The sequence below is a fragment of the Microcoleus sp. OTE_8_concoct_300 genome (genome assembly GCF_031383065.1).
In the GTDB taxonomy this organism is placed as follows: Bacteria; Cyanobacteriota; Cyanobacteriia; order Cyanobacteriales; family Microcoleaceae; genus Microcoleus.
Genome location: NZ_JANMZH010000182.1, coordinates 1 through 46,807 on the forward strand (window position 1 = coordinate 1; position 46,807 = coordinate 46,807).

Below are 46,807 nucleotides of genomic sequence, written 5' to 3' on the forward strand. Positions count from 1 at the left end.
GCCGATTTGACTTGTTCGATACACCCTGGAGAAACTTTGAGCGATCGCCCCATGATGCCTTTAGAGAAAATTACTAATTTAGATTATAGGTTCGATCTCAACTACAAGTCAACTCGCTCAACCTTTTTGCTCAACCCTGAACTCACGTTAAATTTAGAGGACGATCGACCATCGTCCTCTGATGATTATTCCAAGATCGCTCGTCGTTGCCAGATGATTCAAGAGAGTTGGCGTTAAGCTCGTTTTAGTTCTAACGCCACTTTTGGATTCATCATCACCAGCGCTTTAGTCAGTATTTTAGGCATTGTACTGTTGTTTTCTGGGAAAGTCCTAGAAGGCAAACTTGCCACCGCTGGCGGATTAACATCAAACATTGTCAGCGTTGGGTTACTCAAGTTTACAAAAGAAACGAACGACAGACTCGATCGCCTAGCCAAAGAATTCAAAGACGACAATTAAACAAAAATAGTTAAAGTAGGGTGCGCCTTCCGCACCTGACAAATTACCAATTCAACTAATGCGCGCTTTACAAATCAAAGTAGGGTGCGCCTTCCGCACCTCACAAATTCAACTAACGCGCACCTGACAAATTCAAATTAAATTCTGCAAAAATTTATCAAAGGTTGCCCGATCGGGCATAGCACCTTGAGCACCCACTTTAGTTGTGCACAGAGCGCCCGCTGCTGCGCCCCACCGCACCGCCTCTGACAAGGACAGGCCGGCATCTAATGCAGAGGCCAAACCGCCGTTAAAAGCATCGCCAGCAGCCACAGTGTCGATCGCCTCCACAGCAAAAGCCGGTACAAAAAACGTTTCATCCGCAGTAACAGCAACAGCCCCCCGATCGCCCAATTTGACAATAACATTCTTCACCCCACGCTCCTGCAAGTGTTTGGCAGCTACAATCGCGGTTTCCGTGTCATTCACCCGAAAACCGACTAACTGACCCGCTTCCACTTCATTCGGCGTCATAATGTCAATTAGCGGATAAAGTTCGATCCTCTTCGAGGGCTCCGCTAACGTCAAATCCGCCCTAGCCGGTGCTGGATCGAGAATAACTCGCACCCCCGCTTGACAAGCAGCTTTCGCAGCCTTTAGGACAACTTCCAGGGGAATTTCTAACTGTAACAGCAAAGATGTAGCTCCTGTTAAAAGTTTTTTGAGACGTTCTATATCTGCTTCACCGACATTGTTATTCGCCCCCGGAATCACAATAATATTATTTTGACCTGTCTCGTCTACCGCGATAATTGCCACACCTGAATGAGTGTTTTGGTCTATTAATACATTGTCTGTACTTAAACCATAAGATTGTAAATTAGTCAATAATTCTTCAGCAAATTTATCGTTGCCGACGCGGCCGATGATGTGGGTAGAAGTGCCGAGACGGGCGGCGGCGACGGCTTGATTTGCTCCTTTGCCGCCACCGGCCGTGAAAAAATTGCTACCGATAATAGTTTCCCCTGGTTGCGGCAACCGGGGAGTTTTTGCTGCTAGGTCGATGTTGATACTGCCGAATACGATGATGGTCATAATTTAAATTGGGAATTGGGCATGGGGCATGGGGCATGGGGCATGGGGCGTGGAACCTTATAGAATTGGGAATTGGTAATAGGTAGCAACTCGCAAATAACTCATAACGAATAGACATCTCCCATAATTATCGTGGAACAGGCATCCTGCCTGTTCAAAATCTGCTTTTTATGAGAAGTTTAATAACAACAAATAACAAATAACAACAGTCAACAGCCAACAAACAACAGTCAACAGCCAACAGCCAACAGCCAACAGTTAACAACCAACGGCCATCAAACGTGCTAGAACAGTTATGGTCTTCACCGGTCAATTCAATGGCTGCAATTACTCTCGATCGCAATCCCTGTGTCCTGCTAGTTGAAACAGACGAAGTTCTCGCCGGACACTTGAGTCTCGACTTAAAATCCTCCGGCTACGAACCGGTAGTGGCTTCTAATACCGCCACCGGCCAACAGTTAGTCCGTCAATTGCAGCCAGCTTTGATTGTAATTGACCGGATACTTGGTCCTGAGTCGGGGCTGTCACTGTGTTCTAACCTCAGAAGTATGGGCAATCGGGTGCCGGTGCTGCTATTGATCGGTCGTGATACAGTTGACGATCGCGTAGCTTGTCTAGAAGCTGGCGCGGATGATTATTTTCTCAAACCTTACCGCACTGAGGAGTTTTTGCAGTTGGTGCGCTTGTATTTGCAGCCCGATAACACCAGCAACGAACAATTGAGGTTTGGCGATTTAGTTTTGGATTTGGCCTCTAGGCGGGCCCTGCGCAATGGACGGGCGATCGACCTGACGATGAAAGAATTTGAGCTGCTAAAGTATTTGATGGAACATCCCCGCGAGGTTTTGACTCGGGAACAAATTCTGGAAAATGTTTGGGGTTACGACTTTCTGGGCGAGTCGAATGTGATTGAGGTTTACATCCGCTATCTGCGGATTAAGATTGAAGATGAGGGCGAAAAGCGCTTGATTCAGACGGTGCGCGGTGTTGGCTATGTGATGCGCGAAGCTTGAGGCAGTCAGTTGACAGTTGTTAGTTGTCAGTTGTCAGTTGTCAGTTGTCAGTTGTCAGTTGTCATCACTCAACGCAGTCAACAGTCAACAGTCAACAGTCAACAGTCAACAATTGCCAATCTAAAATCTAAAATCTAAAATCTAAAATCATTATGAGTTATTTAGCTAATTTGCTCGGTATTGGGGTAATTCTATTTTTGCTGGGATGTTCGCCGACTTTACCTGTCGCAGATGCTGGTGCTACTGGTATTTTGACCTCGCAGTCTCCGAGGGCGACAACATCGGGTCAAGTGCTGCCGGTTTCTGCTAGAGCTCGGATAGCCGATCGCCCAATCGAACTCGAAGTCGCCAAAACAGCGGAACAACAGGCTATGGGTTTAATGTACAGAACTTCTTTGCCGGATGACAGGGGAATGCTGTTTGAGTTTAAACCGGCGCGGGGGGTCAATTTTTGGATGAAAAATTGCAAGATTTCTCTGGATATGATTTTTCTGCGGGATGGGGTGGTTGAGGCGATCGAACTTTCTGCACCTCCTTGTACTGCTGATCCTTGTCCTACCTACGGGCCCGATACTGCTGTTGATCGAGTTATTGAACTCCGGGGCGGGCGAGGTGCTGAACTCGGTGTCAAAGTGGGCGATCGTATTGAAATCGAGTTTTTCCAGTAAAACTTCCGACAGTTTCAGTTCCCTCGCGCACGAGGGCTAGAAACCCGGTTTCTTCCGATATTTCGGATTACTAAACCCAAAATTTCCTAGAAACCGGGTTTCTTCGGTCAACCTGCCTCAGCGAACTAAGTTTTGAGGTTGTAGTCTGAAACCCTTATTCTACGGTTGGCACTCAAAAAATGTCCGAAGCGTTGTTCCAGTAAAACCGGAACACAGACACAATCCCCCGGTTTCCATCGCCCAGAGCTCCGCCTGCCTTCGGAATCCCCGAAAAAATTTAGAAACTTTACAAAAATTGATTATATTTGTTAAATTATTAATGTAAGATTCAGTACAGACACCAAAAGATTTGCTACGATGTCGATCTTACTGAGTCTAGACTTGAGCTTGTTTGCGGAAGCTGTGGATTGTTGGTCGCGGGTATGAGAAGAGTCAGCGACTCGTTTCCAATCCTGAGAGACGATACTCAGCCTCAAGAGGTAGCAGCACGAAAAGAAATTCTCTGCAACTTCTGAAGTTCGAGCTAAATCTACTAAACCTATTTGAAGTAAAATTCTACGAGCCAAGTTAATTGGCCAAGTTAACTTCTGGTAGCAGGTAGGGGTTTGATCGAAATATCTAACCAATTTTGAAGTAGATTTGCGGATTCTGCATTTTGGCAGATGAAGTTAAACTCTGAACCTGGTTTATTAGTTTTAGGTAGCAGAATTTATTTCGATTCGCGCTGCAAAGATGCCGAGGTATTCAGTCTAGATTCTATCGCGCTCGCAAGTCGATCAGGCTGGCAGCAGCAAAAGTGCAAAACCTTTCGTTTTTTGGGAAAGGTTGGCTTTACAGTCGCACTGAGAATTACGTTTGGCACTTTCAACCGCCAATACTGTTAAAACAGTTATCGACGGTTACAAGACAGCTTTAAAACTGGCATATTACTAATCAAAAACATCAGGTTCCCATTAGAAAATGGTGTCCTATACAAAGAGGTGAAATCAGATGGCACCGGCTAGATACACTCGATTAATTCGATTTTTACAAGAAGATTTGGCAATTTCTCCCGCGTCAATTGCTGTCGCCGAACGTCGTGGCGGTGACAAACAGCGCCAGCGCGATAAAGACCCGGATTCCTTGCCGATGGTTCTGTGGCAATACGGTTTAGTCACTCTCGAACAGTTGGATAAAATCTTTGATTGGTTATCCGAAGCATATTAAAAGGATTTTAGATTTTAGAGAAAATCCAAAATCTAAAATCCTTTAACAACTGAGATTAGGATTCAGCCAAGAATTTGGCAGCAGCGGCAACGCCGGCACCAGGAGTATAGCCTTCATGACCCAATTCTCGCAACACCGCTTCTAAAGAGGAAATTGCTGCTAGGATATCGCGATCGGACACAAAGCCCAAATGGCCGATTCGGAAGATTTTACCTTTCAAATGGTCTTGTCCGTCGGCGAGAGCAATGTCAAATCTTTTTCTCATCAAAGTCCGCACTTTTTGAGCATCTACGGATTCTGGTGGCATAACCGAGGTAATCGCAGGGCTGGCGGCATCGTCAGCAGCAAACAAAGGCAAACCTAAAGCTTTTACAGCAGCGCGAGTAGTTGTCATCAAGCGTTTGTGCCGCGCGAAAACGTTTTCTAATCCTTCGGCTTTCATCATCTGCAATGTTACTTGCAGCCCAAAAAACATATTGACCGGCGGAGTAAAAGGAGTCGTATTTTTGGCAGCTTCTTTGCGGTATTTGCCCAAATCTAAATAATAGCGGGGCAGTTTCGCAGTTTTGTAAGCTTCCCAAGCTTTGGGACCCACGGCCACAAAACCCAAACCAGGGGGAATCATGTAAGCTTTCTGAGAACCCGAAGCAATGACATCGATTCCCCAAGCGTCCATCGGCACGCTGACAGCACCTAAACTGGTGACAGCATCCACCATAATTAAAGCTTCGCCGTGTGCTTTAACGTGGCGGTTGATGGTTTCGAGGTCGTTGAGGACGCCGGTGGAGGTTTCCGAGTGCGTGATGATGACAGCTTTGATTTGCTTCTCTGTATCTGCTTCGAGTTTTTCGCGGAAGTTTTCGGGGTCTAAAGGTTGGCCCCACTCGGCTTTAATAATTTCGGCGTTTAAACCGTAAGCTTCGGCGACTTCCGCCCAGCGTTCGCCAAATTTGCCGTTAGTGCCGACTAAAACTCGATCGCCCGCACTCAGGAAATTAATTATTCCAGCTTCCATCGCGCCGGTGCCGGAAACGGTTAAACTCAGGACGTCGCTGCTGGTTTGGTGCAACCATTTGAGGTTTTCGGTACATTCTGCAAAAATCCCGTCAAATTCCTTGCTGCGGTGGCCCATCGGGTGTTTTGCCATCGCTAACAAGGCCGCTTCAGGCACCGGCGTCGGGCCGGGAATCATCAGCATTAATTTGTTGTCCATGATATTGTCCTAAGTTTTTCTGTGGGAGTTATATAGAATAAATCAAATACGATACTTGAAATACTCACCGACCGTCGCGGACGGTGATTCTTGACGCTTCACAGGGTTCTGCTACCGAAGTAGTCTGACAATCCCTCTGCGTCCGTTTAGAGTCGTGGCGATTTCCCATCCCGACTTGTTCTATATTCCTAGAAGCGTTTTTATCTCTGTCTTGCTCAGTACCACAACTCAGGCAAAGCACTGAACGAATAGACAAATCGATTTTCCCCCATTTAAAGCCACAGTCCGCACAAACTTGACTGGTAGGTTCCCACCTGCTAATTACTTGAAACTCTCTGCCAAACTTTTCGGATTTGGCTTCACAGAGAGTTCTAAATTCTCTCCATCCTTGCTGGCTAATCGCCCTTGAAAGTTTCCGATTCTTTAGCATTCCTGACACGTTCAAATCTTCCAGAATAATCACTTGGTTTTCGTTGACTATTTTGGTTGACAGTTTGTGTAGGAAATCTTTACGGGTATCGGCAATGCGATTATGTAGTTTAGCAATCTTAATTCGAGTTACATTTCTTCTTTGAGAATCTTTGGGCTGACGGGCTAATTGGCGCTGGAGTTGGCGAACTTTTCGGTCTAACTTTTTATAACTGGGACTTTTAGCTTTTTCACCATTACTCATTACTGCCAAAGTTTTAATCCCTAAGTCAATTCCGATACTGGGACTCTTAGCCTCAATTTGAATTGGCCCAAGCTCTACAACAAAACTCAAAAAATAGCGGTTCGCACAGTCTTTGATTACTGTGACAGAGCTAGGTTTAGACGGCAATTCCCTAGACCATATAGGGTTGACGATTCCAATTTTGGCTAAATAGACACCATTGCCTTTAAAAGAAAAACCACCGCGAGTAAGTCTTGCCGACTGGCTGCTAGTCCTTTTTTTGAACTTAGGATAACCAACCTTGCGTCCCTTTCTCTTGCCCTTACAGGAGTCGAAAAAGTTCTTAAATGCTGTCTCTAAATCGGCTACAGACTGCTGTAGTGGAATGTTTGACACTTCCCCCAACCAAGCTCTTTCGATTGTCTGCTTTGCCTGAGTAATTACTATTTTCTGAAGCTCTGCGGATTTGGGCTTTTTCTCTGATTGCTTGCACAGCGCTAGAGCATCGTTCCAAACTACTCGCACACAACCAAACAACTGAGCTAAGCTCTGTTGCTGTTGGTCGGTTGGGTAGAATCGGTACTGGTATCTTGCTTTCATGTTATTATCTTAGCATAACTGACGGCATATTGACGGCATGAAAAAGTTAACTATTAGATGTTCTGATGAAGAATATGAGAAACTTGCGGAATATTGCAAGCTTACGAATAGAACGCAAAACGATGTATTCAGGGAGCTTATTAGGAAAATAAAGATAAAGCCGTCCTAGAAGGACGGGGCTTGTATCCCAGTTTCTTGGTCACGTCACGTGGGTACTCTAATTTTTTTAACTTTTAACTCCCTTCTGGTTAATTTCATTTAGAGACCAGCGATGTTCTACGGCTAAGTTCGATCGCTCGCAGCTTTGTTCTAATTGCTTTTGAATGGCAAGGGCTTTGCGCAATGTAATAATAAGTTGGTGAACTTGTTGCTGCTGCTGCGACTGGGGACTGACAGCAAACATCGTTTTGCGTTCTAACAATTGAAGTAGCAATTCATAATGAATGTACGAAGGAAGGGGGATTGGCTCCATGAAAGCTAACATACCTCAGCGAACCGACACCCCATTGCAATTGCATGAGGCATCACAGGTGAACATTAGATGCCCGATTTTTTATTTGTTTTCTAACCGTACAATAACCCCTGCTTTGCCGATCGAATATTCGGGGCTGGGTGCGTCGGACACGCTAAATTTGGCTATCGACAGGCTTACAGAATAGATTTAATTGCTTTCTGGCAAAATATTTCTATGCAATGTAGCTTTGAGTGCTATTTTTTTTTACAGTAGCGCTTGAGTCGATGCAGGCTAGAAATTCTCATTATTTACCTACTCAATCACTTTTTATCAGAATTAAGGGGGATTTGTCAAGCGGTCTCGCCTTTCACAGGCCCGGATGCGCTTCGACAAGGGAGGCTAAAGCGGCGCCTGGATCCGGCTGTTTGACCAGAGATTCGCCGATGAGAACGGCTTGGGCTCCTGCGCTGGCAACTTGAGTTAGGTCGTCGGGAGTGTGGATTCCTGACTCGCTGACGATGAGGATGCCTTTTGCTTGGATTTCGGTTTGTCGAGCGGCTAATAGTTGACCGGTAGTTTCTAGGCTGACGGAAAAGTCTTCTAGGTTGCGGTTGTTGATGCCGATCAGGTTAACGCCTTCTAGGGTTAATACTCGATCGAGTTCTTCGAGAGTGTGAACTTCTATTAAAGCTGTCATGCCCAACGTCTTGACAATTTTTACAAAGTATTGTAAGTCTTTGTCAGATAGAATAGCTGCGATTAACAATACAGCATCTGCCCCGTGAATCCGGGCGAGATAGATTTGGTAGGGATAAATAATAAACTCTTTGCAAAGTAAGGGTAAATCGACGGCGGCACGGATTTTAGCGAGGTTGTCGAAGCTGCCTTGAAAGAACTTTTCATCGGTAAGTACGGAGATGCAACTCGCGCCGTTTTGTTGGTAAGCTAGGGCGATCGCCACTGGGTCGAAATCTTCGCGAATTACGCCTTTGCTGGGGGAAGCTTTTTTAACTTCGGCGATGATAGCGGGTGTGGTTTTACCGTTTTTGAGGGCGCCCAGGAAGTCGCGGATGGGCGGTGCAAACGGGAGTTTTTTGTGAAGATCGGCTAACGGGGTGCGATCGCGCTTTTGGGCAACTTCAGCTTCTTTTTCCCAGACGATTTCTTCGAGGATGTGCTGGGGTTCGGCGTCGGGTACGGCGATTTGGTAGCTGAGGTAAAGGACGGAGACTGATGTGCTGGGGGGACGGCGGCGGATTTGAAGCATGATAGGGGGATAAAGGGCGATCGTAACAAGTTTCAACGTATTATATAATGGTTACAGTAAATCCTCCTAGCCTGAGAGCTAATGCGTGCCAGCTAAAGATATTTATCACGATACAGTTAAGCGTGCCTTACAAAAGGATGGTTGGATAATTACTCACGATCCATTTCCCCTGCAAATTGGCCGCAAGCGTTTATCTGCCGACCTGGGTGCAGAGCGTCTAATTAATGCCGAAAAAGGCACCCAAAAAATTGTTGTTGAGGTCAAGAGTTTTGTGGGACGATCGGATGTAAAAGATTTGGAACAGGCTTTGGGACAGTACGTTCTTTACCACCAAGTGCTTAATGAAATGCAGAGCGATAGAAAACTCTATCTTGCTATTTCTAAGCCTGCTTTTAAGAGCGTATTTACCATAGAACTAGGGCAAGTGTTATTAAAAAATCAAATTGTTAAACTGATTTTTTTTGATGTAAAAAGTGAGGAAATACTTCAATGGATACCCGATTGAGATACCAAGAAATTATCAAAAGCATACTTCAGGAACACGCTAAATACCGCAATACTATACCTGACGGCTATCATTCTCAACTGTTATTTGATGATGAACGGGGAGGATATTTAGTTTTGGATATTGGCTGGAATGATGACAATTACCTTCACGCTACACCAATCCACATCAATTTAATCGAGGGTAAAATATGGATTCAATATGATGATACCGAAGAAGGCGTGGCTACCGATTTACTAGCAGCAGGTGTTCCTAATGAAGATATTGTACTCGGTTTTCGGCATCCTCAAGTGCGGCAGTACACTGAATTTGGAACTGGTTTGAGTGAGAAAGATGCAGAAATTGTTGCTGAATCTGCTGCTGTGCGATCGGCCTAAGTAGACTACGGAGACTGATGTGCTGGGGGGACGGCGACGGATTTGAAGCATGATAGGGGGATAAAGGGCGATCGCAACAAGTTTTTATTATAGAAGGTCGATCGCCCTTTTCAATTTATGATAAAATGCGATTAACTAAGTATGCGGAGATAAACCGATGCAATTAGAAGACTATTTTGAATTTCTCGACCCCGATGACATCCGCATCAAAGGACATCGCATCGGCATCGACGACGTAATTAAATATTACTTAAATGGATATTCGCCCGACCAAATTTTGGAGGAATTACCGAGTCTAAATTTAGAGAAAATTTACGCGACGCTAACCTATTATTTGCACAATCGCAAGCAGATGGATGCTTATATGTTGCGGCTGGCGAAGTGGCGGGAAGAACGCTATCAGGAATGGTTGGCTAAGGAACCTTCTGATGTAGTGAAACGTTTGAGAGCAATCAAAGCACAGCGAGAACAGGAGTTACTTCTACTCAAGTGAAAATTCGTTTTTTACTCGATGAAAATTTGCCGCCTAAGCTGAAAAGTGCTGTATTGCATCTCCAGCCGGAGATAGATATTTTGCGGGTGGGCGACGCAAATGCACCGCCATTAGGAACCCTCGATCCAGAAATCATCAGCTATTTGGAATCATCGCAAAGGCTATTGGTAACGGATAACCGCAAAAGTATTCCCGGACATTTGGAGGAATATTGGGCGACGGGAGGACAAATTTGGGGACTGTTTTGGGTGCGTCCAAGTGCAAGTTTAGGCAGATGGGCAGAAGAAATTGTGATAGTTTGGGAGACTTCGGAAGCTGAAGAATGGATTGATAAATTGGATTGGATTCCATTATAAAAAATTGTTTAAAAAATGCGTGAAGCTTAGCTATCCTTTAGGGAATCGCACATTTTGCCGCTAAAATCCCTTCGCTAACCCGCAAGTCCGCCGGGGGTTGAAAACCCCGTCTCATAGCGAAAGTCCTCTAAAAGAGGACTGAAAAGTCAATTCATTATTTCGGGCTAATCTTCGTAATGATAGCGAGCTTGGAGAAAATCAATTCTCTTCTCGCTCACTAAGTAAACTATTCTATGTTCTAGAGTAAGCCTTCGCGACCACGTACCCGCATCCAAATATTTTAGGGGTTCTGGTTTGCCGATACCTGTGAACGGATCGCGCACGATCGCCTCTACTAATTTTAAAAGTCGGAGGGCAACTTTGCGGTCAAGGTCCACCCAATAGGTAAGGTCTTCTAGGAATTTAGGGTTAAAAACTGCATCGCGAAGAGGGGTTTTCTCCGGTTCTGCGGTTTCTTGTGGCGGTTGTTTACGCTTCTTCGACAAGTCCCGACTCCTGGCGCAATTCGCTGACAGTCTGAGGTTTGACTGTTCTGGCTTTTGCCTGTTTCAGGGCACTTAACAAGCGATCGGCGTTTTTGGGCGATCGCAGCAGGTGTAATGTCTCTAATAAGCTTGCCAACTCGTCAGCGGCAATTAAGGCTACGTTTTCGCCGTCTTTGCGGGTGATGATGATGGCATCGCGATCGCTGATGACTTGTTCGCACAGTTCATCAAGATTGGCCAGAGCTTCAGTATAGGTTACTTGGGTTTGTGTGAGTGACATGGTTTTTGGCTTCCCAATACTAAGGATATTATAAGGGCGATCGGGCTTCTTTTTCTATGTTTGGGCGGGAATAGTTAGTTTTGACATACTCTTTTAGTACCGGTGCAAGGGTAAAAAATGTACGATCGCCCTCCGGGATTTTTTCAACTAATGAACGCCGTCCCAAGGATTGCATCACTTTCAAAAATTGCGATCGAGATAATTGCAGATTCTCTGGCACTTTTGAGATGGAAACTGGCGCGGTTGCACTCGCTAGCCATGACATTACCTGTTTTTCTGACTCGGATAAGCGATTAAATGGCTGATGCAGTAAAGATTCTAAATCACCTAAAAATAGTGTATCATCCGACAAAAATTCCGATAGGCTGCCGTCAAACAAATCTTGAATCATTGTAGCAACTATTTTTAACCACAAGGGATTGCCTCTGTATTGTTCAATTAGTTCTGACAATTTTGCATCTTCAGCTAAACCTTTTTCTCTCAGAATTTCCCCCGCTTCAACACCTAAACCATTGAGTTGTAATGAGCGAACTGGCTGGTTGCTACCTTCTAATGCGGCGATTTCTCTAGGCTTTTCCGAAGTGAGCAACACTAAACAACTATTGTGAGATAATTCTGCTACCTGTCTGAATAGTGTGCCGTAATCTTCATATTTAGGTTGGTAATTACCAGCGAGTTGTCCGCTGCTATTTACCATTTGTACGTCATCGAGTATCAGCAGACAGCGGTATTTTTGCAAGTAGTTCAGTAGGGGCAATCCCCCGGTGGTTGCCCCATTCTCTGGGACAACCACGCCGTCGGCATTTGGGGCGGGCACGGGGGCGCCGCCCCTACTGAAGAATTGAATTATATTTGTTTTAAGTATTGACAGGGGTGGAGATGTGGCGAGACTTCGCCAGATGATGAAATCAAATTCATGTTTGATTTGTTCTACTAGGTGTACGGCGAGTGCGGTTTTGCCAATGCCGACTATGCCTAGTATGGCGATGAGGCGGGTGTTTTCGTGGAGAATCCACTGTTTGAGGGTGGTGAGTTCGGATGTGCGATCGTAGAAAATGCCAGACTTAGGCATTTCAGCTAAGAATTGACGCAATTTTGGTTCAGTGTTGCCTTTGTTTAGAGGTTCTTCATCAATTGGTGAGTTGGGTAATTTTGGGGACTGTGAACTATTTTCACAGACGTTGACGTTACCAATGTGTACACAATCTTTATTATTGAAGTTCCAGAGATTTGATAATTTTACTTGCTCCAATCTGACTCTAAAATTTGATTTATTGACTTCTTCACCTAATACTTCTGATAGTAGCTTCCATAATGCAGAGGCAATATCTTTAATGTGACCTTCACTACAGTGAGATTCATCTGCTATTGTTGAGTATTTCTGACCTTGTAAAGTTCCCCGCAGTATCACCTCTTGCAGATTGTCTAAGTGTTTTCCCGTATTGATAAAAACTAGGTCGTCGGCAAGTTTTAAGACTTCTTGAACGTCCATAGGTCGGTGGTGTAGGAGTTTTACCTACTATATCCTACTTTATCCGACTTTTTCTGGTCTGACCTACTTTATCCGGCTTTATCCGACTTAATAAGCTAAAAGAAATATTAAAAGTCCCTACTTGTTCCGACTTTTACCGACTGTACAAAACGGAAGAATTACGAAAAAATAATATTTATATCAGGCATTCATTAAGTTTATTTCAACATAAATAACATGAAAGTAAGGCTATTAATTTTGGGGCTTTGCCTACCAGTAACGATTGGTATGGTGTTGTTTTGTAACGTCCAGCAATCGAAAGCTGGCTGGAATTCAGTTGGTCGCATGGGTGTGCGTCAGTACATGACATCTAATAATAATGAAGAACGTCAAAATAGCTGGTTATTCTTGATGGGAATAGGAATAGTAGGAAATATGATAGGCGCTGTTCTTAAAAAACCATAAGCAACACCTATAGGGTTGTCAATAGGTAGTAATAGTTAAGACGGTAAATCCTGTCTACTTAAACCTTCGCTATTAGTTCTCATTATTTTTCATTTACAGTCAAGGTTCGGAGAAGTTTCTGCTTAGAAAATAGAAGTAAAAAGCTAACATGGTAAAAAAAACAATCACCCCTAAAATCAAAGTAATTTCGGGAGTAATTACTATTGTTTTTCTCGTTATTAACATCAGAGGATATGTTAAAACGCAGCTAAACCTTCCTCCTATAAACTTCAATTCTCAGGAGGAGTTGCGTCCCCCATCAGGGTACAACCCGTTCGATAATCCTTTGGAAAAAGATATGATTTACCAGCGACAGCTTGAGTCAAATCGGCAGCAATGGGCAAACAATATAAATTCTCAAATGTATGCTTACGAGCAAAACGACAATTTAATAGAAAAGTTAGATGTGCTATTTATGTTTCTAGCTATCGCTAGTAGTGGTGGCTGGATCTTCTATTGTTCTAAAGTTAAAGGTAAAAACCCTACAAATGATAGCAATCAAGAATAACCATCACTTTTAATACTTAATTGAACGTTTATATGTCCTTAAAAGCTGGCTTATTCTCGATATTAGCCTACCTTATTCGACTGGTATACAGATTATTTCAACAAACCTAATCTTTCTTCAGATGATTGCTATCCCTCTAGTTTAGTTAAGTTTCTAACATTTATGAATACTTACCCAGTGATTTTGTATCCACTTTCTATTGAGAAAGCTTTGGCAAGCTTACCTCCCGTACCAGAACCACCTAAAGTTTTTACTCCGCCAATACTTCAACTACTACCTAAGCCAGAAGAACCAGAAGTTTTTATTGAATCACCTCCTGTCAGGATAAAATTAATTCCATTATTTCTTTCTGAACTAGGAGTATCTATAATCAGTGCCTTAGTTGGTAGTGCTAGTAATAGCATTGGAGCCGGATGGACTTTTTTTATAATGTTAACATTAGGAGTGTTTGGGTTTGGTTATACCCAGGTTGAAAGCTATCCTATCAGACTTAGCCAATATCGGGAAGAACTAGCAGCTTACCAGGAAAAACGAAATAGTTATCCTAAAATTATTAAAGACTGGGAACAATTCATACATCAAGAGACAATTAAACATAAGGAGTTGCTTGCTGAATGGGAACGTCAAAAGCAAAACTTAGAAAGAATCTACCAACAGGAAGTTGAAAACTTACGAACTCCCCAAAAAGTCAGTGATTGGAGGATGGAATCTTGCAAAAAAGAATTTTCATCACTTAACCCCCAAAAGTTTGACATAGAACCAGCAGAAGACAGAAGAGGATTCACAGAATACCCTGACAATTGTCGATTTCCTAACCTGCTCAGGAACTATTTTGGTGATGATAAAATATTCATCTTAAAAATGGTAGTGTATTACACACCAGATTTTGCCTATGTTGAGCCTGAAAACAACTGGTTTTCAATAGATATTGAAATAGATGAACCATACACCCCACGCCAATATCCTAGGAATTCTCCGTTGATACCAACTCATTGTATAGGTCAAGACGATAACCGTAACTACTTTTTTCAACAGCATGACTGGTATGTAATTCGTTTTAGCGAAAGACAGGTATTTCTTTATCCTGAAAGTTGCTGCAAAGTGATAGCTAAACTAATTTATGAAATTACAGGTAACGAATCAGTTTTTAGGCGGTTTGATAAGATTCCTGACTTACAGCCAGAACCATCGTGGACAGAAGATAATTCCATCAATAAAGCCAACAGGCAAGAGAGATTAAATTATAGGTAAGTCATGCCAAAGGAACAATGCAGCTAAACCCCTGTAGTCTTTTAAATCCACGACCTGAGAATGCTAGGCACAGGGCTATGTTGTTCTGGTATTTCTGATAATTGACTTAGCTGCTGAAAGAGCGATCGCCCTTCTATTTTTGAGGTGAGATCGCTCTTTTTTTGAGTATTACTAATTCTGTTTCTCCAACACCATAGGAGATATTTATCGCTTTGGCAACCATTCATAAGACCAGCTATAGTCAGTAGGTTCTGATTAAAGTGCGATCGCTTTGTCGATCGCACTCCCACTTAAACCTTAACTGCTTCCTGCGCCTTACTTTCCATCCCCTGCAACGCTCTCAAGGCCGCCTCAACTACGCTTGTCCACTCAGAAGATTTAATATACTCCTCATCAGAAACTCCTGTCCCTAACGCCTCAAATACTAAGTCAATAGCCTGACAAACTGCTGACATCAAACGGGCTTCTTTTTCATCTTCAATAATTACTCCGATTGCCGCATTCGGGTTTTCGGCCAACACAGTATCGTCGTAAATAAAATGAACCGCCTCATCAAAACTGTCGGACTCAATTCCGGGCGGATAATCGCTCTCTAGCCAAGCTTTATGTTGATATTCTCTATCTGCCAAACTTCGGAGAATTTCTAATAACTCCTCTCTCATTTTCGGATACTTTACCATACAACTTTCTCCTTTACTAAGGTGCGTACCAGGTTTGCCATTGCAACCATTCATCTAAAGGGATGTGAGCTTCTGTGGGATTATTTTTTATCCTACCTGCAATGGGTTGACCATTTTTACCGATAACTTGACCGTCTTTTCTAAGAATAACGTGGTCTACCTGCTGAGAAGGAAAACTGCTATCTGCATCCCCCTTGTCAATCCTTACACCATTTCCCTGATTTGTTGGATCTCGCCACCGCCAACCTGGTTTCTTTTTGTTTGGCTGTGCATCGCCCCAGGATTCGGGTATTTTCTGGCTAGCTGCTTCTGGAAATGTCCAATCTTGACTTGAAATCACCTCGCACCTGGTTTATGCTTAATCCTGTTCCTAGACAGCAATTTTAGCACAGAGGATATATCGACCTTAAATAATTTATCACTAATATGAGTATTAACGATAAACTCAAGACCATCCTAACTCAGTTACGATCGCACTTCGAGCAACTCTACGGCGATCGCCTCACCCAAATGGTGCTCTACGGTTCCCAAGCCAGAGGCGATGCACGCCCAGACTCTGACATTGATATTTTAGTCGTCCTCAAAGGGCAAGTAAACCCAGGCGAAGAAATTAAAAGAACCAGCCACATTAGAGCCGATTTGTCGCTCCAAAATGATGAAGTCATTAGCTGTCTGTTTATGGACGAACAGCGATTTATACATTACAACGGGCCTTTATTGAGGAACATTCGTAAAGAGGGAATAGCTTTATGAAACCAGAACAATTAGACTTGCTCCTGAAAGCTCGTCAAAGTCTATCGGCGGCAAAGCTATTACTAAATAATGGTTTCCCAGACTATGCAGCATCTCGCGCTTATTATGCCATGTTTTACATTGCTGAGGCATTTTTAGATGGCGAAGGAATGTCATTTTCCAGTCATGCAGCAGTAATTGGAGCTTTCGGCCGAGAATTTGCCCGTACAGGAAGACTTCCTGCTGAGTTTCACAGATTTTTAATCGATGCTCAAGACTTGCGAAATAGTGGGGATTACGGGGGACTTGATACTGTCACTGTCGAGCAAGCTGCGGAGCAAATTAACTGCGGCGAGCAATTTCTAGAATTAGCCCAAAATGCGATCGGCACTCTACCGCCGCCCTAAAATAGAATACCCAGATACCCGACTTCTTGAAAAAGTGGGGTATCTAAAAATAGCACTTACGCGGGGGCGAGAAACCGGGTTTTTACGAAAATATTTCGTTCCCACCCACAGATTAGGTAAAAAACCCGGTTTCTTTGCGTGGAGTGCGTCCAGGAGTGTAAAACAAGAGCACCGCCCCTACAGATTAATGACTACCCGCTCCAGCCGCCCGTTTAAACGCCTCATCCAACACTTCCGAAAGCGTCGGGTGAGTGTGCACTCGGAATGCTAAATTGTTAACCGAATCGCGCTGGGCGATCGCATTTGCCGCCTCCTGAATCAAATCCGAAGCGTGCAAACCGAAAATGTGAACTCCCAACAACTCCCCAGTATCTTTCCGGAAAATCACCTTAGCTGTACCGTCGGTTTCCCCTTCAGCAATAGCCTTAGAATTTCCCTTAAAATAAGTCTTGACAGAAGCTACCTCAAACCCTTCAGCTTTCCCCAACTCCTTCGCCGCAGGTTCCGTCATCCCCACATAGCTAATTTCCGGGTGAGTAAAAGCCGCCGCCGGGATACTCAAATAGTCAACTTCGCGAGGACGGCCACAAATATTTTCTACTGCGGCAATTCCCTGAGCAGACGCAGAATGCGCTAACATCATCTTGCCATTAACATCGCCGATCGCCCACAAATTTTGCACCGGTTCTCCCGCCGCCAAAACCTGCATCTTATCGTTAACTGGGATATAACCGCGCATCGTTTCCACGCCAACAGTTTCTAACCCCAAATTCTTGCTCACCGGAACCCGACCAGTTGCTACCAAACAAGCATCAACTTCCAAAACTTCCACAACTTCCTTAGTTTTGAAATCAGCTAATTCAATAATTACCGGCGAACCGGGAATAATCTTCTTAGCCAACAACCCAACTTTTGTTTCAATATCGCGGGGTGCAATTAACACTCGTTCTGCCAACTTAGCAATATCCGGGTCAAAAGTCGGCATCAATTGGTCTAGAGCTTCAATCATCGTAATTTCGCAGCCCAGGGCCGTGTAAATATCCGAAAACTCCAAACCGATATAGCCACTGCCAATAATTGCGATCCACTTCGGCAGCGATTCCAACCTCACAGCATCGTCGCTGGTAAATACAGTTTTGCCGTCAATTTCTATCCCGGGGGGGACGAAGGGAACCGAACCGGGAGCGAGAATAATATCCTTGGCAGTAATAGTTTTCTCGCCTTTATCGGTTTCGATCGTAATTTTTTGAGAACCGGCGATTTTGCCCCAACCTTGGATAGTATCGACGCCCAAACGTTTGAGGCTGTTGGTCAAGTCGCCGCGAAGTTTGCTAACAATAGTGTTAGCGTGATTGGCGATCGCCCCGCGATCGAAATCCACACTCCCCAATTGAATTCCCAAAGTCTTCAGGTGGTGGGCATTCCGCAAATCTCGCACTCGTCCGGAAGCCGCCAACAGCGCCTTAGAGGGAATGCAGCCGCGGTTGACGCAAGTCCCCCCCATGTCGCCCGCTTCGATAATTGCCACTTTCAGCCCGCAGCTAACCGCGTGTATGGCCGCCCCGTGTCCGCCCACCCCAGCGCCGATAATTGCTAAATCGTAATCAAATCCCTGAGTCACCTTAAAATCTCCTAATGCCTTTGAAATCTTAGGACTCAAGCAAAAAACACCGTATGTCCGTCCTTTCGAGCTGGCGCGTTCCCATCGCAACCCTTGAACAGCGGTAATAGTTGCGCAAGTCCTGTCTCCTTATTCTCGACTAGACTAGGGTTAATTAGACAACGAAAGAGCCGTAACTAAGATTTTTTCAGAGTCAGTCAGGAACCTCAGCCTAAAGGCATGAGGCTTGGAAGAGAAATCTAACAAGCCGTTCTGACCAGCCTAAGTCCGCAAGCGGACTATGTTTTTTGAGTCACGATACCGGAGAATGCGTAGCTAGTTTTCCGCTCTATCGCTCAAGGTTAAACAGTTCTAAGGTCACTGGAACAGTGCTTTGGGCTTAACAAGCTCACTAAACTTTGGCGAAGTACAGACGACCTGGCAGGTCGTCTCTTCTACCCCAAAAATGGGATGGAGACAACCATATCTCCAATGGAGGGGCAACCATACCCCTCCGCTCCGAAAGGGGTTTTGATTTAATGTAAAGCCGTCCTGGAAGGACGGGGTTTCTAACCCAGCAATTTTGATGATTTTGAGCTGGGTCTGCACCAAGTCTCAAATCACTCAGTAGGCGGGTGTAAAGTTAAATATAGTTTAAAGGCTGACAATGCCCGCAGCAGCTTTTATCTTGGGGCAGCAAGTTCAGCAGCAGGCATTCCACCGTCCGGTTAAATTGTGACCGCCTGCTTGTTTTAGTCGGGTTTTCATGTCTGCACGCGCCGGGGGCGGGCAGAGTTTGTTGGCAACTTTTAGAGTCTATGGAGTGGCTTATGACAGATGACTACGACCAGAAAGATTTACGCCGGGCCTCGGCTCAATCATTTTTTCAGTCCCTGGATGAATTGTTTGATTATATAGAATCGAACAGTAGTCCAGCGGCAGAACATCAGTCTCGGCCGCCTCAAGCTAAGCCTTCGAGTCCGCCGACGAAGGCTAGACCTGCGAAAATTAATTTGTCGGATTTTGAAGATGCGATCGCCGATTTGGAACAGTTTATCCAGAACAAACGCCAGAAACGCCCGGAATCCAATCAATAGTGCGATGACACATTCTCAAGTAATGACTGTTAACGGTTGACTGTTGACTGTTGACTGTTGACTGTTGACTGTTGACTGTTGACTGTTGACTGTTGACTGTTGACTGTTGACTGTTGACTGTTGACTGTTGACAAGCGAAAAATTTTACACCTAATATCAATTCCGGTTGCATTGGAATGATTAAACCGCAGAGTACGCAGAGTTCGAGAACAGAGAGATGAATAATTCCGATGCTAACGGATTTGATATAATTTCCAGCTCCCAGATTCATCTGTGGAGTCAATTTTTAAATCTCAAATCTCAAATCTCAAATCTCAAATCGACTGGCTGTTGACTGTTGAACTCGCCCAAAAACGGAGACTTGCTGGAAGACAGGAGTCGCCCCGATCGCAAAATGTTAGACCAAAGTTCAGCCTCCCAGATTCATCTGTAGAGTCGATTATTCAATTCTAAAATCAAAAATCAAAAATCAAAAATCAAAAATCGAGTGGCTGTTAAGGGTGCTTGCGGCTTAAGCTGCTTAGGTTGCACCTACAAAATATTCACATTTGGTTGAGGATTGCTTTAGAAGAATCAAGCCACATAAATTAGCTCAATTTACTATTGATAGCCTTGTTTTTAGGCTTTGACTGCTGGGGTAATTGCCTCGATCGCACTTCGATCGCCCGATCGCCCATCGCGCTCAAAGGCAACTCAAATTCATCAATATGGTTGCGGAACTTCACCGCAATATCAGCACCGTTAATAATCGCTCCCAACAACTGCAGCCCAGATTTATGCGACTCCTCCTCGTCAGATTCCAGCAACCGATCGGCAGCCTCAGACAACATACTAGCCAAAGTGTAACCAGGCCGCGCCACCAAAATCAGACCGTCCGTGTACGGTTCCAGCGTCAGCGCGTCGTTGCACTCGCTCAACGCCGGAGAATCCACAACCACAAAATCAAAGCGGTTGCGAACATCCTCAAACAATCTCCGCATTTCGCTCGATTCGAGTACGGCACAGGCCTGCTGCAAAAAACCCGGACTCGGCACGACGTATAGGTTCTCTACCTCTGGAACCAAAAGGACGCACTCGCTGATATTGCCGTAATAGTGCAAAGGTTCCAGCGCCGCCAGAGGATCAGCGGCGATTTTCAAAGATTCAACATTAGAAGCCGATCGCAAATCTGCTTCAATTAACAAAGTCCGCTTACCCGATCGAGCCGACGCAATGGCCAAATTGTAAGCGCTAAAAGTTTTCCCCTCCAAACGAGTCGCCGAAGTCAGCAGCACCACCTTCACCGGTTTGTCCCCGATCCGGCGCAAATTAGTGCGTAACCGCTCGTAAAATTCCAAATAGGGAGAATTTGCCTCCAGGACGAGCGGCATTTGATCCCCGTAGGAATCAAACACCGTCACTTGAGGCAAAACTCCCAGTATCGGCACCTCTTTTTCCACCAAAGCCGCCCGCACTTCTTCCCAACTGTAAAACTTGCCGTTGAGCATCCCCAACAAAAATATCAACCCGCCGCCCAGCAGCAATCCCACAAATCCCCCCACCGCCAGCATCACCGGCAAACCTCTCTTGTTTGACTCAACGTCATCTGTTTTGGGAAGGTGGGCGATTGTCAAACTTCCCGTTGTCTCAGCTACCCCCGCCTCAGCATCTACCAAAGCCGACTGCATCTTATCGTAGAGAGATTTTTTCAGCGCCACTTGCTGGGCCAACCGCGCTTGTTCTAACTGCTTGTTGGGGATTGTCGCGTGTTCCCGGCGCAATTGTTGTTCAGTTTTCTCGATTCCTGTGAGTTGCTGTTGCACAGTATCCCGCTGGGTTTGCAAAGCAATCAAACTTTGAGCTAACTGTTGTCTGGCCGGGTCTAAAGAAGAGTCTACCCGAATTCGATCGGCACTTCTGAGCGGAGCCGCCACCCCGTTACCGCCGAGCACCTCAGACTGTCGCTGCTGCAACTGCTGCTCAAAAACAAGTTTTTGTTTGAGCAATTCTACAATCTTTGGGTGTTCCTCCTGCAAGTCGCTGCGGAGAATTTTGAGCTGAGATTCGAGGGAAAACAATTGCACTCGCAGTTGGGCAATAATTGGATCGGCAGAGAGTGCTTGAGCCACGTAAGCTTGCTCCACATTCAATCCCAAGCGCTCCTGCAAACTGTTAATTTGAGCTTCGATTCCTCCCAACTGCACGCGGAGTTGCCGCTGCTGCTGTTGGCTGTTGGTAATCGCTTGCGGCAGTACACCACTCTGAGCTGCTAAAATTGAAGTTCCTTCTCGTTTTTCGTAGGCTTCAAGTTTTGCTTCCGTGTCTCTGAGTTCCTGAGTTACTTTCGGCAAGCGCTGGTTAATTTGGGCGATCGTTTCTCGCAGTCTAGAAGTATTAATAGTTTGGCTGCGACCCACCATTTCCTTCATCAGGGCCTCTACTACCGCTTCTGCTTTTTTGCGATCGGCATTTTTGTACAATACTTGAATCAAACCGCTGCCGTCATTATTCTTACTCGGCATCTTTACCTGCACGGTGGCTGCCAGCTTTTGAGCAGAAACCTTTACTTTTTTCGCTGCTGCTTCAACCACCCTTCTATCCAGCAGCATATCTTTAGTTATTTCTTGTCCTTCCTGTTGAATTTTAGTAGTTGTCGATGAAAAAATCACGCTGGGTCTGCGGTAGGCCAGCGTACCTGCAGCAACGTAAACTGGCGGCGGAGTTGGCTGCAAAGCCACTACTCCGGACACGCCCACAGTCACCGCGAGAGTAGCCATTCCCACCCACTTGTATTGGTCGAAAGCAATTAAATAACGTTTAACAACGGATAAAGTCATGACGATTTTAGATTTTAGATTTTAGATTTTAGCTGGCTAATTCTTAACGATAATTCATAACTAATGACTGATGACTAATGACTAATGACTAATGACTAATGACTAATGACTAATGACTAATAACTAATAACTACTGCTGCCAGTAAAAAAAAAGCAACTTTAAGCAAGCTTCCAACCCTGGTAGTCATAAGTCATTACCAATCGAAAATCGCAAATCAAAAATGGTATGACTACCTATCATTAGGTGACGGGCCGAACAGATTTGTCACCCCATTTCTTAACTGCTCAAAGAACAGTATAAATCCCAAAGAATCGCGGAATGGCCGAGTAAAACTATTGATTACATAACCAATGCGCTCTACGAGATTCCTACCAATCACAATTACATCATTATCTTCGAGCATCGGGTTCTGAGAAACATTCCCCTCCAAAGCAGCTTTAGCATCTATGGAACGGTTGATTGCTCTACCTTGCTTTTCGTCGAACCGAATCAGGGCTATTTTCCGCAAGTCAGCAAGATTAACAGGCAAGTTGTTGAGAGCATCCAAAAACTTGCTGCCATTTTCTACGTAGAACGAGGTCAAACCACCACTAGCGTAACTCAAAACTCGAATGTAGATCCTAGGCTTAATCAGGGTAGACCGCGCCACCAGACCTTTGTCATAGTCTAGGTTTTTGGTACTAGGGTCCAATTCCGGGATGATAATCACATCTCCCGATGCCAAAGGAAAATCGAACAAATCGTTAGCCTTTGCTAGGGGAGTGTAGAGGTCGATGGGTTCCTCCACCGACGAGCCGTCCACCGTAGTCCGTCGCACTCGCACCGCCCGCAAATCGGCTTTTCCCGTGACTCCCCCCGCCACCACCAAAGCAGCCGAAATTCGACCAGAACCCGCCGGAAGCGTGTAAAAACCAGGTTTGCTGACTTCTCCAGTGACAGTGATTTGGACGGGGACAGCGGCAGCAGCTAGGCTGTACCTAGATGCTAAATCTTGATCTGACTTGCTCACGGGCATAACCTGTTTATACGGTACGACGATCGCATCTCCATCTTCCAAACGCAAATCCGGCGGAGCAATACCAGTTTGCAGCGGTGTCAAAATATCAACAATTTGCTCGGCGACAGCACCGGACGGCAGAGTCCGCCGCACCCGCACCGCCCGCAGTTCCGCCGTAGGAGTAGTCCCAGCAGCAGCCACCAGAGCCGCCGGAAGCTGGGGGGTTTGCAGCGGATAAAAACCCGGTCTCGCCACTTCCCCCGTCACCGTCACCACTACAGGGCGCTGAACCAGCAAAGCAGTCGAGACTTGAGGATTTTTGATAAATTGGGAAAAGCGCTCCCGGAGGCGCTGCTGTGATTCTTCGACTGTGAGACCGCGCACATTTACTGTTCCGATTAGCGGCAGTACAATTACCCCTTCAGGGCTGATTGCACCTGTAAAATTTAGCTCTGGGAAGCGCTGAACTTGAATAGAAATCTGGTCTCCCGGGCCCAGGCGGTAGGGCCGATTCCGAAAAGCTGGGTTAATTTCCTGGTTGAAATTGGCAGGTGGCGGTGGTGGCACGATGCGCTCGTCTCTTGGAACAACAGATTGAGCTAAAGCAGTTTCCGAAAAAATTTTGCTGTTAAAGCCCCAGAATACAGCAGCAAAAGATAGAGTCCAAGCAGCTGAATACAAGCCTGCCAAGGAAACAGCAACGCGATTTTTAATTGTGGATTTTACTCGCATTTTGGGAGAATTAAAAACAGAAATATTTTGAATAATTAGCTGACTTTTAAGTTTCATCTAAGTAGAGTGGCGCGAAAAAACAATAAGATATTGTAGGACCGGGTTGAAGCCGGATATTTACTAGGAGGCAGTTTATTGTGGCAAAACCCGCGCACCCCGTAGCCCGATTTATTTACACCTACCTACTTACTCAAACCGAAAAGTTTCTGCAATTAATTTAGCCTGAACAATTTTGCCGAGAGATTCGAGCAATGGTTGAGCTATCTTAATGTCGCCCTGCGGTTGAATGGGAATGATGATACTGACAGCAACCCAAGAGGCGCGGCGGTTCCAGAGTCTAGCAATACTGTCTTCCCAAAACCAGCGGCTGGTTGTTGGAGAACCCCCGTTAGCCCAAGCGTACCACTGCAGGACAGCAAAAGTTTGTTCGGGAGTCCAGCTTCGGAAAAACCGGGCCTCGACAGTAGGCGGTGGCTTGTCGGGTATTGGCTCTAATTTAACTGTAAACCTCAAAGTGCGATGAGAATCTGTTTGCCACCGATGAAATCCATCGATATCTAGCCATTCTACTTGGGGCTGGTTTTTGGGGCTATTTTGAGGCAACAGCAATAAAAGGGCAATTGTTTGATCATTTTTAATTTCTTCAACTAACCATCTGTGACCGCCAATTTGCACGTTATTCTGGAGGCGGCTCACCTCCCACCCGGGAATTATCATCCCGTTTTGGCGCAAACTTCTTAATTGCTTGAGGTTGGCAACTGGTGGCGGGTTTGTCCAAGGCCACCTTCCCGTCGCGTAGCCGGGAATTGCTACTGTCCCAACCAATACCAGCAAAAACACCAGTATCATAATTTTAGATAATTGATACCGCCGCAGTAATTTCCGTGCTGAAATCATCTGTTTCATTAATTGCCAGACTGGCTTGGGAAATACTTTTCCACCCCGTTGAGGAGAAGTACCAATAAGCCTAGTATACAAGCAGAATACAAGTCTCCGCCCCATCCGGCGTGCAGCCAAGTAAAAAGCCCCTCTCTCTCGGTTCCGTGAAAGTAAGTTAGCAAAGTGTTGCGGAAAATGTTGGAAGTAATGCTAATTATAGATGTACTCACTAAAAACAAAATGCTTCTTTTGTGGGAACTCCAAACTCCCGTCCAATCCAGCAGAATTAAGCTGACGTAAAGACTGGTAAACAGCATTTTCAAGCCTGCACAGTGGGGAGCAACTTCTACAATGCGATCATTTACGTACAGATAAATTTCTTCCACTCTCACGTTGAGACCAACGTTAATTAATATCAAGCCTGATGTTTGAGCAATGAATTGCTGCAACGGCAAGGCGTAGGGTTCTATGAGGTAAGGAATGTGGTTTGGTGAGGCAAGAAATACGAATAAAAGTGGCATCGCCTGCAATTGCAAGCCGGGAATTCCTTTTAAAGATAAGCAAATGCTGGCTAGCATTACTCCTAGGGATAAATTTACTAAATCGCTCAAGCGACTCAGATAAAAAAGAGTCGCTATTACCAGCAAAAAGCCTCCCAAAGGATGCGGTGAGTTGGGCAAGCGGCGCCAGCACTTTCGGTTCGTCCAAGCAATATAAGCTGCGTAGGGCAAACCAATTAGTCCGTGGCTGAAATATTCGTGTTCGAGGCTGATGTTTTTGTTCAACCAGCCGTCGTACCAGTGTACTAGCAGGGGGGCGTACAGCAGCACTAGGAGTACCGTGATACCTTTCCCCAGGAGGTATCGCTTGAAAACAATGCGAATTCTGCGCTGGATGTGCATGGTTTGAGAAGTTTTGAGATGGCCGCGCTGGATTCGCAACGCTTTGCGGTTTTGAACTGTGAGTTAAAGATTTGTTAATTCTCCACAAAAACACTTTGAGAACCGCACTCTACTGCTTGAAACATTTGCAGCATAAATTTTATGAACAATTAGCAATTCAATGATAGTGCGATCGCCCCAACTACCTCCTCAATCTGAGTATTGCTCAATCCGGGATAAATCGGCAATGATAAAATTTGTTGGCACAGGGTTTCTGCGTGGGGGAAGTCGCCCCGATTCCCTAAGTTTTGGTAGGCGGGTTGCAGGTGACAAGGTACGGGATAGTGTATACCTGTTTGAATCCCGTCTTGGGCGAGTTTTTCCTGAAGGGTGTTGCGGTCGATCGAGCTTTCCTCAGTAATTTGGATCACATAGAGGTGATAAATGTGACCGCTGCTGCTGTGGTTGGCGATCGGTACAATGCCTTTGTGTTTCAGGGGTTCTAGTAGAGTATCGTAGTATTGGGCGGCGGCGGTGCGATCGCGATTCCATTTTTCTAAGTAAGGCAATTTAACGTTGAGCACGGCGGCTTGCAAATTGTCGAGGCGGCTGTTGGTACCGATGTCTGTGTGTAAATATTTACTGGGTGCTCCGTAATTGCGGAGAGTTCGCATTTTGTCTGCCAGCTTTGCATCGTTAGTAATTAACATCCCGCCGTCGCCAAAAGAACCGAGGTTTTTGCTGGGATAAAAGCTGAATGCTGCTGCTTTTCCAATGGAACCCGCGCGGTATCCTTCTCTGTGGGCTAAGTGTGCTTGGGCGGCATCTTCAAATATGATTAAATCGTGGCGGTTCGCAAAATCTAAAAGCTGCCCAGGCGATACCATTTGACCGTAGAGGTGTACGGGGATAATTGCTTTAGTTTTCGAGGTAACTGCTGTGGAGGCTGCTGTGAGGTCAATCAGGGCGGTTTCCGGGTCGCAATCTACAAGAATAGGTATAGCTTTGGCTTGGAGGACGGCGATCGCGGTGGCGATAAAAGTGTTAGCGGGTATGATAATTTCGTCGCCCGGATTAATGCCGCAAGCTTGGAGTCCCAGAGCGATCGCATCTGTTCCGCAAGCCACTCCTACACCGTATTTTACTCCAGAAGCTGCTGCAAATGCTGTTTCAAATTCCGCGAGTGCTTGACCTAAAATAAAGTCTCCTTGCTCAATAATTTTTCCCATTACTTGTTCTATTTGGGATTGGATTGGCTGGTGTTGCAGGGAGAGGTTGACAAATGGAACTTTTGGCGGGCGACTACTCATACATCAGAGGAATACGAATTATTTATATTAACATTTAAGTGCGGATATTTTTTAATTATTTTTAACCGCAGAGGGCGCAGAGAGCGCAGAGGAAAAGAGGATCGAGGGAGAGTAGACTTATTGCACTTCCAAGCTTTCCCATCAGGAAATTATCTGCGTTCATCTGTGTTTATCTGCCTTATATCTGCGGTTGACCATATCTATCAAAGATTTATGCAAGAAGTATATTATTGGGCGCGCCTTCAACTAAATAAAAGTTTTTCGTTAATATAGAATAAGCTATTTTTACGGTAAGGGAAATCATGGAATACAAAAAACTCGGCGACAGCGACTTATCTGTATCTGAAATTTGTTTGGGTACGATGACTTACGGCCAGCAGAACACCGTTGCAGAAGCGGCCCAACAGCTCGATTTGGCAATTGATAGAGGAATCAACTTTATCGATACGGCAGAAATGTATCCCGTCCCTGGAAAACCGGAAACTCAGGGAAAAACAGAGGAATATATCGGCGAATGGTTGGCGAAACAGGAGCGGGATAAAGTCATTATAGCGACTAAAGTGGCGGGCAGAAGCACTCGATTGAAGTGGATTCGGGAAGGGAAAAATCAGATCGATCGCCCAAATGTCGAAAAAGCCCTGAATGATAGCCTGAAGCGCTTGCAAACTGACTACATTGACCTCTATCAGATCCACTGGCCCGATCGCTACGTGCCCTTATTTGGCGCGCCGGATTACGACATCGCCCAAGAACGCGAAACAGTGCCGATTTTGGAACAGTTAGAGGTATTTGCGGACTTGATTAAAGCTGGCAAAATCCGCTATTTGGGTTTGAGTAACGAGACGCCTTGGGGAGTTTGCGAGTTTTGCACGTTGGCTGAAAAACACGGTTTGCCGAAAGTTGTTTCGATTCAGAATGCTTTCAGTTTGACCAATCGCACATTTCACCTAAATTTAGCAGAAACTTGCCGCTTTAAAAATGTGGGATTGATGGCTTACAGTCCTTTGGGATTTGGGCTGTTAACGGGTAAATACTTGAATGGAATTCCCGAAAATTCTAGGTTGGCTTTATTCGCTGGATTTGGTCAGCGTTACGATAAAACTAATCTGAATGAGGCGGTGAAAGCGTATGTTGAGATTGCGGGGAAACATGGGATAAGTCCGGCGCAGATGGCTTTGGCATATGTGCGATCGCGCTGGTTTGTAACTAGCACAATTATCGGTGCAACCAGCCTCGAACAGTTGGAGGAAAATATCGGTAGTTTGGAGGTGAATTTGGAGAAGGAGATCGTAGCGAAAATCAATGCGGTGCACGCTAAGTATCCGAATCCGACACCGTAAGTTTATTAGTAGGTTGGGTTGAGGTAACGAAGCCTACGTTTCACTTCGCCCAACTTACCACTTTTTTATATTATGTATGTTGTACCAATTAAAAAAGATACCGAAGTGGTAGAAATTATAGAACAGGATATAATAGACTCAAGCGTAGAAGTGGGCAGCGGCTGTGAATGGACAGGTAGAGGACCAGAACCCCAATGGAACAATCCTAAATCAACGAAAGCTTACGACCATATTGCTCGTCATCACGGCCCCCAACTTAAACCCCATGAACTTATGGGAAGATCGACAAGCACCAACAAGGATCAAGGACAGTGGTTAAATCCTCATGATTGGATAAATGCCGAGCAATTGATACCCAAATATTCCGGTAAATATATCATTGATTTTCAACGTGCCATCGGTAGAGTTTACCATCCTGATGGAACGATAACCGAGAGTGTTACTTGCGCGAAAATAAAAAGAAAGCCTGATGGCACACTGAAGTACGGTTATCCTGTAGTAAAGAGTTCAACTTTTTCATAATTACATAGGAGGAGCGAGTATGAATAACAGTCAAAAATTTAATTTTCAATTAGGAGAACGTTTTTTAGAAAATTACGCAGATCCTCCCGAAGATCCATTGGGAGAACTTACTCATTTTGAAATGGCTATCCGGCGTTTTTGTTTTGAGTACGATCATAAAGTATCAATAGAAATAGGTGATGAGAGAATACAGGTATTTTTAGATCCTGATATCTGTATGATTTTGGACGATAATCTGCCAGAACAAATTAGGAAACTGTCACAAGGTAAGCCAATAGAAATAGATTTTTCTGAAAGTTGTACGCTAACTATCAAGTTAGTACCCACAGACGATCGCATTAGCTGTACTTTGAGAAAGTTTGGGACTTCCTGCTGGGAAAAGCATTTTGAATTCGATCGCACTCAAGTATTAGATGTGCTCAGAGGTTTTCTTGAGGAAGTGATGCAGCTAGCTGTAGATAAGGGTTACATCACGCTGGAAGAGAAGGAGGAGTTTATTAGTCCGGCTTTTGCTAGCAGTACCGATGCTGCGGTATTGAGCAAGTAGTTGGTTTTGGTCGTGTTTTGGACGATCGCACCTAACTCTTAATTTATCCCCTGACATTTACCCCTAATTTTTATCCTTAAACTAAGGGTGTTAAGGACGATCGCACGTAACTCTTAATTTATCCTACGAATATTTTAACCGCAGATCATGTACGGGCGCCCCGCCCGTACCACGGTTTAGCTTGTTGGCATTTTACTCTTCTTCTGAGTCCTCAACTTTAGACTCTTTGGCTTTCTGTCGAATCTGCTTGAGTTCTTCTTTTGGCTTCCAGTTGCTTTTGGGAGTTAGTCTGTACACGTCAGTACGTCCCCTACGCTGTTCCTTCAGTATTAAACCGGCATCACATAGAGTTTTTAGGGCATATTGGGCTTTTCTGACGCTCATGTGGCATATTTCTGCTGTTTTCTTCAGTTTAGCAAAACACTCACCGTGGAGCTTTCCTCCTGTCCTGCGAACCACATGGGCATAGAGCCGGAACTCGTAGGGGTCTAGACCATACTCGTCCAGGTCTGAATGGACAAGCGGCAAGGGTGAGTCATTTTTGGGATTCTTATCCGTGGGCTGGGGGGGCTGTTTAGGCAAGTCATGCCCCAAAAAAATCTTCTCTGTTAGCAACTCATCCCAGTCTTCCCCGTCATCTTGGTGATTTTTCTTGATCGACATATGTTTTATGTGCATGAGTATAATGTGCATCAAGTGCATATGTTAACATATGCACTTGATGTCTAGGTAATATGCACTTGATGCGTAAGTATGGTTATATATTTAGAAGGTTATTTTTTTAAGTATCTAAAAGGTATGTCATTTATAAGGTATTACACTTTCGGTCGTGCACTTATTTTTGCGACAGACTCCTGCACGTAATCTTGCCAATTCCGATCAAAGGTGTTACAGTTTTAAAATAGAAAACAAAACGTCCTCAGACTGCCAGGTCGTGAGGACGCTCTAATTTTCTATTTTTCGTAATATCGAATCCGAGAGTGGCTGCGCTCGTATGCATCAGGCCACTGTAAAGATTCTGCTGTTTTTTACAGACTTAGAACAATGATATCACACAATCACCCGCGATCGCTACTCGAAAAGCTGCTCGATCATCCTCATGGTTGGGAGATAGCCCGTATGGTTTATGGGTCATACCCTAGTCAAGAGCTTATACTCTCGGACATTCAGCGCGGTCTGCAAAAACTCAAAGACAGAGTGACTACCTTAGAACGCTTACACTCTGAGGATGAGGATCGGAAAGATAAAAACCGTGGATGGGAATACGAGTCAGATTCCTGGGATAACAATGGTTCATCAAAAGCGGACTCCTTGGAACGGGAAGATTCATCCGAAGAACTAGGAAGCTGGTAAAAAGTCCGATCGCCCTTCCCCTCCAAAAAATACGACAATGGTAAAGGGCGATCGCACTTCACCCTAAAATCTTTCTCAACTAAACCCATGAGTACAATTCGCTTACAACTAGCCGAATACTTAAAATGTCGAGGTTTCACCCCCGAAAACTTAGTCGAAGCTGTGGGCGAAACACTCAATCCTGAAACCGTATACCAACTGATCGAAAAAGCAGAAAACCTCAACCATCTAGACTTATCCGTCCTAGCCGCCATTATAGATGGCTTGAGCAAACTCAATGGTTTTCCAGTTAGCATCGCAGAAGTGCTAATATTTTTTCCTGACATTTCCGAGGAAGCATTGGCAAAATCGCCTTGGCGTCAACTTTACCTCCTCGATAATGAAATTCCTCCCTATGATTGGGGAGATGTAGACCCCATGAAACTTGGTGAACCCGTGCGGTATATACCGGGAGTTGGAATGGTAATTATGGACAATCAAAGTGCAACCAATAGCAAAGAAGATATCCAGCAATTTACTAGAATTACCTCCGATTCACAATTCATGGCGGGAAAACCTTGCATTCGCAACTTACCCATACCAGTTGAAACTATCATCTCAATGATGGCGTCTCACTATTCGACAGCAGGAATACGCCAAACTTATCCAGAACTTGAAGAAGAAGACTTTAAAGAAGTTCTAGCCTATGCTGCGTGGCGGATTAAAGAAACCCGATCGACCTTGGCAATAAAAAGGTAGAGAAAATTTGTGAGTCAGCTACCTAATACGATCGCACTTTTTGCTGTTTTTCCTGCAAAAACTCCGCAAAATCGCAGACTTCAGCCACTAACTCGTCAGGTAAATTATTTAAAACCGACAGTAAATGCTCTCGAATCCCCATCATTTCATCGGCAGATTTTACTAATTGCAACTGATGCGGATAAACTGTTTCAACACCAATCGTTTCCATAAATGCACCCGGTTCATCCTCAGTTGCAGGCACAAAATCCCCGCCAACTTCAGCTTTCACCCATCCGCCAAATAATTCTACTAAATAAGCTTCACCCTTCTTGAAAACCTCAACAATTGTCCCGGCTGTTTGTGGCGGTGCAATCTCGCCATCAGCGAGGGCGACTGCTTCGGTTAAAGTCACTGCATCCAATAACTGAAATTTGCTCATTGCTGTCTCCCAAAGCGTTGAGGAAATGCGGTAACAAATCTAGCAATATCTTCACCAGATAAAACAATCCAGCCTGTACGTATTTGCCAAGATACTCCCGATCGCCCTGTAACTAAAATAATAGCTTGGTAGCGTTCTCCATAGTCATTCTGTCCGACTGGCTGTAACAATTCTAGCGAGATTTGGGCTATAATTGCGTCTCGAATCGCCTCCGGTGACTCAAACCCCATCACCTCCCGCCAGAATTTCTGCTTATCTCCGCCTACTCCTGCTTCCGTGGCACTGCTAAAGAGATATTGCGCCTTAGCAATGGGAAACTCTAAACGAGTGGGTGCATTCATAGCATTGAGGTTGAGAGTTGATACTGGAGACTAGCTTTAATATCCTCAGCTTCTAAATAAGGATAAGCTGCCAAAATTTCCTCTACACTCATCCCATTTGCTACTAAACTCACTACCAAAGAAACAGTAATTCGCATTCCTCGAATGCAAGTTCTTCCTCCCATAATTTTTGGATCGAAGGTAATGCGATCGAACATCATATCCTCCCACTCTTCCTTAATGTCCCAATAGCTTATCCCGCAAATGCTTGATCCGATCGCGCAATTTACCCGCCTCCTCAAACTCCAACTTCTTAGCCGCCGCCTTCATCTGCGCTTCCAACCGCCCGATTAACTGAGGAATCTCATCCAAAGATAACTCGTCCACCTGTTCGTAAACCTCCTCCAACTGCTGAGAATTCAGCTTGCGCGACACATCCAAAAATGCCAAAATCGCATTACTCGATCGCTTTTTCGCGATCGGCTGCGGCGTAATCCCGTGCATCTTATTGTACGCTAGCTGAATCCCCCGGCGTCGATCCGTTTCGTCGATCGCCTTAACCATACTATCCGTCAAATTATCCGCGTACAGAATAGCCTGTCCCTGAACGTGTCGCGCCGCCCTTCCAATCGTTTGAATCAACGAACGTCCCGATCGCAAAAACCCCTCTTTATCCGCATCCAAAATTACCACCAGCGAAACTTCCGGCAAATCCAAACCTTCCCGCAGCAAGTTAACACCAATCAATACATCAAACTTACCATCCTGCAAATCTTGGATAATTTCGATGCGTTGAATCGACTGAATTTCCGAGTGCAAATACCGCACTCTAATTCCCCTTTCCTGCAAATATTCCGTTAAATCTTCCGCCATCCGCTTCGTTAAAGTCGTCACCAAAACTCGCTCATCCCGACTTACTCTCTCCTTGATTTCCCCCAACAAATCGTCAATTTGTCCTTCCGTCGGGCGCACAAAAATTGTCGGATCTACTACTCCGGTAGGGCGAATTACTTGCTCTGCAACTCTGCCTTCAGATATCTCCATTTCCCAATCCCCAGGCGTAGCAGAAACAAAGATGCACTGATTTTCTTTTGCCCAGAACTCCTCTGCTTTTAAAGGGCGGTTATCTGCAGCGCTGGGCAAGCGGAAACCGTGTTCGATCAATACTTTTTTGCGCGCTTGGTCGCCGTTGTACATTCCCCGAATTTGCGGCACTGTGACGTGAGATTCATCTATCACCAACATCCAATCTTTCGGGAAATAATCAATCAAACATTCTGGCGGTTCCCCGGCCTTTCTCCCTGCTAAATGCCGCGAATAATTCTCGACTCCGTTGCAGTAACCTACCTCGCGCAGCATTTCCAAATCGTAGCGCGTGCGCTGTTCCAACCGCTGAGCTTCTAATAGTTTACCCTCTTTTTCAAATTCTGCCAGTCGGTCTTCTAATTCGAGTTCTATTCCTTGGCAAGCTGCCTCTAATTTATCTTCGGCCGTGACAAAGTGGCGCGCTGGATAGATATTTAAAGCCGTTGAACTTTGCAGGATTTTACCTGTTACGGGGTCAACATAGCGAATGGCATCAATTTCGTCGCCGAAGAATTCAACGCGAATAATTCTATCTTCGTAAGCAGGGCCGATTTCCAAAACATCGCCTTTGACGCGAAATTTGCCTCTGCCTAAATCTATATCGTTGCGGCTGTATTGGACGTTGACTAAATCACGCAAAACTTGCCGCTGGTTGACTTCCATTCCTACTCGCAAAGGAATAGCCGCTTTCAGGTATTCTGCGGGCATTCCCAAACCGTAGATGCAGCTAATTGAAGCAACTACAATCACGTCACGACGTTCAAAGAGCGATCGCGTGGCGGAGTGCCGCAGCATATCGATCTCGTCGTTAATTGCTGCCGTCTTCTCAATGAAAGTATCCGTGACGGCGATGTATGCTTCAGGTTGGTAGTAGTCGTAATAACTGACAAAGTATTCAACTGCATTGTTCGGGAAAAAATTTCGCAGTTCGTTGCACAGTTGAGCTGCCAGGGTTTTGTTATGTGCTAGGACTAAGGTGGGTCTGCCGACTTTTTCAATCACCGAGGCAATGGAGAAGGTTTTGCCCGTACCTGTGGCGCCGAGTAAGGTTTGAAATCGATCGCCCGCTTCGATGCCTTTGACGAGTTGCTCGATCGCTAGCGGTTGGTCGCCTGTGGGCTGGAAGGGCGCTTGCAATTGAAAAGATGCTGCCGCAGTTACCATAGGAAAATGTAGCTATTACCCATAAATCTTAACAAAAATGCAGAGATTCTGCAATTTATTTAAAAAAATAGTTAAACTTTGTAATATTATTTTAATCATCGGCCCAAATAGAAAGCAGAAAGCCCACAAAAGCAGTTGTCCGAACCCAGCAATCAACAGCAATAAACGAGGAAAAGAATTATGGATACGCGCAGCACAGGTACAGGCAAAGGCAAAGCGATCGCCCGCCGCGGCAAAGCAAGTTCTAAAAGCCAAGCGACAGAACCCACGGATGCCAAAGCAACAGGAATTCAACTTTATCAGCCACCACACCTGCATGACAACCGCCCCGTCGGACCAGACGATTTTACCATCAGCGAAATCGTCTCGATCTCGGGGGATCGCCCGATCGGCATTAGCACCCTGCACATCAGCGAAACCTACGGCATTGTAGGCAATCGCCCCGTCGAATCCAGCGACTTGGAAGTGGTGGCTACAATCGGCAATCGCCCGATCGGATCCAGCGCTATGCAAGTCAGCGAAATGTTCAGTATGTCCGGTGCCCGCCCTATTGGCATCAGCACTCTGCACATTGATGAAGTTTACTCCACAATGGGAGGAAACCGCCCTATTGCCTCAAACGAAATTGACGATAGCTCGGTATTAATGGGCTTCTTAGATTAATTAGTCATTAGTCATTAGTTATTAGTTTTTCGCTGTTAACTAATGACTAATGAAACATTTTTAGAGAAGTTCTTGGGGAATGCGATCGAGCAATAGAATCGTCTCAAGTGATTTATTTAATCCTGCCAATTTTAACAATCGGCGTTGCTGATTTATGGTAGAACTCAATCTAAAAAAAATGAAACAAGCGCCTCAGAACATCTTCAGAATTTCCAACTTCTCTATTTTCATACCGTGATTCAGCAAGGGCCTAGAAGTGATTTTTAACCGTTAAATGAGAGGGAATATCAAACCGTGTCCATTTGGATTATTCGTCATGGTCAAAGTCAATCGAATGCTGGGTTGGCAACTATTGGGCCCCATGAAAATGCCTTAAGTGAATTGGGCGATCGACAATCAAGATGTATTCCAACCGCCGTTAAACAAACTCCAGACTTGATTGTGACTTCACCTTATCTCAGAACACAGCTCACTGCTCAACCATTGATTGAACAATTTCCACATACACCCGTTGAGGTTTGGCAAGTTCAGGAATTTACCTATCTGGGCCTACAGCTCGACCAACCAGCCACAACCCAGGCTCGCAAACCTTTGAGCAAAGCTTACTGGGACCGCTGCGACCCTGAATATGTCGATGGAACCAACGCCGAATCCTTGGTTCAACTGATGGAACGAGTCCGAACTTTCCTAAACCAGTTACAACAACAATCCGGTTTTGTAGTGGTCTTTTCACATGGATTTTTTATCAAAGCAATGATGTGGCAGATTTTGGGTAACCCAACGGTAATTGATGCCGTTGCCATGAATCGGCTTTTGGGATTTTCGCGAGGATTTCCAGTACCGAATGCGTCAATTTTGCAGATGGAATTTGATTCAGGTGGGATACCTCACTGGAGTTCCTTCATCACCAATCATCTGCCACCAGAGCTAGAATCGGTAGCACCCGATGCAACTGTGGTGAGTGATGCAGGCGATCAACCCTCGTAACCTACCTTCACTCAAACCATGCCCCAACCAACGCCCGAGTGGCGTTGCTGATTTATGGTATGAACGACTCAATCTGCAAAAAATGAAACAAGGGCGTCAGAATATCTTCGGAATTTCCAACTTATCTATTTTCATACCGTGATTCAGCAACGCCTAACAATCCTTTCGCCATTGTTAAATAGATCAACTGGGTCACGAAAAGCACGAGCGAAAAAGCGCTGCACATCTCTATTCCTAATGTGGTCACAGGTTAGCCAAAGAATTTGCACTCGCTGCCAAAGCGAACTACTCAATCCACAAAATCTCACTTTTTAGTTACAACAAGAGTATCTGAACCCTTGGCAGGAGAGCGATTAAATATTAATTAAAATATTTTGGGTAAGTGGTAACAGTTATAAGCTGTTGTGCATCTAATTTGACAGTCTATTTTTCTACAATTCTTGTGGGACGGGCAGGAGAGCCCGTCTCTGTATTCAATTTATATGCGTAGCAGCTTAGCAGAAGACCTTCTGCAGAAAACTCTCCAAGCAAGAATTTCAACAATTAATAACGTCCTCAGCGTCTTCGCGGTTGATATAACTGTTAATAGTTCACAATATTTAACAGTTCATCTTTCACATTTCCGAGTTCAAGGGCTAATGACTACTGATATCGTTTCCGGTGTGCGATTCGTTTAACCTAAATGGATAGGTTCTCCTATCCAGGGACGGTTAGCCTGACTCCTCGAAGCCAGTGATAACTGATTACATTTCGCTCGTGAGACATTAAGTCAAGTCCCAGTCCGCAGGTGCAGCGGTAAAAGCATATCCCCTATTTTGTTGGGTAGCAACTAACAGGATAAAGCGGGGATAAAAGGCAGAAAGACTCTTAGCCGAATAGGGTAGCTGTCGAGCCAGAACTTATGCGTAGCGAAAGCAAAAATGTGTCTGAACCACCGTTATGATAGATGGTCAAACGGCTGACTGACCAAGCCAAAAGGCAAGGATAGGGCATAAGCAATTATCGGATTGACTTATCAGCACTGCCCAAAAAACCCGGTGGAAAGCATTACGCTGTCATGTTCAACCAATGTGTAATCGGAACGAAGTAAAGCTCTCACAGCCCTTAAAGATAAGTAGGTTGCTAGCCGTAAGCTGTGAGTGTGTGGGATGGTTGCAGAAGCCAATGCCCTGTTGTAATGACAGAGATATGCTGACAGCGCCGGGCGATGTAAAAGATAGAGACGCTCGTAGCCCTCTAAAAGCCTAATGCCACAGAAAAATCTGATGGTGGGATGTAGGGGTAAAAGGAAAACTATCAAGCCGTAGCAATCAGATCATGATTTGATCGTACTGTATCCAAACCCTTGATTACATCACTCAGGAGCCGTGTGCGGTGAAAGTCGCAAGCACGGTTTTGTAGGAGAGATGGTAGGGGACACTCTGCCATCGACTCTCTAACTGCATCGGTATTGTTTAAATGTCTAAACAGTCAGTTGGAAAGCATAATTTTAGTCAACAGCCAACAGTTATATCAAATCCGTTAGCATCGGAATAGTAAATTCGAGTTCACTGTTGACTGTTGACTGTTAACTGTTCACGGCGTCAACAGTCAACAGTCAACAGTCAACATCATTCCGGTGTAACCGGAAATGATATTAAAAGTCAACAATATCTTGCTCGTGCAACCAGAATAGATATGATATCAAATCCGTTAGCATCGGAATAGTAATTTCGAGTTCACTGTTGACGGTTGACGGTTGACTGTTCACTGTTCACGGCGTCAACAGTCAACAGTCAACAGTCAACAGTCAACATCATTCCGGTGTAACCGGAAATGATATGACTAATAATATCGTTTCCGGTTGCATCGGAATAATAAAATCGAGTCAACAGTTAACACTCAACCATTCAGTTTTTCGACCCCTCCTTCAACAGTCAACAGTCAATCGATTTTAGATTTTAGATTTTAGATTTTAGATTGAAGCATTGACCCTACGGATAAATTCGGGGGGCAAGTTTCATCGGATACACGTCTTTTATTTCTCCACGTATAAATTCGGGGGCTTGTATCCTGGATGCTTTCGGTCAACAGTCAACAGTCAACAATCACCTGACGGTGCAACCGGAATTGATATAACTACTTCCCCAGACTCTGATATTTGCTCAATAAAGCAGCAAAGCGCTTGTAATCCAAAGGCTTCCTCAAATACTCCGCCGCTCCCAATTTCAAACCATGATTTTTGTCGTCCAAAAAAGTTATCATAATCACCGGAATATCAGCTAAATCCGGATCAGCTTTCAACGCCGACAGCACCGCCCAGCCGTCCATACTCGGCATCATCACGTCCAGAATAATCGCGTCCGGCAGCAACTGCTTAGCCAACAGCAGCCCCCCTTCACCGCTAGCCGACGAATGCACCCGAAATCGCTGTTTCGACAAGCAGCGGGTCATCAAATCCCGCGCGTTTGGATCGTCGTCAATGACTAGGACAGTAGCAGCATCGGGCAGATCCAGCGGTTGCAATCGCACTGGTGTTTCTTCTGTCTGGCTTTCTACCACAACCGGCAACCCGATCGTAAAAGTAGAACCGCAATCAAACTTGCTCTCAAGGGTAATGTCCCCGCCCATCATCTGGCAAAACTTCCGGCTAATTGTCAGCCCCAAACCGGTGCCGCCGTATCTGCGGGTAGTAGAATCGTCCGCTTGGGCGAAAGCTCCGAACAGCCTCGACACCTGCTCCTCAGTCATGCCGATGCCGGTATCGGTGACTTGAAACACGATCGAAGGCATTTGACACCGAGAAGGAGCTGCCGAGAGTTCTTCGGAATTGTCGAGAGGCCAAACTTCCCCTTCTTCCTTCCAAACATTAATCGTAATTTTGCCTCGATCGGTAAACTTAGCAGCATTGCTCACCAAATTCAACAGCGCTTGGCGCAACTTCGACGAATCAGCGTATATCGTGCCAATATTGCGATCGCAATTGACGATCAAAGTATTGCCATTTTTCCCTACCATGGGTTGAACAGTAGTGACAACCTGCTCGATCAAATTCAACACCTCAACAGTCTCCAAGAAAAGAGTCATCTTTCCTGCTTCAATTTTAGAAATATCCAGGATGTCACTAATAATGTTGAGCAACTGCTTGCCTGCGATATTAATACTTGCCAAATCCATCACAAACTCTTCTTCGCCGAGTTCCAGAGCCTCTTCTTGCAGCAGCTCGCTGTAGCCGATAATCGCATTCAAGGGCGTCCGCAACTCGTGAGTCATATTTGCCAAAAATGTGCTTTTGGCCCGGTTGGCAGCTTCCGCAGCATTCTTAGCGACTTCCAATTCCCCCGATCGTTCCTCTAGCTGCCGCTGCCGCACTTCCAAACCGCTGAGCAAACTGCTAATTTGCTGAGCCATTGTATTGAGAGTAGAAGATAGCACCCCGATCGCGTCACTAGAAACAACAGGCGATCGAGCCGTCAAATCACCGCTCGCCATCAGTTCAGCAGTTTCCCGCAGCAAGCCGAGATTCCGAATAATTGCCGACACCGACACAAAACCCACTATCCCCGCGATCGAACTCAAAACCAAAGCCGCCAGCAGCCAGTGCTGAGTGCGGCTCACCACCGCCAGAGTTTGCTGCACCAGCACCGCCATTGCTGCCTCAGAAACGCCCGCCGGGGCTGAGGCAGTTTTTATTAACAGCAAATAGTTCTTAATCTCCACAGAACCCATCCACCCGACTCCCACCGCCATCCAAGTTATCAGTACCAAGATGACAAACAGCCCGATCAAAGAAGCCCGACTTCCCAAAGAAATCTGCCTCGGAGCAAGTGCCGCCGCCCAAGGATAGCTCTTGAGAAAAGGATCTGGCCGAACCGGTGCGCCCGAATTCCAAATCTCCTCAATTTGACCGTCCAACCTCACCTTACCAATCCGCACTGTTTTCCAGGTATGCTGCGTTTGGGCATCTATTTTTACCTTGCCCGAAGGCGCTGCAAACTCAATATTTTTAGCAGCCGCCCTGACTTTTACCACATCTGTCGAACCAGCTTTTTCTACTGCTTGCTTCCACAGGTAAACGCCCAAATAAGCAGCTTCGATCGGGTCATCCGTGACTCGATTTTCCCCATATCTAGCTTTATAAGCCTTGACAAATTTACGATTTTCCGGTGTATCCACCGTTTGAAAATAGTTCCAAACCACCAAATGTCCGGCAATATTGGACGGCCCGATCGCCCGCACTTCTTCTTCTGCTACGCTGACCGACATCACCGGCAAATCCTCGGGTTTCAAGCCAGCTTCCTGCAGATGAAGGAAAAAAGCCACATTGCTGTCGCCATTGAGAGTGTTGAGAATAGCATCCGGTTTCACTGCTAAGATATCAGCGATCGCCTCGCCCACTTCCTTAGAACCGAGCGGCAGATACACTTCCCCCGCCAACTCTCCCCCCAGTGCCGCCAGTTGAGCTTTCACAATCAGATTTGCCGTCCGGGGAAAGATATAGTCCGAACCCAACAGGAAAATTTTCCGCTTCCCCTGTGCCAGCAAGTAATTCACCCCAGGCACAATCTGTTGGTTCGGGGCAGCACCCGTGTAGAAAATATTGGGACACTGTTCTAGCCCTTCATACTGCACCGGATAGAACAGCAACCCGCTGCCGTGCTCGAAAGCCGGCAGTACAGCTTTGCGGCTCGCCGAAGTCCAACAGCCAAATACCACTGCCACCTGAGCTTCTAGGAGCAATTGCTTAGCTTTTTGAGCAAAAGTCTGCAAATCGCTGGCTCCATCTTCTATCACCGCTTCCAAGGGGCGTCCGAGTACCCCTCCCGCCGCATTAATTTCCTCAACAGCCAACAGCGTCCCATCTTTTACAGAAATTTCGCTGATGGACATCGTGCCCGTCAGTGAATGTAACACGCCTATTTTGATCGGCTCACGAGTCGGGCCGGCTGCTTCGAGGGGGTTACTGCTCCTTGCGCCCATAGGGTTTTAGGTAATTTTTACTAATAACAGAATTTTTAGCTCGATCCTGCAGGAACTTAGCCTTGAGGTTAACTCTTGTTTAGCAGATTATTTAACCCGATCGCCACAAAACTAGGAAATTGCTGCACCCTGTGGATTTTAACGGTCAAACTGCTACATCTGACTTAAGTCTGCACTAAACCTGTCGTCTATTCCTCTCTTCATCTTTACGGATGTCGAAACAGCCAAGTCAAACAAACGACTGAAGGTAGTTATTGCGATCGCGCTGCAGAAAAATTCTCCCCCCCCGCTCTGCCTCTCCAGGGTAGGTTTTTTACAATTCAGAAATTGAGGGCAAGCAAGAGGCAAGTTTTAAAGGCATAACAAGTCGAAATCCGGCCTTCTTCCTCTCTCCCTCTCTCCCTCTCTCCCCCTCTTCCTTTGCCATATCTTTATTCCAGCAGATGGAAGTCACCCTAATTTCTCTCACTTTAAAATTCAAAACTCTTCCCCAGTCCCTATCTATCTTCAGGCAGAGGGAAGGCTTCGTGATTGGCTTTATTATAAGTATAAGGTTAACTTCTAAGTAGCCTTGTTAAAAATAAATTTAACCAACAATGAGGGTCAAGACAAATGAGTATTGAAGAAAACGCGACCCACACAGGCAGCGAGAATCAAGTAAGCCTACCAAAATCAAAGGAAACATTGCTGGGCGAGGAAACAGAAAAAGCCCTCGGTGAGCACAAACAAAAAGACCATCAAACTATGCGGGCTGTGGAACAGTTGAAAGCAGAACTTCAGCAGAAAATAGATACAGAATGTCATCAGAAGGTTGATTAAAACTAATAGGATTTTTTTTGAGGGTGTGGGTAAGATGCGGTCTTGCCCACACTCGCCTTTTGAAGGCACAAGGTAGAAGGCAGAATTAAATAAAAAAATTATAATTTTAAATTATTTTTGGTTTAAAAAAGACTGCCTGGGACGCACGGGTGACAATCCACCAGTTTTTTCACAGAAATACTTCATTGCAGCCAGCAAAAACGGTAAAAAAACCGCTAAGTATGAAAGTCGCAGTCCGTCCAAGAGGCAAAAATAACTTTTCCATCTGCCATCTTCATTTTTTCTTCATTTCTTATTCCTAGAGGTAGAGTGCAACGCAGCTCCCAGTTACCTATGATGAGTCTATTAAGTAGAAAATGTCTGATTAGATACAGATAGGGAGAAACCCATGAGCACTGAAGATAGAGCAAAGGCAACTGGCAACAACATCGCAGGCGCAGCTCAAGAAGCCCTAGGCAATGTTACTGGCGACCCGAAGGATAAAGCAGAAGGCAAAGCCAAGCAGGCAAAAGCTGAAGCTGGTCACGCGATCGAAGATGTAAAAGACGAGCTCAAAAAGAAACTAGACTAAGCCTAATACTAATTGAGAGGGTCGAGCAACCTGACCCTTTCAAGTATTCCAAATGTTTTCTGAACGGAGGAAAAAAAGGTGAGTTTATTGCAGCAGAGTCGCAAAATAATTGCGGGCGTACTATTGGTATTAATGCTGGCAGTTACTACTGCCTGCGCGCCCAGCGTTTCAGCCCAAAAACCGAGTGATGTACCTGTGGCAATTGGCGGCAGTCAGGGTAGTTACGCCCAGCTAGAACGTGGCAATACCGCCGCAGGTGAAGATTTTGGTAAATGGGTAACATTGACGGCTCAGGGCCTGGTTCAGGATGCTTACGTGCGCGACAATAACAAATTGGGAGTTGTAATTACCCCGCAAGTCCGCCCTACAGAAGTGAAAGATTTAGCCAAATCTTTAGCACAAGGTTTTCACCGCAATTTCCCAAATCAGGATGTAAGTGTTTTGGTTTACGCTCCTGACAAAAAACTGATTTTGACGGCTAAGTACGACCAGCAATCAAATCAAATTGAATACAAGTCTTGACCTGGTTAGAAAGCTTAAACTACAGCCGCGCGACGGTTTAATATTCCGCAGTTTTTTTGAAGGCGAAACAATCTCAAGTAGAGACGGAACAGTTGTGTAGATTGGAAGAGAGTTACCATGAGTAGCAGCGATAATTACAAGAGTCAAATCATGAAGGATTTGGCCCAGGGAAATCGAGAAATGATGCCCGAGACAACGGGTGAAGAGTACGAAAATTTTGACGATTTTGCTCAGAGAACTTCGCCGGATCAGCGCAAACAATTATTCGGGCGTTCCCTGAATCACGACTCCCTGCCGCCGGCTCAGTTGGAACCGGAATTGCAAAAGGCGATCGCCCAAATTAAGCCAAACGAACGTGACGACGTGGCGCGGGAATTCTTCAAGCATTTGGGCAAGAGAGGATTGGACGATCGCAAATTGGAAAAGCAGCTAGGGCTTTCTACCCACCACGCCAGCCGCATGAATGCTGACGATGTTACCAAGCTAGCCTCGTTTACCTATCACAGTCATCCGGATATTTTCCGAGAAGTGCTGGCCGAACAGCCGAGTTTGATGAAGTTTTTGGGTAATCCAGTTGTTGCGGGTATTTTGGGAATAGTTGCTGCTAAATGGCTCAACAACCGCAAGTAGTCGAGCAAACACTTGCACTATTGACTGCAAATCTTTTTGATTACAATTATATCAATTCCGGCTGCGCCGGAATGACAAGCGAGGACACGGCAGTGGCGGGTGCCAACACCCGAATAAATTTTTGGAAACGGCACTGCCGTGTTCTGATTTCGGGTAATATTAATTCCGATGCAACGGAATTGATCTTACTAATTATTCCTCACATATAAAAATAGCTGCACAGCAGTCAACAGCGACACACCTGACACTCCGCAAAATTAAATGTAGGATTAAGTGTTGCCTTGATACTCCCCACCGATGAATCGGGGGGATTCTTGATTAAGACCACAAAGGGACTTTCAAAGGCGTTATCAATGCACCTCTACCCACTCAGCGATTGGACAAATCCAAGCCTTGCGTATACTTTGTTTGTTTGTTTATGCTTTCAGAGTCCATCACAACGCCAGATAGGTACGCTCAATAATTCACTATTGCTTGTTTGGTCAGGCTACAGTCAAGCTGAGACGAACCAAAGAAAGGAGTTTCACCTTATTAAATTATTTCAACACGTAGATGGTTATTCTTAATCACGTTATAATTATACCACTTTGTATTAAGCTGTGCCATATTTTTTAGGCGACTAAGTAAGTCGCACCCGCGTTCCTCCCCATGTCTAAAGCCAGGGGCTTCCCGCTCGTTTTTCGGGTGAATGATCAAAAAAGATGAACATATCCACTATTTGGCGAAGAATCCGCAGCCAGCAAGCCTTCTGCTTGGCTGCACTCCTGGCAGGTTGCCTTGTATTTATCGGTTGTTCCCCCGCCCAGTCAGCGGCTGGCAATTCCGTCGATCCCAAGTTGAAAGAGCAAGTCTTGCAGATTATCCGCGAAAACCCGCAAGCAATTTTAGATTCGGTACAAGCGTACCAGCAACAGCAGCAGCAGTCTCTCAAAGCAGCGCAGGAATCATTTTTGCAGGAGATGAAAACTAATCCCAAATCTGCGATCGGGGATTCTCCCAGCACGGGTTCAGCTTCGCAGCAGATTGTACTTTTAGAATTCTCTGACTTTCAATGTCCGTTTTGCGCGCGCGCTCACGATACTGTCAAGCAGTTTATGGCAAAACACCAGGACAAAGTTACTTTAGCTTACAAGCATTTTCCCTTGACTTCAATTCACCCTCAAGCGTTGCCAGCAGCTAAAGCAGCTTGGGCTGCCCAACAGCAGGGCAAATTCTGGGAATATTACAGCGCTTTGTTTGAAGGGCAGAAACAGTTAGGCGAACCATTGTACGCATCGATCGCCCAAAAGCTCAATCTAAAATTAGATAAATTCAACACCGATCGCAACAGCCCCGCTGCCGAAGCCGCCATTGCCAAAGACGTGCAACTCGCTCAACAACTGGGCATTCAAGGGACTCCCTTCTTTATTATGAACGGTCAAACTTTCTCCGGGGCGGTCGAGCTTTCTGAGATGGAGAGCATTCTCGCTAGTCTCTCCAAATAAGTAAGCCCACCTGAAAAAACAGAACAGAGCCCCGATTTCTTAAAGAAGTCGGGGCTCGAAGGCGCGATGGGGTCGATCGCTATATTTACTGACTAATTTTTACGAGTGGGAACAAATTTGCTCCTTGTGTTGTCTTATTGACACTCCCGGGCCTCAAGGCGTGGGGATTCTTGGTTCTGGCGACATACCTTAAAACTATCTATCCTTGCGGCAATACTTAAACCAAATATCCGTTCAAAGGAACCAAATATCGAGCCTAATTTAGTTAGTCCCAGAGGGTTTTATCTCCCCAAGCGTTCGAGAATTACTTCTCATGTTACCGGATGCCCTACGGTACGTTTTAACTTCCCAAAATTAACTTTTCTGGTTTTGGCTTACCTTAGTCAGCCTAGCTATGTTTTTCGTGGTTTTCGCCACCCACTAACCATTATTGTTTCCCGACCAGTCGTTTGAGCTTGGTGTCTCATGTGTATCGGCGGTTATTCTACCTGTGGTATAAGTATCATGGTACTCTACTTTAAATAGAATGCAAGGAAATCTGGGGGGGTGACAACCCGCCTGAAACCCATAGTTAGTAAGGATTGAGCCTACTTGTGGTAAAAAAAGATAGGCAGCAGAATTGTTACACGCTTGCCTATCCAAAACAATAATGATACCAACATTCTACCTCATTCATTTAAAAAAACAACTAAGTTCAGCTCAATTGAAACTGATTGAAATCTTGCTAAGCTGTTAGTCATTTACATTTATTGCTTGAGCCCCTTACAGCATGGGGTCTGAGCCACAAATAGTGCAGTTTGAATGTCGAACAGCTTACCCTTGATACAATCAGAAAAACAAGTGAGATTAGAACGGCTCTCCCGGGTATTTCCCTATCCAATTACAACAGAAAGTCGGCGGAGAAAACTACAAAGGTTTCTCGATTTGCCTCACTTAACTATCTCACTAATTTGGTTCCCATTAATTACTTATTGGTTGATGACTTATTGCCGTGTGGGTAGTCGTTTATCAATCGCAATCGACCGCAGTCAATGGGGACGCATTAATCTGTTTATGGTTAGCCTGATCTGGGAGCGAAGAGCAATTCCATTATACTGGTCACTGTTGCCCAAATTGGGAAACAGTAACTTCGAGTCACAAACAACCAATTTACAGCAAGTTTTACCATTATTTTCCGAATATAAAGTCATCGTTTTAGGAGGCCGTGAATTTTGTGATGTCGATTTGGGAAACTGGCTGAGGGAAAAGGGTGTATCTTTTTGTTTAAGACTGAAAAAAAATCCTTGCATCGAAACGGAACATTTAGTTTGGCAACGGTTAGATGAATTAGGAATAGTACTCTTAAACTTCTTTATATTTTCAAGGTAAAAGAGTGAGAAAAACTCAGCCTGCTACTGGATTTGATGTTGCTTGTAAGTGGAAAAGAAACTACGGGGCATGGAAGGTTGATGCAGCGTGGTTTATACTCACAGATTTAGGGTCATTGCCGGCAGCTATAGATGCTTACAAGCAACGGATGGGTATTGAAGAAATGTTCCGAGACTGTAAAACGGGAGGCTACGATCTTGAAGGAACTAGTACAGCTCGGCGTAAGTATACAGACTATATTTGTGGTAGAATAACATATAGCGTTTCTCAGAAAGATGAGGTAAGCCGAGGTATGCTGCAAAGGTGGCAGCAGCGAGATTTTTAGGTAAAGATTAGTCCGCAAAC

52 protein-coding genes and 1 pseudogene are annotated in these 46,807 nt (G+C 45.2%); 31 read left to right on the plus strand and 22 right to left on the minus strand.

Translation table 11 applies throughout. From position 1 onward, the window contains the following. Together ACUVJL_RS08810 and ACUVJL_RS08815 are read left to right on the plus strand one after the other, a co-directional pair. The coding region (locus ACUVJL_RS08810) for a hypothetical protein (RefSeq protein WP_445245497.1) at positions 1 to 237 on the plus strand (237 nt) is incomplete at its 5' end. Positions 238 to 249: 12 nt separating this feature from the next. Beyond that, positions 250 to 459 (plus strand): annotated as a pseudogene (locus tag ACUVJL_RS08815) (TRADD-N-associated membrane domain-containing protein); the annotation flags it as partial. 132 nt (positions 460 to 591) lie between these two features. Here the strand turns inward: ACUVJL_RS08815 and rbsK are convergent. Further along, on the minus strand, positions 592 to 1,533 hold the full coding sequence (gene rbsK, locus ACUVJL_RS08820; RefSeq protein WP_445245498.1) for a ribokinase: 942 nt from the start codon (positions 1,531 to 1,533) through the stop codon (positions 592 to 594). A gap of 317 nt (positions 1,534 to 1,850) precedes the next feature. Between rbsK and nblR the strand changes: the two genes are divergently transcribed. The 3 genes from nblR to ACUVJL_RS08835 all read left to right on the plus strand — a co-directional run bounded on the left by nblR (position 1,851) and on the right by ACUVJL_RS08835 (position 4,420). Next, entirely contained in the window at positions 1,851 to 2,546 is a 696-nt protein-coding gene (gene nblR / locus ACUVJL_RS08825) for a response regulator transcription factor NblR (protein WP_332954162.1), read from the plus strand. Positions 2,547 to 2,698: 152 nt separating this feature from the next. Beyond that, the gene (locus ACUVJL_RS08830; protein WP_445245499.1) at positions 2,699 to 3,214 is read left to right on the plus strand and encodes a DUF192 domain-containing protein; all 516 of its coding nucleotides are present in this window, start codon (positions 2,699 to 2,701) and stop codon (positions 3,212 to 3,214) included. 990 nt (positions 3,215 to 4,204) lie between these two features. Further along, positions 4,205 to 4,420: a DUF2949 domain-containing protein gene (locus tag ACUVJL_RS08835; RefSeq protein ID WP_445245500.1), complete on the plus strand. Its 216-nt coding sequence runs from the start codon at positions 4,205 to 4,207 to the stop codon at positions 4,418 to 4,420. Between the two features lie 55 nt (positions 4,421 to 4,475). On the opposite strand, the gene ACUVJL_RS08840 is transcribed toward ACUVJL_RS08835, so the two are convergent. Both ACUVJL_RS08840 and ACUVJL_RS08845 read right to left on the minus strand, forming a co-directional pair. After that, positions 4,476 to 5,633, minus strand: a complete 1,158-nt coding sequence (locus tag ACUVJL_RS08840; protein ID WP_445245501.1) for a pyridoxal-phosphate-dependent aminotransferase family protein — start codon at positions 5,631 to 5,633, stop codon at positions 4,476 to 4,478. Positions 5,634 to 5,697: 64 nt separating this feature from the next. Further along, entirely contained in the window at positions 5,698 to 6,885 is a 1,188-nt protein-coding gene (locus ACUVJL_RS08845) for an RNA-guided endonuclease InsQ/TnpB family protein (protein ID WP_445245502.1), read from the minus strand. A 37-nt stretch (positions 6,886 to 6,922) separates the two neighbouring features. Here ACUVJL_RS08845 and ACUVJL_RS08850 point away from each other — a divergent pair, with 37 nt between their 5' ends. Further along, positions 6,923 to 7,054, plus strand: a complete 132-nt coding sequence (locus ACUVJL_RS08850) for a ribbon-helix-helix protein, CopG family (RefSeq protein ID WP_445243008.1) — start codon at positions 6,923 to 6,925, stop codon at positions 7,052 to 7,054. A gap of 57 nt (positions 7,055 to 7,111) precedes the next feature. Here the strand turns inward: ACUVJL_RS08850 and ACUVJL_RS08855 are convergent, their stop codons facing one another. Continuing rightward, entirely contained in the window at positions 7,112 to 7,357 is a 246-nt protein-coding gene (locus tag ACUVJL_RS08855; protein WP_333129563.1) for a DUF5340 domain-containing protein, read from the minus strand. A gap of 349 nt (positions 7,358 to 7,706) precedes the next feature. Beyond that, a complete protein-coding gene (trpC, locus tag ACUVJL_RS08860; RefSeq protein WP_445245539.1) occupies positions 7,707 to 8,606 on the minus strand; it encodes an indole-3-glycerol phosphate synthase TrpC in 900 nt (299 codons plus the stop codon). 85 nt (positions 8,607 to 8,691) lie between these two features. Here trpC and ACUVJL_RS08865 point away from each other — a divergent pair, with 85 nt between their 5' ends. From ACUVJL_RS08865 to ACUVJL_RS08880, 4 genes are all read left to right on the plus strand, one after another. After that, a complete protein-coding gene (locus tag ACUVJL_RS08865) occupies positions 8,692 to 9,111 on the plus strand; it encodes an element excision factor XisH family protein (RefSeq protein ID WP_445245503.1) in 420 nt (139 codons plus the stop codon). After that, complete coding sequence (locus tag ACUVJL_RS08870; RefSeq protein ID WP_445245504.1) at positions 9,096 to 9,488, plus strand: XisI protein; 393 nt, start codon at positions 9,096 to 9,098, stop codon at positions 9,486 to 9,488. Before ACUVJL_RS08865 ends, ACUVJL_RS08870 begins: the two co-directional genes overlap by 16 nt. A 157-nt stretch (positions 9,489 to 9,645) precedes the next feature. After that, the gene (locus tag ACUVJL_RS08875) at positions 9,646 to 9,981 is read left to right on the plus strand and encodes a DUF433 domain-containing protein (protein ID WP_445245505.1); all 336 of its coding nucleotides are present in this window, start codon (positions 9,646 to 9,648) and stop codon (positions 9,979 to 9,981) included. Next, positions 9,978 to 10,337, plus strand: a complete 360-nt coding sequence (locus tag ACUVJL_RS08880; protein WP_445245506.1) for a DUF5615 family PIN-like protein — start codon at positions 9,978 to 9,980, stop codon at positions 10,335 to 10,337. Before ACUVJL_RS08875 ends, ACUVJL_RS08880 begins: the two co-directional genes overlap by 4 nt. A gap of 164 nt (positions 10,338 to 10,501) precedes the next feature. Here ACUVJL_RS08880 and ACUVJL_RS08885 read toward each other — a convergent pair whose 3' ends face one another. From ACUVJL_RS08885 to ACUVJL_RS08895, 3 genes are read right to left on the minus strand one after another with little or no spacing between them, the layout of a single operon-like run. Beyond that, positions 10,502 to 10,822: a Txe/YoeB family addiction module toxin gene (locus ACUVJL_RS08885; protein WP_445245507.1), complete on the minus strand. Its 321-nt coding sequence runs from the start codon at positions 10,820 to 10,822 to the stop codon at positions 10,502 to 10,504. Then, the gene (locus ACUVJL_RS08890) at positions 10,806 to 11,102 is read right to left on the minus strand and encodes a type II toxin-antitoxin system Phd/YefM family antitoxin (RefSeq protein WP_445245508.1); all 297 of its coding nucleotides are present in this window, start codon (positions 11,100 to 11,102) and stop codon (positions 10,806 to 10,808) included. Before ACUVJL_RS08890 ends, ACUVJL_RS08885 begins: the two co-directional genes overlap by 17 nt. A 28-nt stretch (positions 11,103 to 11,130) precedes the next feature. After that, the gene (locus tag ACUVJL_RS08895) at positions 11,131 to 12,594 is read right to left on the minus strand and encodes an NB-ARC domain-containing protein (RefSeq protein WP_445245509.1); all 1,464 of its coding nucleotides are present in this window, start codon (positions 12,592 to 12,594) and stop codon (positions 11,131 to 11,133) included. 216 nt (positions 12,595 to 12,810) lie between these two features. On the opposite strand from ACUVJL_RS08895, the gene ACUVJL_RS08900 reads away from it, so the two are divergent. The 3 genes from ACUVJL_RS08900 (at position 12,811) to ACUVJL_RS08910 (ending at position 14,836) form a co-directional block, all read left to right on the plus strand. Continuing rightward, a complete protein-coding gene (locus tag ACUVJL_RS08900) occupies positions 12,811 to 13,038 on the plus strand; it encodes a hypothetical protein (RefSeq protein ID WP_445245510.1) in 228 nt (75 codons plus the stop codon). A 148-nt stretch (positions 13,039 to 13,186) separates the two neighbouring features. After that, on the plus strand, positions 13,187 to 13,585 hold the full coding sequence (locus ACUVJL_RS08905; protein WP_445245511.1) for a hypothetical protein: 399 nt from the start codon (positions 13,187 to 13,189) through the stop codon (positions 13,583 to 13,585). A gap of 162 nt (positions 13,586 to 13,747) precedes the next feature. Then, entirely contained in the window at positions 13,748 to 14,836 is a 1,089-nt protein-coding gene (locus ACUVJL_RS08910) for a hypothetical protein (RefSeq protein WP_445245512.1), read from the plus strand. 290 nt (positions 14,837 to 15,126) lie between these two features. Here the strand turns inward: ACUVJL_RS08910 and ACUVJL_RS08915 are convergent, their stop codons facing one another. Both ACUVJL_RS08915 and ACUVJL_RS08920 read right to left on the minus strand, forming a co-directional pair. Then, positions 15,127 to 15,516 carry an SCO4402 family protein gene (locus ACUVJL_RS08915; protein WP_445245513.1) on the minus strand — a complete coding sequence of 130 codons (390 nt, stop codon included), beginning with the start codon at positions 15,514 to 15,516 and terminating at the stop codon, positions 15,127 to 15,129. Between the two features lie 16 nt (positions 15,517 to 15,532). Further along, complete coding sequence (locus tag ACUVJL_RS08920) at positions 15,533 to 15,856, minus strand: hypothetical protein (RefSeq protein WP_445245514.1); 324 nt, start codon at positions 15,854 to 15,856, stop codon at positions 15,533 to 15,535. 86 nt (positions 15,857 to 15,942) lie between these two features. Between ACUVJL_RS08920 and ACUVJL_RS08925 the strand changes: the two genes are divergently transcribed. Together ACUVJL_RS08925 and ACUVJL_RS08930 are read left to right on the plus strand one after the other, a co-directional pair. Further along, positions 15,943 to 16,269 carry a nucleotidyltransferase domain-containing protein gene (locus tag ACUVJL_RS08925; protein ID WP_333362325.1) on the plus strand — a complete coding sequence of 109 codons (327 nt, stop codon included), beginning with the start codon at positions 15,943 to 15,945 and terminating at the stop codon, positions 16,267 to 16,269. Beyond that, positions 16,266 to 16,655, plus strand: a complete 390-nt coding sequence (locus ACUVJL_RS08930; protein WP_333164859.1) for a HEPN domain-containing protein — start codon at positions 16,266 to 16,268, stop codon at positions 16,653 to 16,655. The genes ACUVJL_RS08925 and ACUVJL_RS08930 overlap by 4 nt, the downstream gene beginning before the upstream one ends. 184 nt (positions 16,656 to 16,839) lie before the next feature. Here the strand turns inward: ACUVJL_RS08930 and lpdA are convergent, their stop codons facing one another. Next, complete coding sequence (gene lpdA, locus ACUVJL_RS08935; protein ID WP_332954137.1) at positions 16,840 to 18,276, minus strand: dihydrolipoyl dehydrogenase; 1,437 nt, start codon at positions 18,274 to 18,276, stop codon at positions 16,840 to 16,842. 809 nt (positions 18,277 to 19,085) lie between these two features. Here lpdA and ACUVJL_RS08940 point away from each other — a divergent pair. Next, positions 19,086 to 19,352, plus strand: a complete 267-nt coding sequence (locus tag ACUVJL_RS08940) for a hypothetical protein (protein ID WP_445245515.1) — start codon at positions 19,086 to 19,088, stop codon at positions 19,350 to 19,352. Between the two features lie 273 nt (positions 19,353 to 19,625). Continuing rightward, the gene (locus tag ACUVJL_RS08945) at positions 19,626 to 19,805 is read left to right on the plus strand and encodes a hypothetical protein (RefSeq protein ID WP_445245516.1); all 180 of its coding nucleotides are present in this window, start codon (positions 19,626 to 19,628) and stop codon (positions 19,803 to 19,805) included. Positions 19,806 to 19,939: 134 nt separating this feature from the next. Here the strand turns inward: ACUVJL_RS08945 and ACUVJL_RS08950 are convergent, their stop codons facing one another. The 5 genes from ACUVJL_RS08950 to ACUVJL_RS08970 all read right to left on the minus strand — a co-directional run bounded on the left by ACUVJL_RS08950 (position 19,940) and on the right by ACUVJL_RS08970 (position 26,968). After that, a complete protein-coding gene (locus ACUVJL_RS08950) occupies positions 19,940 to 22,168 on the minus strand; it encodes a GumC family protein (RefSeq protein WP_445245517.1) in 2,229 nt (742 codons plus the stop codon). A 230-nt stretch (positions 22,169 to 22,398) separates the two neighbouring features. Continuing rightward, on the minus strand, positions 22,399 to 23,955 hold the full coding sequence (locus ACUVJL_RS08955) for a polysaccharide biosynthesis/export family protein (protein ID WP_445245518.1): 1,557 nt from the start codon (positions 23,953 to 23,955) through the stop codon (positions 22,399 to 22,401). Between the two features lie 129 nt (positions 23,956 to 24,084). Next, entirely contained in the window at positions 24,085 to 24,804 is a 720-nt protein-coding gene (locus ACUVJL_RS08960) for a cyanoexosortase B system-associated protein (protein ID WP_445245519.1), read from the minus strand. Further along, on the minus strand, positions 24,804 to 25,679 hold the full coding sequence (crtB, locus tag ACUVJL_RS08965) for a cyanoexosortase B (protein WP_445245540.1): 876 nt from the start codon (positions 25,677 to 25,679) through the stop codon (positions 24,804 to 24,806). The genes ACUVJL_RS08960 and crtB overlap by 1 nt, the downstream gene beginning before the upstream one ends. A gap of 149 nt (positions 25,680 to 25,828) precedes the next feature. Then, positions 25,829 to 26,968 (minus strand): DegT/DnrJ/EryC1/StrS family aminotransferase, encoded by a 1,140-nt coding sequence (locus ACUVJL_RS08970; RefSeq protein WP_445245520.1) that lies wholly within the window; start codon positions 26,966 to 26,968, stop codon positions 25,829 to 25,831. A gap of 302 nt (positions 26,969 to 27,270) precedes the next feature. On the opposite strand from ACUVJL_RS08970, the gene ACUVJL_RS08975 reads away from it, so the two are divergent. The 3 genes from ACUVJL_RS08975 (at position 27,271) to ACUVJL_RS08985 (ending at position 29,377) form a co-directional block, all read left to right on the plus strand. Continuing rightward, a complete protein-coding gene (locus ACUVJL_RS08975; protein WP_445245521.1) occupies positions 27,271 to 28,308 on the plus strand; it encodes an NADP(H)-dependent aldo-keto reductase in 1,038 nt (345 codons plus the stop codon). A 72-nt stretch (positions 28,309 to 28,380) separates the two neighbouring features. Next, positions 28,381 to 28,830: a hypothetical protein gene (locus ACUVJL_RS08980; protein ID WP_445245522.1), complete on the plus strand. Its 450-nt coding sequence runs from the start codon at positions 28,381 to 28,383 to the stop codon at positions 28,828 to 28,830. A gap of 19 nt (positions 28,831 to 28,849) precedes the next feature. Next, positions 28,850 to 29,377, plus strand: a complete 528-nt coding sequence (locus ACUVJL_RS08985; protein ID WP_445245523.1) for a hypothetical protein — start codon at positions 28,850 to 28,852, stop codon at positions 29,375 to 29,377. A 192-nt stretch (positions 29,378 to 29,569) separates the two neighbouring features. On the opposite strand, the gene ACUVJL_RS08990 is transcribed toward ACUVJL_RS08985, so the two are convergent. Then, positions 29,570 to 30,040: a helix-turn-helix domain-containing protein gene (locus tag ACUVJL_RS08990; protein ID WP_445245524.1), complete on the minus strand. Its 471-nt coding sequence runs from the start codon at positions 30,038 to 30,040 to the stop codon at positions 29,570 to 29,572. Positions 30,041 to 30,421: 381 nt separating this feature from the next. Here ACUVJL_RS08990 and ACUVJL_RS08995 point away from each other — a divergent pair, with 381 nt between their 5' ends. Both ACUVJL_RS08995 and ACUVJL_RS09000 read left to right on the plus strand, forming a co-directional pair. Beyond that, positions 30,422 to 30,730: a hypothetical protein gene (locus tag ACUVJL_RS08995; RefSeq protein ID WP_445245525.1), complete on the plus strand. Its 309-nt coding sequence runs from the start codon at positions 30,422 to 30,424 to the stop codon at positions 30,728 to 30,730. Between the two features lie 87 nt (positions 30,731 to 30,817). Continuing rightward, positions 30,818 to 31,468, plus strand: a complete 651-nt coding sequence (locus tag ACUVJL_RS09000) for a DUF433 domain-containing protein (RefSeq protein WP_445245526.1) — start codon at positions 30,818 to 30,820, stop codon at positions 31,466 to 31,468. 22 nt (positions 31,469 to 31,490) lie between these two features. Here the strand turns inward: ACUVJL_RS09000 and ACUVJL_RS09005 are convergent, their stop codons facing one another. From ACUVJL_RS09005 to uvrB, 4 genes are read right to left on the minus strand one after another with little or no spacing between them, the layout of a single operon-like run. After that, a complete protein-coding gene (locus ACUVJL_RS09005; protein ID WP_445245527.1) occupies positions 31,491 to 31,889 on the minus strand; it encodes a DUF2281 domain-containing protein in 399 nt (132 codons plus the stop codon). Continuing rightward, complete coding sequence (locus ACUVJL_RS09010) at positions 31,886 to 32,230, minus strand: DUF6883 domain-containing protein (protein WP_190735551.1); 345 nt, start codon at positions 32,228 to 32,230, stop codon at positions 31,886 to 31,888. The genes ACUVJL_RS09005 and ACUVJL_RS09010 overlap by 4 nt, the downstream gene beginning before the upstream one ends. Continuing rightward, positions 32,227 to 32,430: a DUF433 domain-containing protein gene (locus ACUVJL_RS09015; RefSeq protein ID WP_445245528.1), complete on the minus strand. Its 204-nt coding sequence runs from the start codon at positions 32,428 to 32,430 to the stop codon at positions 32,227 to 32,229. The genes ACUVJL_RS09010 and ACUVJL_RS09015 overlap by 4 nt, the downstream gene beginning before the upstream one ends. Positions 32,431 to 32,446: 16 nt before the next feature. Next, positions 32,447 to 34,459 carry an excinuclease ABC subunit UvrB gene (gene uvrB / locus ACUVJL_RS09020; RefSeq protein WP_445245529.1) on the minus strand — a complete coding sequence of 671 codons (2,013 nt, stop codon included), beginning with the start codon at positions 34,457 to 34,459 and terminating at the stop codon, positions 32,447 to 32,449. A gap of 180 nt (positions 34,460 to 34,639) precedes the next feature. Between uvrB and ACUVJL_RS09025 the strand changes: the two genes are divergently transcribed. Next, positions 34,640 to 35,122, plus strand: coding sequence for a hypothetical protein (locus tag ACUVJL_RS09025; protein WP_445245530.1), 483 nt, complete (start codon positions 34,640 to 34,642; stop codon positions 35,120 to 35,122). 294 nt (positions 35,123 to 35,416) lie between these two features. After that, positions 35,417 to 36,109, plus strand: a complete 693-nt coding sequence (locus tag ACUVJL_RS09030; RefSeq protein WP_445245531.1) for a histidine phosphatase family protein — start codon at positions 35,417 to 35,419, stop codon at positions 36,107 to 36,109. Between the two features lie 2,118 nt (positions 36,110 to 38,227). Here ACUVJL_RS09030 and urtA read toward each other — a convergent pair. Further along, on the minus strand, positions 38,228 to 41,068 hold the full coding sequence (gene urtA / locus ACUVJL_RS09035) for an urea ABC transporter substrate-binding protein (protein WP_445245532.1): 2,841 nt from the start codon (positions 41,066 to 41,068) through the stop codon (positions 38,228 to 38,230). 612 nt (positions 41,069 to 41,680) lie between these two features. Between urtA and ACUVJL_RS09040 the strand changes: the two genes are divergently transcribed. The 7 genes from ACUVJL_RS09040 (at position 41,681) to ACUVJL_RS09070 (ending at position 46,787) form a co-directional block, all read left to right on the plus strand. Further along, complete coding sequence (locus ACUVJL_RS09040; RefSeq protein WP_445245533.1) at positions 41,681 to 41,887, plus strand: hypothetical protein; 207 nt, start codon at positions 41,681 to 41,683, stop codon at positions 41,885 to 41,887. A gap of 388 nt (positions 41,888 to 42,275) precedes the next feature. Then, on the plus strand, positions 42,276 to 42,458 hold the full coding sequence (locus tag ACUVJL_RS09045; RefSeq protein WP_006632074.1) for a CsbD family protein: 183 nt from the start codon (positions 42,276 to 42,278) through the stop codon (positions 42,456 to 42,458). Between the two features lie 78 nt (positions 42,459 to 42,536). Beyond that, positions 42,537 to 42,980, plus strand: coding sequence for a hypothetical protein (locus tag ACUVJL_RS09050; protein WP_445245534.1), 444 nt, complete (start codon positions 42,537 to 42,539; stop codon positions 42,978 to 42,980). Between the two features lie 117 nt (positions 42,981 to 43,097). Next, positions 43,098 to 43,610, plus strand: coding sequence for a hypothetical protein (locus ACUVJL_RS09055; RefSeq protein WP_445245535.1), 513 nt, complete (start codon positions 43,098 to 43,100; stop codon positions 43,608 to 43,610). A gap of 701 nt (positions 43,611 to 44,311) precedes the next feature. Continuing rightward, on the plus strand, positions 44,312 to 45,094 hold the full coding sequence (locus tag ACUVJL_RS09060; protein WP_445245536.1) for a DsbA family protein: 783 nt from the start codon (positions 44,312 to 44,314) through the stop codon (positions 45,092 to 45,094). Between the two features lie 801 nt (positions 45,095 to 45,895). After that, entirely contained in the window at positions 45,896 to 46,462 is a 567-nt protein-coding gene (locus ACUVJL_RS09065) for a hypothetical protein (protein ID WP_445245537.1), read from the plus strand. Between the two features lie 4 nt (positions 46,463 to 46,466). After that, positions 46,467 to 46,787 (plus strand): hypothetical protein, encoded by a 321-nt coding sequence (locus ACUVJL_RS09070; protein WP_445245538.1) that lies wholly within the window; start codon positions 46,467 to 46,469, stop codon positions 46,785 to 46,787. Positions 46,788 to 46,807: the final 20 nt, after the last annotated feature.

Coding starts and splice junctions, on each gene's coding strand:
- rbsK (WP_445245498.1), bottom strand. CDS start 1,533: ATGACCATCATCGTATTCGGCAGTATCAACATCGACCTAGCAGCAAAA.
- nblR (WP_332954162.1), top strand. CDS start 1,851: ATGGCTGCAATTACTCTCGATCGCAATCCCTGTGTCCTGCTAGTTGAA.
- ACUVJL_RS08830 (WP_445245499.1), top strand. CDS start 2,699: ATGAGTTATTTAGCTAATTTGCTCGGTATTGGGGTAATTCTATTTTTG.
- ACUVJL_RS08835 (WP_445245500.1), top strand. CDS start 4,205: ATGGCACCGGCTAGATACACTCGATTAATTCGATTTTTACAAGAAGAT.
- ACUVJL_RS08840 (WP_445245501.1), bottom strand. CDS start 5,633: ATGGACAACAAATTAATGCTGATGATTCCCGGCCCGACGCCGGTGCCT.
- ACUVJL_RS08845 (WP_445245502.1), bottom strand. CDS start 6,885: ATGAAAGCAAGATACCAGTACCGATTCTACCCAACCGACCAACAGCAA.
- ACUVJL_RS08850 (WP_445243008.1), top strand. CDS start 6,923: ATGAAAAAGTTAACTATTAGATGTTCTGATGAAGAATATGAGAAACTT.
- ACUVJL_RS08855 (WP_333129563.1), bottom strand. CDS start 7,357: ATGGAGCCAATCCCCCTTCCTTCGTACATTCATTATGAATTGCTACTT.
- trpC (WP_445245539.1), bottom strand. CDS start 8,606: ATGCTTCAAATCCGCCGCCGTCCCCCCAGCACATCAGTCTCCGTCCTT.
- ACUVJL_RS08870 (WP_445245504.1), top strand. CDS start 9,096: ATGGATACCCGATTGAGATACCAAGAAATTATCAAAAGCATACTTCAG.
- ACUVJL_RS08875 (WP_445245505.1), top strand. CDS start 9,646: ATGCAATTAGAAGACTATTTTGAATTTCTCGACCCCGATGACATCCGC.
- ACUVJL_RS08890 (WP_445245508.1), bottom strand. CDS start 11,102: ATGTCACTCACACAAACCCAAGTAACCTATACTGAAGCTCTGGCCAAT.
- ACUVJL_RS08895 (WP_445245509.1), bottom strand. CDS start 12,594: ATGGACGTTCAAGAAGTCTTAAAACTTGCCGACGACCTAGTTTTTATC.
- ACUVJL_RS08900 (WP_445245510.1), top strand. CDS start 12,811: ATGAAAGTAAGGCTATTAATTTTGGGGCTTTGCCTACCAGTAACGATT.
- ACUVJL_RS08905 (WP_445245511.1), top strand. CDS start 13,187: ATGGTAAAAAAAACAATCACCCCTAAAATCAAAGTAATTTCGGGAGTA.
- ACUVJL_RS08910 (WP_445245512.1), top strand. CDS start 13,748: ATGAATACTTACCCAGTGATTTTGTATCCACTTTCTATTGAGAAAGCT.
- ACUVJL_RS08915 (WP_445245513.1), bottom strand. CDS start 15,516: ATGGTAAAGTATCCGAAAATGAGAGAGGAGTTATTAGAAATTCTCCGA.
- ACUVJL_RS08925 (WP_333362325.1), top strand. CDS start 15,943: ATGAGTATTAACGATAAACTCAAGACCATCCTAACTCAGTTACGATCG.
- ACUVJL_RS08930 (WP_333164859.1), top strand. CDS start 16,266: ATGAAACCAGAACAATTAGACTTGCTCCTGAAAGCTCGTCAAAGTCTA.
- ACUVJL_RS08940 (WP_445245515.1), top strand. CDS start 19,086: ATGACAGATGACTACGACCAGAAAGATTTACGCCGGGCCTCGGCTCAA.
- ACUVJL_RS08950 (WP_445245517.1), bottom strand. CDS start 22,168: ATGACTTTATCCGTTGTTAAACGTTATTTAATTGCTTTCGACCAATAC.
- ACUVJL_RS08955 (WP_445245518.1), bottom strand. CDS start 23,955: ATGAAACTTAAAAGTCAGCTAATTATTCAAAATATTTCTGTTTTTAAT.
- ACUVJL_RS08960 (WP_445245519.1), bottom strand. CDS start 24,804: ATGAAACAGATGATTTCAGCACGGAAATTACTGCGGCGGTATCAATTA.
- crtB (WP_445245540.1), bottom strand. CDS start 25,679: ATGCACATCCAGCGCAGAATTCGCATTGTTTTCAAGCGATACCTCCTG.
- ACUVJL_RS08970 (WP_445245520.1), bottom strand. CDS start 26,968: ATGAGTAGTCGCCCGCCAAAAGTTCCATTTGTCAACCTCTCCCTGCAA.
- ACUVJL_RS08975 (WP_445245521.1), top strand. CDS start 27,271: ATGGAATACAAAAAACTCGGCGACAGCGACTTATCTGTATCTGAAATT.
- ACUVJL_RS08980 (WP_445245522.1), top strand. CDS start 28,381: ATGTATGTTGTACCAATTAAAAAAGATACCGAAGTGGTAGAAATTATA.
- ACUVJL_RS08985 (WP_445245523.1), top strand. CDS start 28,850: ATGAATAACAGTCAAAAATTTAATTTTCAATTAGGAGAACGTTTTTTA.
- ACUVJL_RS08990 (WP_445245524.1), bottom strand. CDS start 30,040: ATGTCGATCAAGAAAAATCACCAAGATGACGGGGAAGACTGGGATGAG.
- ACUVJL_RS08995 (WP_445245525.1), top strand. CDS start 30,422: ATGATATCACACAATCACCCGCGATCGCTACTCGAAAAGCTGCTCGAT.
- ACUVJL_RS09000 (WP_445245526.1), top strand. CDS start 30,818: ATGAGTACAATTCGCTTACAACTAGCCGAATACTTAAAATGTCGAGGT.
- ACUVJL_RS09005 (WP_445245527.1), bottom strand. CDS start 31,889: ATGAGCAAATTTCAGTTATTGGATGCAGTGACTTTAACCGAAGCAGTC.
- ACUVJL_RS09010 (WP_190735551.1), bottom strand. CDS start 32,230: ATGAATGCACCCACTCGTTTAGAGTTTCCCATTGCTAAGGCGCAATAT.
- ACUVJL_RS09015 (WP_445245528.1), bottom strand. CDS start 32,430: ATGATGTTCGATCGCATTACCTTCGATCCAAAAATTATGGGAGGAAGA.
- uvrB (WP_445245529.1), bottom strand. CDS start 34,459: ATGGTAACTGCGGCAGCATCTTTTCAATTGCAAGCGCCCTTCCAGCCC.
- ACUVJL_RS09025 (WP_445245530.1), top strand. CDS start 34,640: ATGGATACGCGCAGCACAGGTACAGGCAAAGGCAAAGCGATCGCCCGC.
- urtA (WP_445245532.1), bottom strand. CDS start 41,068: ATGGGCGCAAGGAGCAGTAACCCCCTCGAAGCAGCCGGCCCGACTCGT.
- ACUVJL_RS09040 (WP_445245533.1), top strand. CDS start 41,681: ATGAGTATTGAAGAAAACGCGACCCACACAGGCAGCGAGAATCAAGTA.
- ACUVJL_RS09045 (WP_006632074.1), top strand. CDS start 42,276: ATGAGCACTGAAGATAGAGCAAAGGCAACTGGCAACAACATCGCAGGC.
- ACUVJL_RS09055 (WP_445245535.1), top strand. CDS start 43,098: ATGAGTAGCAGCGATAATTACAAGAGTCAAATCATGAAGGATTTGGCC.
- ACUVJL_RS09060 (WP_445245536.1), top strand. CDS start 44,312: ATGAACATATCCACTATTTGGCGAAGAATCCGCAGCCAGCAAGCCTTC.
- ACUVJL_RS09065 (WP_445245537.1), top strand. CDS start 45,896: ATGTCGAACAGCTTACCCTTGATACAATCAGAAAAACAAGTGAGATTA.